This window comes from Bradyrhizobium sp. IC4059, assembly GCF_020193615.1.
Taxonomy (GTDB): domain Bacteria; phylum Pseudomonadota; class Alphaproteobacteria; order Rhizobiales; family Xanthobacteraceae; genus Bradyrhizobium; species Bradyrhizobium yuanmingense.
Genome location: NZ_JADYVH010000012.1, coordinates 1 through 55,932, shown reverse-complemented (window position 1 = coordinate 55,932; position 55,932 = coordinate 1). Strand labels below are relative to the sequence as shown.

General features: G+C 65.9%; 51 protein-coding genes and 1 pseudogene (1 of these 52 only partly in view). 24 read left to right on the top strand and 28 right to left on the bottom strand.

Annotation, left to right across the window (positions count from 1 at the left end):
• Window positions 1-636 carry the 5' portion of an rRNA adenine N-6-methyltransferase family protein gene (locus tag I6F12_RS30120; RefSeq protein WP_225157872.1) on the bottom strand. 159 nt of this gene lie to the left of the window's left edge, so 636 of the gene's 795 nt are visible here — the first part of the coding sequence; the start codon lies at window positions 634-636; its stop codon lies off the left edge, out of view.
• Between the two features lies 1 nt (window position 637).
• The gene (locus I6F12_RS30115; protein ID WP_225157871.1) at window positions 638-4,102 is read right to left on the bottom strand and encodes an AAA family ATPase; all 3,465 of its coding nucleotides are present in this window, start codon (window positions 4,100-4,102) and stop codon (window positions 638-640) included.
• Between the two features lie 136 nt (window positions 4,103-4,238).
• On the opposite strand from I6F12_RS30115, the gene I6F12_RS30110 reads away from it, so the two are divergent.
• The 3 genes from I6F12_RS30110 (at window position 4,239) to I6F12_RS30100 (ending at window position 11,946) form a co-directional block, all read left to right on the top strand.
• The gene (locus tag I6F12_RS30110; RefSeq protein WP_225157870.1) at window positions 4,239-10,682 is read left to right on the top strand and encodes a non-ribosomal peptide synthetase; all 6,444 of its coding nucleotides are present in this window, start codon (window positions 4,239-4,241) and stop codon (window positions 10,680-10,682) included.
• A 140-nt stretch (window positions 10,683-10,822) separates the two neighbouring features.
• A complete protein-coding gene (locus I6F12_RS30105) occupies window positions 10,823-10,993 on the top strand; it encodes a hypothetical protein (RefSeq protein ID WP_167361674.1) in 171 nt (56 codons plus the stop codon).
• 221 nt (window positions 10,994-11,214) lie between these two features.
• Entirely contained in the window at window positions 11,215-11,946 is a 732-nt protein-coding gene (locus I6F12_RS30100; protein WP_225157869.1) for a 4'-phosphopantetheinyl transferase superfamily protein, read from the top strand.
• Between the two features lie 28 nt (window positions 11,947-11,974).
• On the opposite strand, the gene I6F12_RS30095 is transcribed toward I6F12_RS30100, so the two are convergent.
• The 3 genes from I6F12_RS30095 to I6F12_RS30085 form a co-directional block, all read right to left on the bottom strand.
• The gene (locus tag I6F12_RS30095; protein WP_036011774.1) at window positions 11,975-13,000 is read right to left on the bottom strand and encodes a histone deacetylase family protein; all 1,026 of its coding nucleotides are present in this window, start codon (window positions 12,998-13,000) and stop codon (window positions 11,975-11,977) included.
• A 131-nt stretch (window positions 13,001-13,131) separates the two neighbouring features.
• Window positions 13,132-14,067, bottom strand: a complete 936-nt coding sequence (locus I6F12_RS30090) for an SMP-30/gluconolactonase/LRE family protein (RefSeq protein ID WP_225128753.1) — start codon at window positions 14,065-14,067, stop codon at window positions 13,132-13,134.
• A complete protein-coding gene (locus I6F12_RS30085; protein ID WP_225157954.1) occupies window positions 14,024-16,111 on the bottom strand; it encodes a PQQ-dependent sugar dehydrogenase in 2,088 nt (695 codons plus the stop codon). The genes I6F12_RS30090 and I6F12_RS30085 overlap by 44 nt, the downstream gene beginning before the upstream one ends.
• 196 nt (window positions 16,112-16,307) lie before the next feature.
• Here I6F12_RS30085 and I6F12_RS30080 point away from each other — a divergent pair, with 196 nt between their 5' ends.
• Both I6F12_RS30080 and I6F12_RS30075 read left to right on the top strand, forming a co-directional pair.
• A complete protein-coding gene (locus I6F12_RS30080; RefSeq protein WP_036011788.1) occupies window positions 16,308-16,541 on the top strand; it encodes a hypothetical protein in 234 nt (77 codons plus the stop codon).
• A gap of 9 nt (window positions 16,542-16,550) precedes the next feature.
• Window positions 16,551-16,727, top strand: a complete 177-nt coding sequence (locus I6F12_RS30075; RefSeq protein ID WP_172788150.1) for a hypothetical protein — start codon at window positions 16,551-16,553, stop codon at window positions 16,725-16,727.
• A gap of 140 nt (window positions 16,728-16,867) precedes the next feature.
• Here the strand turns inward: I6F12_RS30075 and I6F12_RS30070 are convergent, their stop codons facing one another.
• Window positions 16,868-17,641: an enoyl-CoA hydratase-related protein gene (locus tag I6F12_RS30070; protein WP_225157868.1), complete on the bottom strand. Its 774-nt coding sequence runs from the start codon at window positions 17,639-17,641 to the stop codon at window positions 16,868-16,870.
• Between the two features lie 122 nt (window positions 17,642-17,763).
• On the opposite strand from I6F12_RS30070, the gene I6F12_RS30065 reads away from it, so the two are divergent.
• Together I6F12_RS30065 and I6F12_RS30060 are read left to right on the top strand one after the other, a co-directional pair.
• The gene (locus I6F12_RS30065; protein ID WP_225157867.1) at window positions 17,764-19,353 is read left to right on the top strand and encodes a gamma-glutamyltransferase; all 1,590 of its coding nucleotides are present in this window, start codon (window positions 17,764-17,766) and stop codon (window positions 19,351-19,353) included.
• A gap of 148 nt (window positions 19,354-19,501) precedes the next feature.
• A complete protein-coding gene (locus I6F12_RS30060; protein ID WP_081494583.1) occupies window positions 19,502-19,720 on the top strand; it encodes a hypothetical protein in 219 nt (72 codons plus the stop codon).
• Between the two features lie 52 nt (window positions 19,721-19,772).
• Here I6F12_RS30060 and I6F12_RS30055 read toward each other — a convergent pair whose 3' ends face one another.
• Genes I6F12_RS30055 through I6F12_RS30035 form a run of 5 tightly spaced genes read right to left on the bottom strand, consistent with a single transcriptional unit; the run spans window position 19,773 to window position 23,527 of the window.
• Complete coding sequence (locus I6F12_RS30055; protein ID WP_225157866.1) at window positions 19,773-21,056, bottom strand: FAD-binding oxidoreductase; 1,284 nt, start codon at window positions 21,054-21,056, stop codon at window positions 19,773-19,775.
• An 11-nt stretch (window positions 21,057-21,067) separates the two neighbouring features.
• Window positions 21,068-21,799 (bottom strand): amino acid ABC transporter ATP-binding protein, encoded by a 732-nt coding sequence (locus I6F12_RS30050; protein ID WP_225157865.1) that lies wholly within the window; start codon window positions 21,797-21,799, stop codon window positions 21,068-21,070.
• Window positions 21,796-22,449: an amino acid ABC transporter permease gene (locus tag I6F12_RS30045; protein WP_225157864.1), complete on the bottom strand. Its 654-nt coding sequence runs from the start codon at window positions 22,447-22,449 to the stop codon at window positions 21,796-21,798. Before I6F12_RS30045 ends, I6F12_RS30050 begins: the two co-directional genes overlap by 4 nt.
• A gap of 28 nt (window positions 22,450-22,477) precedes the next feature.
• Window positions 22,478-23,236 (bottom strand): ABC transporter substrate-binding protein, encoded by a 759-nt coding sequence (locus I6F12_RS30040; protein ID WP_225157863.1) that lies wholly within the window; start codon window positions 23,234-23,236, stop codon window positions 22,478-22,480.
• A gap of 48 nt (window positions 23,237-23,284) precedes the next feature.
• The gene (locus tag I6F12_RS30035; protein ID WP_162130851.1) at window positions 23,285-23,527 is read right to left on the bottom strand and encodes a hypothetical protein; all 243 of its coding nucleotides are present in this window, start codon (window positions 23,525-23,527) and stop codon (window positions 23,285-23,287) included.
• Between I6F12_RS30035 and I6F12_RS30030 the strand changes: the two genes are divergently transcribed.
• The gene (locus I6F12_RS30030; RefSeq protein ID WP_036026786.1) at window positions 23,415-24,071 is read left to right on the top strand and encodes an XRE family transcriptional regulator; all 657 of its coding nucleotides are present in this window, start codon (window positions 23,415-23,417) and stop codon (window positions 24,069-24,071) included. The genes I6F12_RS30035 and I6F12_RS30030 overlap by 113 nt on opposite strands.
• A 134-nt stretch (window positions 24,072-24,205) precedes the next feature.
• On the opposite strand, the gene I6F12_RS30025 is transcribed toward I6F12_RS30030, so the two are convergent.
• Entirely contained in the window at window positions 24,206-25,471 is a 1,266-nt protein-coding gene (locus I6F12_RS30025; protein WP_036011809.1) for a D-amino acid dehydrogenase, read from the bottom strand.
• A 66-nt stretch (window positions 25,472-25,537) separates the two neighbouring features.
• Window positions 25,538-26,866, bottom strand: a complete 1,329-nt coding sequence (locus tag I6F12_RS30020) for an aspartate aminotransferase family protein (protein ID WP_225157862.1) — start codon at window positions 26,864-26,866, stop codon at window positions 25,538-25,540.
• Window positions 26,867-27,014: 148 nt separating this feature from the next.
• Here I6F12_RS30020 and I6F12_RS30015 point away from each other — a divergent pair, with 148 nt between their 5' ends.
• Window positions 27,015-27,563, top strand: coding sequence for a cupin domain-containing protein (locus I6F12_RS30015; protein ID WP_018646206.1), 549 nt, complete (start codon window positions 27,015-27,017; stop codon window positions 27,561-27,563).
• Between the two features lie 175 nt (window positions 27,564-27,738).
• Here the strand turns inward: I6F12_RS30015 and I6F12_RS30010 are convergent, their stop codons facing one another.
• From I6F12_RS30010 to I6F12_RS30000, 3 genes are read right to left on the bottom strand one after another with little or no spacing between them, the layout of a single operon-like run.
• Window positions 27,739-29,994, bottom strand: coding sequence for a xanthine dehydrogenase family protein molybdopterin-binding subunit (locus I6F12_RS30010; RefSeq protein ID WP_225157861.1), 2,256 nt, complete (start codon window positions 29,992-29,994; stop codon window positions 27,739-27,741).
• Complete coding sequence (locus I6F12_RS30005) at window positions 29,987-31,042, bottom strand: xanthine dehydrogenase family protein subunit M (RefSeq protein ID WP_225157860.1); 1,056 nt, start codon at window positions 31,040-31,042, stop codon at window positions 29,987-29,989. The genes I6F12_RS30010 and I6F12_RS30005 overlap by 8 nt, the downstream gene beginning before the upstream one ends.
• Window positions 31,039-31,536, bottom strand: a complete 498-nt coding sequence (locus I6F12_RS30000) for a (2Fe-2S)-binding protein (protein ID WP_225157859.1) — start codon at window positions 31,534-31,536, stop codon at window positions 31,039-31,041. The genes I6F12_RS30005 and I6F12_RS30000 overlap by 4 nt, the downstream gene beginning before the upstream one ends.
• A 252-nt stretch (window positions 31,537-31,788) precedes the next feature.
• Between I6F12_RS30000 and I6F12_RS29995 the strand changes: the two genes are divergently transcribed.
• Window positions 31,789-32,421 (top strand): TetR/AcrR family transcriptional regulator, encoded by a 633-nt coding sequence (locus I6F12_RS29995; protein WP_225157858.1) that lies wholly within the window; start codon window positions 31,789-31,791, stop codon window positions 32,419-32,421.
• Window positions 32,422-33,175: 754 nt separating this feature from the next.
• Window positions 33,176-33,391, top strand: a complete 216-nt coding sequence (locus I6F12_RS29990; protein WP_225114001.1) for a hypothetical protein — start codon at window positions 33,176-33,178, stop codon at window positions 33,389-33,391.
• 193 nt (window positions 33,392-33,584) lie between these two features.
• Here the strand turns inward: I6F12_RS29990 and I6F12_RS29985 are convergent, their stop codons facing one another.
• The gene (locus I6F12_RS29985; RefSeq protein ID WP_051057095.1) at window positions 33,585-33,962 is read right to left on the bottom strand and encodes a PRC-barrel domain-containing protein; all 378 of its coding nucleotides are present in this window, start codon (window positions 33,960-33,962) and stop codon (window positions 33,585-33,587) included.
• A gap of 227 nt (window positions 33,963-34,189) precedes the next feature.
• Here I6F12_RS29985 and I6F12_RS29980 point away from each other — a divergent pair, with 227 nt between their 5' ends.
• Complete coding sequence (locus tag I6F12_RS29980; protein WP_109145195.1) at window positions 34,190-34,597, top strand: DUF4864 domain-containing protein; 408 nt, start codon at window positions 34,190-34,192, stop codon at window positions 34,595-34,597.
• Here I6F12_RS29980 and I6F12_RS29975 read toward each other — a convergent pair.
• Window positions 34,594-35,781 (bottom strand): MFS transporter, encoded by a 1,188-nt coding sequence (locus I6F12_RS29975; RefSeq protein WP_225157857.1) that lies wholly within the window; start codon window positions 35,779-35,781, stop codon window positions 34,594-34,596. The genes I6F12_RS29980 and I6F12_RS29975 overlap by 4 nt on opposite strands.
• Window positions 35,782-36,033: 252 nt before the next feature.
• Here I6F12_RS29975 and I6F12_RS29970 point away from each other — a divergent pair, with 252 nt between their 5' ends.
• The 8 genes from I6F12_RS29970 (at window position 36,034) to I6F12_RS29935 (ending at window position 43,376) form a co-directional block, all read left to right on the top strand.
• On the top strand, window positions 36,034-36,435 hold the full coding sequence (locus I6F12_RS29970) for a hypothetical protein (protein WP_225157856.1): 402 nt from the start codon (window positions 36,034-36,036) through the stop codon (window positions 36,433-36,435).
• A gap of 76 nt (window positions 36,436-36,511) precedes the next feature.
• Entirely contained in the window at window positions 36,512-36,793 is a 282-nt protein-coding gene (locus I6F12_RS29965) for a hypothetical protein (protein ID WP_225128773.1), read from the top strand.
• 9 nt (window positions 36,794-36,802) lie between these two features.
• A complete protein-coding gene (locus I6F12_RS29960; protein WP_225157855.1) occupies window positions 36,803-38,230 on the top strand; it encodes a TolC family protein in 1,428 nt (475 codons plus the stop codon).
• Window positions 38,231-38,243: 13 nt separating this feature from the next.
• Window positions 38,244-39,578 (top strand): copper oxidase, encoded by a 1,335-nt coding sequence (locus tag I6F12_RS29955; RefSeq protein WP_225157854.1) that lies wholly within the window; start codon window positions 38,244-38,246, stop codon window positions 39,576-39,578.
• Between the two features lie 32 nt (window positions 39,579-39,610).
• Entirely contained in the window at window positions 39,611-40,066 is a 456-nt protein-coding gene (locus tag I6F12_RS29950) for a cupredoxin family protein (protein ID WP_225157853.1), read from the top strand.
• A gap of 16 nt (window positions 40,067-40,082) precedes the next feature.
• The gene (locus tag I6F12_RS29945) at window positions 40,083-40,385 is read left to right on the top strand and encodes a copper-binding protein (protein WP_036026805.1); all 303 of its coding nucleotides are present in this window, start codon (window positions 40,083-40,085) and stop codon (window positions 40,383-40,385) included.
• Window positions 40,386-40,739: 354 nt separating this feature from the next.
• Window positions 40,740-42,881, top strand: a complete 2,142-nt coding sequence (flhA, locus tag I6F12_RS29940) for a flagellar biosynthesis protein FlhA (RefSeq protein ID WP_225157852.1) — start codon at window positions 40,740-40,742, stop codon at window positions 42,879-42,881.
• A 294-nt stretch (window positions 42,882-43,175) separates the two neighbouring features.
• Window positions 43,176-43,376 carry a hypothetical protein gene (locus tag I6F12_RS29935; RefSeq protein ID WP_225157851.1) on the top strand — a complete coding sequence of 67 codons (201 nt, stop codon included), beginning with the start codon at window positions 43,176-43,178 and terminating at the stop codon, window positions 43,374-43,376.
• Window positions 43,377-43,655: 279 nt separating this feature from the next.
• On the opposite strand, the gene I6F12_RS29930 is transcribed toward I6F12_RS29935, so the two are convergent.
• From I6F12_RS29930 to fliI, 6 genes are all read right to left on the bottom strand, one after another.
• Entirely contained in the window at window positions 43,656-44,876 is a 1,221-nt protein-coding gene (locus tag I6F12_RS29930) for an FAD-dependent oxidoreductase (RefSeq protein WP_225157850.1), read from the bottom strand.
• A 113-nt stretch (window positions 44,877-44,989) separates the two neighbouring features.
• Window positions 44,990-45,949 (bottom strand): AraC family transcriptional regulator, encoded by a 960-nt coding sequence (locus tag I6F12_RS29925; protein ID WP_225157849.1) that lies wholly within the window; start codon window positions 45,947-45,949, stop codon window positions 44,990-44,992.
• Window positions 45,950-46,100: 151 nt separating this feature from the next.
• Window positions 46,101-47,162 (bottom strand): anti-sigma factor, encoded by a 1,062-nt coding sequence (locus I6F12_RS29920; RefSeq protein WP_225157848.1) that lies wholly within the window; start codon window positions 47,160-47,162, stop codon window positions 46,101-46,103.
• 37 nt (window positions 47,163-47,199) lie between these two features.
• Entirely contained in the window at window positions 47,200-47,745 is a 546-nt protein-coding gene (locus I6F12_RS29915) for a sigma-70 family RNA polymerase sigma factor (RefSeq protein WP_225157847.1), read from the bottom strand.
• A 176-nt stretch (window positions 47,746-47,921) separates the two neighbouring features.
• The gene (fliJ, locus tag I6F12_RS29910) at window positions 47,922-48,341 is read right to left on the bottom strand and encodes a flagellar export protein FliJ (RefSeq protein ID WP_025032035.1); all 420 of its coding nucleotides are present in this window, start codon (window positions 48,339-48,341) and stop codon (window positions 47,922-47,924) included.
• Between the two features lie 121 nt (window positions 48,342-48,462).
• Window positions 48,463-49,788, bottom strand: coding sequence for a flagellar protein export ATPase FliI (gene fliI / locus I6F12_RS29905; protein ID WP_036011877.1), 1,326 nt, complete (start codon window positions 49,786-49,788; stop codon window positions 48,463-48,465).
• 448 nt (window positions 49,789-50,236) lie between these two features.
• Here fliI and I6F12_RS29900 point away from each other — a divergent pair, with 448 nt between their 5' ends.
• From I6F12_RS29900 to I6F12_RS29885, 4 genes are all read left to right on the top strand, one after another.
• Window positions 50,237-50,938 carry a response regulator transcription factor gene (locus I6F12_RS29900; RefSeq protein ID WP_016848562.1) on the top strand — a complete coding sequence of 234 codons (702 nt, stop codon included), beginning with the start codon at window positions 50,237-50,239 and terminating at the stop codon, window positions 50,936-50,938.
• A gap of 164 nt (window positions 50,939-51,102) precedes the next feature.
• On the top strand, window positions 51,103-51,507 hold the full coding sequence (locus I6F12_RS29895) for a DUF350 domain-containing protein (protein ID WP_036011880.1): 405 nt from the start codon (window positions 51,103-51,105) through the stop codon (window positions 51,505-51,507).
• A gap of 1 nt (window position 51,508) precedes the next feature.
• Window positions 51,509-51,889 carry a hypothetical protein gene (locus I6F12_RS29890; RefSeq protein WP_074448088.1) on the top strand — a complete coding sequence of 127 codons (381 nt, stop codon included), beginning with the start codon at window positions 51,509-51,511 and terminating at the stop codon, window positions 51,887-51,889.
• A 3-nt stretch (window positions 51,890-51,892) separates the two neighbouring features.
• On the top strand, window positions 51,893-53,053 hold the full coding sequence (locus I6F12_RS29885) for a glutathionylspermidine synthase family protein (RefSeq protein ID WP_225147787.1): 1,161 nt from the start codon (window positions 51,893-51,895) through the stop codon (window positions 53,051-53,053).
• Window positions 53,054-53,210: 157 nt separating this feature from the next.
• Here the strand turns inward: I6F12_RS29885 and I6F12_RS29880 are convergent, their stop codons facing one another.
• The 4 genes and pseudogenes from I6F12_RS29880 to I6F12_RS29865 all read right to left on the bottom strand — a co-directional run.
• Window positions 53,211-54,083 carry a protein-glutamate O-methyltransferase CheR gene (locus I6F12_RS29880; protein ID WP_036011888.1) on the bottom strand — a complete coding sequence of 291 codons (873 nt, stop codon included), beginning with the start codon at window positions 54,081-54,083 and terminating at the stop codon, window positions 53,211-53,213.
• Window positions 54,080-55,267, bottom strand: coding sequence for a chemotaxis response regulator protein-glutamate methylesterase (locus tag I6F12_RS29875; protein ID WP_225147789.1), 1,188 nt, complete (start codon window positions 55,265-55,267; stop codon window positions 54,080-54,082). Before I6F12_RS29875 ends, I6F12_RS29880 begins: the two co-directional genes overlap by 4 nt.
• A 75-nt stretch (window positions 55,268-55,342) precedes the next feature.
• On the bottom strand, window positions 55,343-55,708 hold the full coding sequence (locus tag I6F12_RS29870; protein ID WP_007600538.1) for a response regulator: 366 nt from the start codon (window positions 55,706-55,708) through the stop codon (window positions 55,343-55,345).
• A 74-nt stretch (window positions 55,709-55,782) separates the two neighbouring features.
• Window positions 55,783-55,932, bottom strand: a pseudogene (locus I6F12_RS29865) (chemotaxis protein CheW); the annotation flags it as partial.

Here is a 55,932-nt window from a genome sequence, read left to right as displayed (position 1 = left end):
ACCCCTGGCCCTCCGCGTGATCTTGAGGGCGGCGCCTTCGCGGTCGCGCTGGGTCAGCGGCACCAGAAGACGGCCGCGCGGACGGAGCGACCGCAGCCAGAGCGGGTGCGGGTGCGGGAAGCCGGCATGGACGATGATCACATCGGCGGGCTCGCTCACGTCCTTGCATCCATCGCCGTGGACGACCGTGACATTGCCATAGCCGCGCAAATAGCTCGCCGCCCGGGTCGCGAGCCGCTCGTCGCATTCGATCGCATGGACGCGGCCCTTCTCGCCGACCATCATCGACAGCACCGCCGAGAAATAGCCGAGGCCGCAGCCGATCTGCACCACACGGTCCGCCCGCTTGACGTCGAGAGTGTCGATCAAATGCGCCCACAGGCTCGGCAGGCCGGTGTCGAGCATGCGGCGCGCATCGATCGCGACCAGCACGTTGTCGTAGAGATGAAGGGGATCGGCGTCGGGCGTCAGCCGGTAACTGCGCGCTGCCTCGCCCTTGATGCGCCACGGTCCCCTTGGCAGAAATTCCTCGCGCGGAACGGCGGCGAGCGCGGCGAGCAGACGCTTCGAGGCAATCCGCTCGCGCCTGGCGATCAACTCAGCGTAGCGCGCACGCGCGGCGGCAAGATCGCTCATGTCACAGACCGGCCTGCTCGCGCACCGCCGCGTCGCTACCGAGCTCATCGAGGAGCTGCATCGCCTGCTTCAGGTCCGGCGTGTAAAAGCCCTCGCTGAATTTGCCGACGATCGGCATCAGCAGGAGTCTTGCGTGCTCGCGCTTGCCGGCTTGATGCGACAGGCGCGCGAGGCAGACGGCGGTGCGAAGCTCCCAGGACAGCGCTCCCTGCTTGCGTGCGGTCTCCAGCGAAAGGCCGAACAGGTCCTCCGCCTCCTGGACCGACGCCGGGTCGCCACCCGCCAGCGTGATCTCGCCTTGCATGCGATAGACCTCGGCGAGATAGAAGTGATCGCCGGTCCGCCTTGCGGTCGCAAGCGCACCATCCAGCGCGCGCAAGGCGGCGTCGCGCATCCCGACCTTGGCGTAGGTTTCCGCGAGCAGACAGCGGAACCAGCAGCCGGCGAGCCAGGAATCCATCGCCTCGTACTCGTCGAGGCCGAAGCGCATCTGGCCGAGGCCTTCGTCGGCTTCGCCGAGCTGAGCCAGCGCCCAGCCGCGCAGGATCGCCGCCTGCTGCTTCCAGTGCAGGAAATTGTGCTCGGTGGCAATGATCATGGCGCGATTGGCGTAGTCGCGCGTGCCTTCGACGTCGCGCAAATGCTGGCGGAGATAGGCGCCGAACACCAGCGCGAAGGCGAGCGTGAAGGGGTGGCGGATCTTCTCGGCGTTCGCGATCGCCTGCTCGCTGTGCTGGCGCGCCGCGTCGGGCCGACCGAGGAACCACAGGAGGTAACCGAGATAGGACAGCGAAACGACACCGGGATCGATGCCGTGCCGTTCCATCAGGTCGGAGTGCAGATCGGGGCTGAACAGGTTGATGCAGCGGTGCAAATGGTGCTGCGAGGCTGCGAAGCGGCCGCGATAGAGCATGGTCATCGCGATCGCGCGGTGCGCCTCGATCAGATAGCCGGTCTGCTGCGCCGGCTGCGTCCGCTCGTTCAGCCGCTCGCGCTTGGCAAACTTCAACAGCTCGACGCTGAGATCGTGCGCGCGGGTGAGATCGGCGCGGATGAAATGGCACACCCAGAGCCCGCGCGTCGCAGCGAAGACCTTTTCGTCGTCATCGAGCTGACGGCCGAGCTCCAGCGCGCGGATGTAGTTCTCCTCGACCTCCTGCACCGCGTAGCCCTTGGCGGCGATCAGCGCGTTGCCGAGCGCGATGCGCAGCTTGAGCTCCATCTCGTCGGCGCCCTGCATGCGCGCATTGGCCTGCACGACGTTAAGGCCGCGGCGCAGGTGGCCGATCGCCTCCAGATTGGCCCCGGTCTTGGCCGCCTGCTTGCCGGCCTTGAGCCAGAAGCTGGCGGCGCCCTCGCTCTGGCCGGATTCGGTCAAATGATGGGCGAGCAGCTCCGGTTCGCGCTCGGTCCTCTCCGGATACATCTCGGCGAGCACCTGGGCGATCCGCGCATGCAGCTTGCGCCGCTCGCTGTGCAACAGGCTCGCATGCGCGGCGTTCTGGATCATCACGTGCTTGAAGGAGTACAGCGCATCCGGCGGATGGCCGCGGCGCATGATCAGCCCGGCCTCCTGCAGATGACTGAGCGCCGCCTCGATCTGCTCGGCCGGCGTATTGGCGACGGCATGCAGCGTCTCGCAGGAGAACTCGCGGCCGATCGTGGCGCCGATCTGCGCGATGCGCTTGAAGGGTCCCATCCGATCGAGCCGCGCCATCAGCGAGTCGGTCAGGGTGGCCGGGATTGCGAGCTGCCGCCACGGTCCCGACAGCACGTAGCGCCCGTGCCGCTCGGTCAGCAGATTGGATTCCAGAACCGTCTTGGTCAACTCTTCCAGGAACAGCGGCACGCCGTCGGTCTTGACGATGATCTCCTCGACAACCTCCTTGGGCAGCTCGCGTCCCGCGACGCGCTCCACCAGCGTCGTGCGCAACTGCCGGCTCAAGCGGTTCAGGACCAGGGTGGTGATGTGCGAATGCGCGTTCCAGCTCGCCTGGAATTCCGAGCGCGCGGTGATGATCGCCAGGATCGGCTGGTTCTGCACCCGATCGACCAGGAGGTCGACCACCTCGCGGGAGGTCGGGTCGATCCAATGCAAATCCTCAAACGCGATCACCAGCGGCATCTCGCGCGCAAGGCCGAGGAAATGGTTGACCAGCGCCACGACCGTCGCATCCTTCTGCTGCTGCGGCGACAGCTCGAGCGGCGGATAGCGGTCCCCGGTCGGTATCGACAGCAGCGCGGCAAACAGCGGGGTGACCTGCTCAATGTCGCCATCGGCGGCGGCGATCGCGTTCTCCAGGCTCGCCAGCGACAGCGCGGACGAATCCTCGCGATCGAGACCGAGGGAGAATTTGAGCTGCTCGACGAACGGATGGAACGCGGTGGAGGTGTAATAGGGCGAGCACTGCAGCGAGACCTGTCCATGGCGGTCGCCCGATATCCGCTCGAATATCTCCTGGATGATGCGCGACTTGCCGATTCCGGGCTCGCCGAACTTGACCACGACCTGGCCGTCGCCGTCCTTGGCCTGCTGCCAGCGCCCCATCAACAGCGCGATCTCCTCCTCGCGGTTGACGAGCGGCGTCAGGCGCGTACCCATCGCCGCAGCGAAACGGGTCTCCAACCGCGAGGCGCGCACCACGTGCCAGGCCTGGGCCTTCTCGGAGATCCCCTTCAAGTCGTGGACTCCGAGATTGCGGTAGTCGAACTTCCCCTTCAGCAGCGCCTGCGTCGAGGCCGAGATCACCACGCCGTTGGGCGGCGCCAGGCCTTGCAGGCGCGCCGCGAGATTGACGGTTTCCCCGACCGCGGAGTCGCGTTCTTCGGTGCCCTGCCCGACGAGGTCGCCGACCACAACGAGGCCGGTCGCGATCCCGATGCGGACGGCGGGTGAATGGCTGAGCGCACCACGCGGCTCGACCGCGCGTGCCGTCGACAGCACCCGCACGATCTCGAGCCCGGCGCGCACCGCGCGCTCGGCATCGTCCTCATGTGCGGTCGGATAGCCGAAATAGACCAGGATACCGTCGCCGACGAAACGGGCGGCAAAGCCCTCGTATTGCTTGACCACCCGGACGCAGGTCTCGCGAAAATCCGCGATCATGTCGCGGACGTCCTCCGGATCGAACTGCGCGGACAGCGAGGTGGAATCCACCATGTCGCAGAACATCGTGGTGAGCTGGCGCCGTTCGGCTCCGACCTCCGCCCGGATTTGCGGACGCGGCGCCTCCGCCGGCGCCTCCGTGGTTTCCGCTTGAAACAGCGCCGCCATCGCCCGCTGCAGCCGCTTGCGATCGCCGAGCGGCAATCCGAGCTCGACCAGATCGGCTTCGGTGAGATCCGCGATGACGTCGAGATCGAGGCGGTGCTGCGCGAAAAGATCGGTGTAGTGCCCGAGGCCGATGCTTTCGAGCCAGTGATTCAGCCCACCTTCCAAACTCGTGCTCGGCTCGTTCTCCAGCATCGTGATTCTGCCCGACCCTTACTCCGTCGAAGGGCTCGAGGGCCCCTCAACCACAGATTTTGGGGTCCAAACTTCACCTCGGACTGGACGCATTCCCCAACTTCTTGGAAGAATAACTTAATCGGTCCAAAAGGGAATGGCGTTGTCGGACATTGCATCCGGAGCGGACGAAGCATCAGCCGGCACCACGGCCGAAACGAAGGTGTTCGCGCATATCAGCGGCCTTCTCGAATTCTACGCCCGCAGGACGCCGGCGGCGCCCGCACTCCTCGCTCTCGGCCGGCCGGCGCTCAGCTATGGCGCGCTGGCCGAGTCGATCCGGCAACTGGTGCGTGCCTTGCGTGAACTCGGCATCCGTCCCGCAGACCGCATCGCGGTGGCGCTGCCGCGCGGCGCCGATACTGCCCTGGCGCTGCTAGCAGTCGCATCAGGCTGCGCCTGCGTCCCCGTCAACCCCGATCTGACGGCGGACGAGCTGCAACGCTATTTCAGCGAACTGAAGCTGACCGCGCTCGTGACCCGTGCCGACATGAACTCGGCGAGCCGTGACGCCGCCAGGATGCTCGACATCGCATTGATCGATTTCGTGGCGGGGCCCACCCACGATCTCGGCGGCTGCGCGTTCATTGCTCCGGCGATCGGGCCAGCCAATGCCGGCGGCGCTTCGCGCGGCGACGACGATGCGTTCATCCTGCTGACGTCAGGCACGGCGGCACGACCGAAAATGGTGCCGCTGACCCATCGCAATGTCTGCCTGTCCGCTTACAATGCCGGCCATGTGCTGTCGCTCACGATGCATGATCGCCTGCTCAACGTCCTGCCGCTGTTTCATGCCCATGGCTTGATCTCCGGCCTGCTCACGGCGCTGGCCGCGGGCTCCAGCGTGATCTGCACCGACGGTTTCGACGCAGCGTCGTTCTTCGGCTGGATGCGGGAGCTGCAACCGACCTGGTACACGGCGGTGCCGACCATTCATCGCGCATTGCTGACGGCGGCGGAAGTAAACCCCGACCGCGCCCGACCATCGTCGCTGCGCGTGATCCGGTCGGCTTCGGCCTCGCTCGCGCCGACGATTCTCGCCGGGCTGGAGACAACGTTCGGCGTTCCCGTGCTCGAAACTTACGGCATGACCGAGGCGGCCTCGCAGATTGCGGCCAATCGGTTCGAGCTGCGCAAGGTCGCGTCGGTCGGTCGCGCCGCCGGCCCGGAGATCGCGATCATGGACGAGACCGGCCGCACGCTCGCAAGCGGGGCGCACGGCGAGATCGTGCTGCGCGGGCCGAACATGAGCCGCGGCTATTATAATGACGAGCCGGCGACGCGGGCCGCATTCCGCAACGGCTGGTTCAGGACCGGCGACCTCGGCTATCTCGATGACGACGGCTATCTCTTCATCGTCGGCCGCATCAAGGACGTCATCAACCGCGGCGGGCAGAAGATATCGCCGCTGGAGGTGGAAGACGTCCTGCTCAGCCATCCGGCGGTGCTGGAAGCCGGCGTGTTCGCGGTCCCGCACCAGAAGCTCGGCGAGAACGTCGCGGCCGTCGTGGTGCTGCGGCCGAATGCCGAGGCGACCCCGGACCAGTTGCGCCAATTCGCACGAAAACGGCTTGCGGCCTACAAGATACCGAGCGTGATCCGCAGCGTGGCGGCGCTGCCGAAGGGCGCCAGCGGCAAGGTCAAGCGCAACGCCCTCGCCGGGCTGATTGCAACGGTCGACGCGGACGACGAGACCCGGCTGCCGCGCAATGCGGTCGAGAGCCAGCTCGCCGAGATCTGGGCCGGCCTGTTGGAGCTGCCGCAGGTCGGCGCCGACCAGGACGTCTTCGCGCTCGGCGCGGATTCGCTCGCGGTGACACAGATGCGCTCGCGCCTGCGCGACCGCTTCAATGTCGACTTCTCGTTCGAGGATATCTTCGATTGCCCGACGGTCGCAGCGCTTGCGGCCCGGATCGAGACCGCCGCAAGCCGGCGCGAGACGGCGCTGCCGGGCTGGCGCCGGCTTGCAGGCACGGACGCACCGCTGTCGTTCCAGCAGCAGCGGATGTACGTGCTCTCGCGACTGGACCCGACGCGGTACAATTATAACGTCGTCGAGATCGCCGTCCTCAAGGGCCGGGTCGACGCCGCCGCGCTGTCTGCGAGCCTCGCTGCGATCTCAACGCGCCATGAGGCGCTGCGCTCGGTGTTCGTCGAGCGCCAGGGCGAGCCGATGCAACTCGTGCTGTCATCGACGCCGCGGCTGGAGCGCATCAAGCTCAAGCCATGCCCTGCGGGCAGGCGGCCTGCGGCAATCCGGCGCGAGGCGCTCAGGCTTGCGCAACGTCAGCTCGACCTGGCCCACGCGCCGCCCCTGAAGACGACACTGCTGTCGTTCGACAGGAACAACCATGCGCTGGTGGTCAACGTCCATCACCTCGCCACCGATGGCTGGTCGCAGCGGCTGTTCTGGCAGGAGCTCGCCGTCCATTATGCCGCGACACGCAAGAAGCATTCGGCCGCACTGCCGCCGCCCGCTTTCCAATATCGCGACTTCGCACTCTGGCAGCAAAGCTGGGCGCAGACGCCCGCGGCCAGGGAGCAGCTCGATTATTGGCGGACCCAGCTCGACGGCGTCACCATGCTGCCGCTGAGAACCGACAGGCCGAGACCTGAGATCTGGAGCGGACACGGCGCGCGTCACTACCTTGAATTCTCAAAGTCCCTCTCGTCCGAGCTGCGCGCGTTGAGCCAGAACCAGGGCGTCACGCCGTTCATGACGCTGCTCGCCGCTTTCCAGTGCCTGTTGTTCCGCCACACCTCGCATGAGGACGTCGCCACGGGATCGCTGATCGCCAACCGCAACCAGATCGAGAGCGAACGCCTGATCGGGCTGTTCGCCAATACCCTGGTCCTGCGCAACGATTTCAGCGGCGATCCGAGCTTCGGCGAGATGTTGCGGCGGGTGCGGCAGGTCACGCTGGACGCCTACCGCAACCAGGACCTTCCGATCGAGGAGGTGTTGCGCGCATTGCGGGTGGCGCGCCGCAGCGACGGCAATCCGCTGTTCCGGATCATGTTCATCCTCCAGAACGCCTCGATCGAGGCGGCGCGCTTTCCTGGCCTGTCGACCCGGCGGCTGGAAGTCGATCCCAGGGTGGCGCGGTTCGACATCACGCTCGAACTGGTCGAGGCCGATGGCCGCTTCACCGGCTTCTTCGAATACGCCACCGATCTGTTCGAGGCCGCGACGATCGAAGCCATGGCGGCCCAGTTCAAGACGCTGCTCAAGGCCGTCATCGCCAATCCGGAACAGCGCATCTCGCGCCTGCCGCTCCTGACCGAGGCCGAACGTCGGCAAGCGCTGGCAAAAGGCCGGGGCATGCCGGCCAATTTCACCACACGCGGCAAGTTGAGCGAACGCTTCGAGCGCCAGGCGAGGACGACGCCGAACGCCGTCGCGGTCTCGGACGGTCGCATGTCCCTGACCTATCGCGAGCTGGCGCGCCGCACTGGGGCGGCCGCGCGCTGGCTGGCCCGTGAGGGCGTCGGCGCGGAGAGCGTGGTTGCCTTGCTCGCGGAGCGCGGGCCCGACCTGCTCGCCGCGATGATCGCGGTGCAGCGCGTTGGCGCGGCCTTCCTCAATCTCGATCCCGACCAGCCGACCGCACGGCTCTCGACCATCCTCGGATCGAGCTGTGCCCGCGTGCTGCTGACCGGGCGGGCTCAGTCTGCCATGGTCGAGGCCCTACTCGAACCGCTGGTCGAGCGCATCCCGGTGGCCGAGCTCGACGACGCTCTTGCATCCGGGTCGACAAAGCCGGCCCGCGCCGCACGCCGCGCCGCCTCGAGCCTTGCCTATCTCGTCTATACGTCCGGCTCCTCCGGCGCGCCGAAGGGTGTCATGATCGAGCAGCGCGGCCTGTCGAACCATCTGGCCTCGCTCATCTCCGAGCTCGGTCTCTCGCCTAAGGACGTGATCGCGCAGACCGCGCCGCAGAGCTTCGTCATCTCGGTCTGGCAATTCCTCGCCGGTCCCATGGTCGGCGCGCGCGTCCATGTCTGCGGCAGCGCGATCGTGCAGGACCCGATGCTGCTGGCGCGCGAGATCGAGCGCGAGGGCATCACGGTGCTCGAGATCGTGCCCTCGCTGCTGCGCCTCATTCTCGAGCGTATGGACGAGGCGCCGATCCGGCGCGCCTTCGCGAAGCTGCGGCTGCTGATCTCGACCGGCGAGCCGTTGCCCGTCGAGCTCTGCCGCGCCTGGTTTGCCCGCTGCCCGAGGGTGCCGCTGATCAATGCCTATGGCGCGTCGGAATGCTCCGACGACGTCTCCCTGCATCGCCTTACCAAGGCGCCGGCGATCGCGACGGCCAACGTTCCGGTCGGGGCGCCGCTGCCGAACACGCAGCTCTACGTGCTCGACGCGCAGCTCCAGCCGCAACCGATCGGCGTGACCGGCGAGCTCTGCATCGGCGGCGCCGGAATCGGCCGCGGCTATATCAACGATCCCGCGCAGAGCCGGCAGCGCTTTCTGCCCGATCTGTTCTCGCGCCAGGCCGGCAGCCGGCTCTACCGGACCGGCGATCTGGCCCGGCGCCGCGCCGACGGGACGATCGAATGCCTCGGCCGCGCCGACCATCAGGTCAAGATCCGTGGCTATCGTATCGAGCTCAAGGAGATCGAGAACGCGCTGGCCGAGCATCCAAGCGTGCGCGCCGCCATCGTCGAACCGCGCCGCGAGGCGAGCGGCGACATCAGGCTGATCGCCCATGTCGTCGCCAAGCCCGGCAGCCGGAGCAGCGCCAGCGAGCTGCGCGACTTCCTGAAGAGCCGCCTGCCCGTCCACGCCATCCCCGCCGCCTTCCTGTTCCTGGATCAGGTGCCGCTCAACGCCCATGGCAAGATCGACCGCTCGGCGCTGCTGGCGTCCGTCCCGCCGGAAACGTCCGGCGCGGATGCGGCCGTCCCGGCGCGGCGCTTCACCGAAAAGGTGCTCTCCGACATCTGGATCGACCTGCTGAACGTCGAACGCATCGGTGTTACCGACAATTTCTTCGACCTCGGCGGCCATTCGCTGCTGGCCGGCCAGGTGATGGCGCGCATCGCGCGGGCGCTCGGCGTCTCGTTGCCGATCAAGGCCATCTTCGAGGCGCCGACGATCGAGGGGTTGGCGCGGCGGGTCGAACAGACCGTGGCCACGAAGCCGCACGAGCCTGCCGCAAGCCTGCCGCGATCGGCTGCGGGCGGGCCGCCGGCGCCTTCCATCGGACAGGACCAGATGCTGCACATCGAGCGGAATCTGCCGGGGCTGCCGCAGCTCAACCTGCCCTTCGCCTTCCGCCTGCAGGGCCCGCTCGATTCGGCCGCCCTGGCAAAGGCGATCGACGACGTGGTGCGCCGGCACGAATCGCTGCGCACCGCGTTCGCCTGGAACGGCGATGAGCCGGAAAGCCGCATCGCCGCGCCACGCACGCTCGGCCGAATCATGACGGTCGAGACGATCGGCGACGGTCATTCCCACAACAACAAGCGGCGCAAGGCGCTCGAGCTCAGGAAGATCGATCTCCTGATCGAGCAGGAGGCCTATACCCCGATCGACACCACGCGCGCGCCGCTGTTGCGCGCCCGGCTGTTGCGGCTCCACGACGATGACCACGTGCTGCTGCTGACGTTGCATCACGCCGTCGTCGACGGCTGGTCGATCGGCGTGCTGTTCGAGGAATTGTCGAGCCGCTATGCCGCGCTGGCCGGATATCCGTCTGCGCCGCTGCCGAGCCCGCCGCCGGCCTTTTCGGACGTGGCACGCTGGCAGCGCTGGTGGTGCGGCACCGACGCGGCGCGCCGCCAGGCTTCCGACTGGATCCTGAATTTGCGCGGAGCGGGTCCCCTCTTCGACGGCGAATCGAGCCCGGGCGCCTCCACCGGGCATCATCCGGTCTGCCTCGAGCGCGAGCTGATCGCCCGGCTGACGGCGTTTGCGGGCCAGCACAATTGCACGCTGTTCATGTGCTTCCTCACCGGCCTGAAGGCCATGCTGCTGGCCCGGACGGGCCGCACCGACATCGCGGTCGCGACCGCGATGGCCAATCGTGCCCAGCCGGACACCGACCGGATCATCGGCCCGTTCGAGAACACGGTGATCGTCCGCACGACAATCACGCCGGACCTGTCTTTCGCGCAGGCTCTGCTGCGGGTGCGCCAGAGCGTGCTCGAGGCGCATGCGCGGCAGGAGCTGCCGTTCAACGTCCTGGCCGATCGACTGGAGCAGGAGGGGATCGATCCGGCCTCGCTGCTCCAGGTCTATTTCACGCTGCAGAATCCGTTGCGCCGGCCGCTCGATCTCCCGGATCTCGCGACGGAATCGATCGGCAACGTCACGCGCGAAGGCCAGCCGGTGCTGCCGATCGACCAGACCTGGCTGTCGCTGATGCTCAAGGAGCGCCCGACCGGCATTACCGGCTCCTGCAATTACAAGCGCGATTTGCTCGAGGGCCGAGCGGTCGGCGAATGGATGGAGGACCTCGTCGCCCTGCTAACGGCGGCGATCGCCCAGCCCAACGCACCACTCGGCAGATTGCTCGCGCGCAGGGCCGCTTGATGCCGCGACATCGCGCCAGAATACGGGTTCACGCCCCAAAGCTGTGAATGATCAAGTTGCAGCTTGATTATTTGGCGTCGTCGCGCAAGATTATTCTCGGATTTTGATTTGGGATGATCATTTTCAACCGGGGGAGTGTTATGGGTTTCATCAAATTTACCAAGAAGACCTCGCTCAGCGCGGAGGACCGCAAGGCGCTGCAAGACCTGCTCAATTTCGAGAAGCAAAAACTCCAGCTCGCACTGAAGGATGTCGACGCCAGCCTTAAGGCTCTGCGCGGGTCCAAGAAGAAGAAGTCCAAGAAGAAGTAAACTCGTCGGTCGGGGACGGCCGTACGAATCTTCGCAGAGCGGCCGCTTGCGTGTCGAGTTTGGGGGCTCGCACAAGCTTGCGCCTGTAAACCGGCCTGCAAATCGACAAGAATTCGCCCGGGTGGACCGCTAGGTACGGTCCTCTCGGCTGATTCTTGCGCAGTTGTTTCTTCCGTCGAGACCGAGGGATTTGGCCTCGCCCGACGCCATGGGCCCAATTGATGGCAGACGACAGAATCGAACTCTTTGTCGGACTGATCGAGACCATTGACGTGCCGGGCGCGGCCGAGGCGTGCCGACGCCTGCTCTCGGTCGACGAGCGGGCCCGGGCCGATCGCTTCGTGTTCGAGCGGCATCGGCGGCAATACATCTTCGCGCATGCGATGTTGCGCCTGGCGCTGTCACAGGTCGCTTCCAACGTCGCGCCCACCGACTGGTCGTTTGGCGCGGGCCGCTATGGCCGGCCGTTCGTCGCAGCACCGGCCACCTCGACCGCGCTGCATTTCAGCCTGTCGCATGCCGACGGCTGCGTCGCCTGCGTGGTGTCGCGGCATGAGGCCGTCGGGGTCGACGTCGAAACCGTGTCGCGGCGCGTCGCGCCGCTGTCCACCGCGCTTCGCTTCTTTGCGCCGGAAGAGGTCGAAGCCTTGCGCGGACTGCCGGAGCCGGCGGCGATCGAGCGCTTCTTCGACTATTGGACGCTCAAGGAGGCCTATCTGAAAGCCAGGGGCTTCGGGCTGAATCTGCCGCTCGACGCCTTCGCCATGCAGGTGTCACGCGAGGCCATCGAGATCAGCTTCAAGCCCGACATCGTCGACGATCCGGACGCCTGGCGCTTCTCGCTGTGCTCGCCATCGCCCGCGCATCGCCTCGCGATCGCCGACGGCTCCCGCACCGACGGCGGCCTTCCCATCAGCCGCCATGCCTGGCCCCTCCGCGAAGCGGCTGAGTGAGGCGGGCAAGCGGAGAGGCGAAGCGATCTCACCGCGCTTCTTCGAATCCTGCCAGCACAGAGGTCAGGTTGGCGCCGAGAATGTCCGAGAGATAGCCGCCTTCCTGCACGAGCACGGTCGGCAGGCCCAGCTTCGCGATGGCCTGGCCGATGCGGCGGAAGCCGGGTGTGGTGACGGCCAATCCCTTGAGCGGATCGTGCTCGGAGGCATCGAGGCCGAGTGCGATGACGAGGGCGCCGGGTGCAAAGGATTCGATCGCCTTGCGCGCGATGTCCAGCGCCTGGAGATAGCCGTCATCGCCGGTGCCGATGGGAAGGGGAATGTTGAGGTTGGTGCCGAGGCCGGGTCCTTCGCCGCGCTCATGCGCATAGCCCCATACGTACGGATAATACGCAACGGGGTCGGCATGGATCGAGATCGTGTAGACGTCGGGCCGGGCATAAAAGATGCCTTGCGTGCCGTTGCCGTGATGGACATCGACGTCCAGGATCACGACGCGCTCGTGCTTCTGCCGCAGATGCGCCGCCGCGATCGCGCTGTTGTTGAGGAAGCAGAAGCCGCCGGCCATATCGCGATAGGCGTGATGGCCGGGCGGGCGGCAGAGCGCGTAGACCGCGTCCTCGCCGTCCATCACCATCTGCGCAGCAGTGACCGCAACGTCGGTGGCGGCGCAGGCCGCGGCCCACGTGCCCGGACCGATCGGCGCTGCGGTGTCGGCGGTGTGCCAGCCGAGCTTACCGACGATGTGGGTCGGATAGGTCGCGGCATGGCGCACGGGATGGACATTGCCGATCATCTCCGGGCCGGAATCGCCGAGCGCCGTCCAGGCGTCCCAGGCTTCGCTGAGGAACGACAGGTATTCCGGACTGTGAACGCGTGCGCGCGGACCGGGCCCGAACTTGGTTGGTTCGACCAGTTGATGCCTGCCGTCCTTCAATCCCCTGAGCAGGCGATCGGCGCGCTCGGGCTGCTCTGTGGTGCGCTTGACGACACCACGCACCAAGAAGAATTGCGGGTCGTGGCTGCGGTGCAGCTCGGTATGGACGGCTTTCACTCAAACACTCCGTGGTCGCCTGCTACTGGACGTGCCGCAGAGTCTTGATCGCCACGGCCGCCGGATGCAAGCAAGAAGAATGCCGTCCATCGTCGCGCTGCCCTGCGCGGAAAGCAGAGCGCTTGCGAAGCTCAGCAACCCCCACGCTGGAGGCAGTGCTCGCGGCCCTGCTGGTCGGTGCGGAAGGACTCGATGAAGCCACCCTGGCGCTGGGTGACGAAGACGGTCTTGCCGTCGCTGCCGCCGAAGGCAATGTTGGTCGGCTCCTTGGCCTTCAGCGGGATCTCGCGCTCGACAGCGCCGGTCGGCTTCATCAGCGCGATCGTGCCCTTGAGAATGCGCGCGACGTAGAGGCGGCCGGCAACGTCGGTGCGCAGGCCGTCGATGGTGTCGGGCTGAAACGCCTTGACGAGTTTTGCAGCCGTCAGCTCGTTGCCGCTGATCGCATAGGACCAGATCTGGCCGCTGCTGGATTCGCCGACATAGAGCGTCTTGCCGTCAGGGCTGAGGTCGATGCCGTTGGTGGTGCCCATGGCGCGCGGCGTCGACATCACCTGCCCCCGCACCGTACCGTCCGCTCCCCTGGCGATGCGCCAGATGTGGCCTTCGCGCCCCTTCCAGTTCGGATCGCTCGCATAGATCGTGCCGTCCGGCGCGATCGTGATGTCGTTGGGCTGGCTCATCTCGCCGGAGTGAAACCACACCGCGGGCTTGGTCGCACCCTTGGGGATGGCGAAGATGTTGTGCTTCTTGTAGTCGGCGATGAACATGGTGCCGCTGCGATCGAAACGGATCGCGTTGCCGACGCTGCCTTCGGGGAGCGTCGTGAACAGCTCCGAGGCGGCGCCACCAGCGGGCAATTTGCCGATGGTGCCGGGCTTGCCGAGATTGACGACGAACAGATTGCCGTCGAGATCGGCGGCCGGCCCTTCGATGCCGAAGGTGTATTCGCTGGCGGGCGTCACCTGTGCGCTTTCGAACAGTTTTGTTTCGGCAGCGGCCGGCAGCGTCGTGAGCAGGATGCTACTGCACAGGCACCAGAAGTTCCTGCCGGATGTAATAGCCATCGCCGTCGGTGCACTCGCCGTTCAGATAGGGATCGGCTGGCCGGAAGAATCGGCTGAAGCCGGGTCTGTCTACAGCGTTCCTTTGTGTCACCACGACGACCTTTCCGGCCGGTATTTCGCCGCATTCCTTGTTGGCCTTGCTGAAAAACTTCCGCTGCGGCGGGCCCGGCTTGATCCGCATCCGCGTGCCCGGAACCATTTTGGCGACGAACAGGTCCGCGGTATCGAGCAGGCGCGTGTAACCGGGTTCTAGCTTCGGCAGGCTCTCGCCGCCCGGCGGCATCAGCTTCTCGGCGCCTAGGCCGCGCAGGCGCGTCCGCAGCCTGCCGGCGTCGGGATCGCCAGGGTAGATCCAGCCGTCCTGCGCCAGCATGAAGTGCAGCACCGCCCTGTCCTTCTCCGCATCCGATTGCCCCGCGCTCAGGCCGAAATCCGAATGGCAGCCGACGCAATGTTTCTCGACAAGGCCCTTGCGCAAGATGGTGAGGCGAACGCTGTTCTGCGCGTCCCTGGCGACGAAGGCTGCGAGCTGGTCGATCATCGCCTGGCTGCGCGTATCGCAGGGGAGCGGTTGAGGTCGCTCGCCGGCCGCGCGATCGATCCGGATCACGGTCCTGTTCTTGTCCTCGACCAGCCAGATCGCGCCGTCCTCCGTCACCGTCATGCCGACCGGCGCACCTTGCGGCCGCGCGCCGTTGACGCGGTGCCAGCCGGCGATCAGCTCTTCGAACGGCGCGGCGGCGACCTCGCCGGCGTCGGTCCGGAAACTGCGGGTCGGCTCGGCCGCGCAACTGACGTGATAGCGCACCGGTGCCGCGCTGGGCTTTGGAAAGCCGTGATCGTCGACGTCATAGACCAGCAGCCGGCTGCCGGTCGGCCGATAGCCGTGCAGGCCAACCAAGAGCTTGCCTTCCAGCTCGGGGAATTTCGCGCCGTGGTAATACAACATCGCGAGCGGCGCCCCGTGTGGCGGCAGCAGTGACAACGGCGCCTTGTAGAGCACATTGGCCGAGCAGAACGACTTGTACGTGCCTGATTGCAGCACTAGCCTGAATTCCGGGCTCGGCGTCGACAAATCGTAGCAATAGGGCCAGCCGTAGTGCCTGCCCTGCTCGATCGCGTTGATCTCCTCGTTCGGCTTGAAGATGTCGGGCAGGTCGCGGGCGTTCTCGCCTTGCAGGAAGGCGTAGCCAGCGTCCGGAAATTTCGGGTGCAGCACCAGCGCCATCGAGTTGCGCAGGCCGCGCGCATAGACAATGTGCGGCGGGTCGGGATCGCCAGGTTTCAATGCCGGGAAGACGCCGCCTGCGGGCGGCGTGAACAGCCAGATCGATGCCAGCGCGGACACGCCCTCGGCCGCCGCACAGGGTCTTGTGATCGGCGCAGGCGTGATGCAATCGTCGCTGTGCGAGCCGACATTGACGAACAGCCGGCCGTTCCGGTCGAACACGAACTGCTTGAGCGGATGCGCGCTCTCATCGGTCCTCGTGCCATCGGGCAGCGTGATCCGACGGCCGGGCAAGTGGCGGATGATGGTCTCGACCGTGCTGCGTGGATTGTCCGCGAGCGGGTCGAACCGGAAGATCGTCTCCGCGGTCGAGGCATAAAGCTTTTTGTCCGGGCCGATGACGAGAGCGAACGGGTATTCTATCCCCGTCAGCAGCTCCTTGAAGCGTTGCCCCTGCGGGCCACGCGGATCGAGCAGCAGCAGCCGCCCGTCGGTGTGGCCCCAGCCGCCCATGTCGGCGACCACCAAAAGGTCGCGGCCGGGCACCTGGACGATCGAGCGCGGAAATTTGAGGCGATCCTCTTCGTCGGCAACGAGGCCGGCGCAAAATCCCGCCTTCATGTCGATCTGGATCCTGGGAAAGGCGAGATCGCCGCTGCCGCAGGCTTCGGTGCCGATCACATAGCCGCTCTTCCTGACCGGCTCGGACGAGGCCGGGGCGAAGCCGAGCAGCGCGGCAGCCAAGCCCGCTGCAACAACGGCCGCTGCAGGCAAGCGCAGATTTCGCCGTTCGCGCGCGAATGTGAACTGGTTCACCGAGCCGCCTTCCCGCGGGCGTTGTTCCATGCCGCCGCGGCGCCGTCCAGTCATCACCCGCCTGTGATTAAACCTGTAACGACCTTGGGTCCGACCAATATCCGTAGATTTCCTTACCGGGCTCGACCCGAATGTTTCGCGAATGCTTGGGGTGGTATCGGTTTGCCGTCCCAATCGCTTTCTACAGGAGGCGCCCATGGTCCAGGTCTATTTTCACTGCTCCAACACCGAGGGCACGCTGATCGACCGCTACGGCGCCGCAGTCGCCAATCTGACCGAGGCGCGCGACCGCGCCGCTCAGATCATGAACTCGATGATCCAGACCCCCGGCGCCGAAGACTGGCGCGACTGGGTGATCCACGTCAGCGGCTCCGACGGCGAGGATCTGTTCGACCTCCCCTTCACCGCCATGCTCGGCAAGCCGCATTGAGGTGATGCCATGTTGCTCGCTTCATTGAGCCTGCTGCGCCAGCCCCTCAGCTTCGTCGCCACCAGATGGCAGACGCTGATCCGCGTCGCAGCCAATCCCTACCGCCCCGAGCTGCACTACATGCGCGGACCCGGCCCGAAATGGCGCGCCAAGTACCAGGCCAGCCGGCTGGATCGCATGCGCTGAGCGCGCGGCCGTAGAAATCGCACTAATCGTCGTCATGGCCGGGCTTGACCCGGCCATTCCACGTTTTGGGGGCTCGGATAGGAAGACGTGGATGCCCGGGACAGCCCGGGCATGACGGTTGGATGAGAAGCATGCCCACCTCACCTCCCGGTAAACTTCGCCTTGCGCTTCTCCACGAACGCATTGCGGCCTTCCATGGCGTCCGCGCTCTTGCGGATCGTGGCCTGAAGCTCGATCCCGCGGCGGAACTGCGCTTCATAGGTCGCATGCTCGCTCTCCTCGACCAGAGCGCGGGTTGCGACCAAAGCGCGCGTCGGTCCTTCGGCGAGGCGGCGCGCCAAACCTAACGCCTCATCCATCAACTTGGCGTCGTCGACGACCTGCCGGACCAGGCCGATCTCCTGGGCGCGTTCCGCCGTCAGCGGCTCATTGAGCAGCATCAGCTCGAGCGCGCGCTGCCGGCCGATCAGCCGCGGCAAGAGCCAGGTCGAGCCGAGATCGGGCACCAGCGCGATGCGGCTGAACACCTGGATGAAGCTCGCCGACCGCGCCGCGACGATGATGTCGCCGGCCATTGCGAGACTGAAGCCGCCGCCGGCCGCGACGCCATTGACGGCAACGACGACAGGCACTCGGCATTCGCGCAAGGCCTTGAAGGCCGGCCAGTAGAAGCGCATCACGCCGGCCGCGATGTCCTCGCCGAGCGCCTCTGAGGCTTTCAAATTCTGTCCTGAGCAAAATCCCCGCCCGGCGCCCGTGAGCACCAGCGCGCGGATGGCCTCGTCCCCCGTCATTTCGCCGACGGCTAGGGCAAGTGCGCCGAGCAGGTCTGGCGTCATCGCGTTGAGGCTGGCCGGCTCGTCGAGCGTCAGGATCCCGACCGCGCCATCCCGCGCCTGTTTCACACCAGCCATGCCGCGCCTCCCTTTCGATGTTCTCGTTGGCGGCAATGTGCCATTGTCCGCGCGCTTCGCCAATCGCAGAGCTTTCAACCTCAGTGCACGACGCAACTGAATCCAGAGATCAAGACGACACCATGCCTCACCAGTTCAGCCTCAACCAGACCGTCCGCAAGCCCGCCGTCACCTCCAAGGGCGGCATCGTCGCCTCGCAATCGCGGCGGGCGGCCGAAGCCGGGGCGCAGGTGCTGGCCGCGGGCGGCGATTGCGTCGACGCGATCGTGGCGACCACGTTTGCCCTCAACGTCCTGGAACCCTGGAACAGCGGCATCGGCGGCGGCGGCGCGATGGTGCTCTACCGCGCCAAGGAAAATCGCTGTGAGGTGATCGACTACGGCATGTGCGCGCCGCAGAGCCTGCGCACTGCCGACTATCCGCTCAGCGGCGACGGCGCCGTCTCCGACCTGTTTCCTTGGCCGCGGGTGAAGGACGATCGCAACATCCATGGTCCCGGCGCGATTGCCGTCCCCGGCGTCGTCGCCGGAATGGAAGAGGCGCACCGCCGCTACGCCAAATTGCCGTGGAAGGATCTGGTCACGCCGGCAGCTCGGCTCGCCGGCGAAGGCCTGCTGGTCGATTGGTGGACGACGGTGACGATCGCGGGCTCGGCCGCCGATCTCAGACGCTACCACGCGAGCGCGGCCGCGTATCTGAAGGACGGCCTGCCGCCGACCGCGCCGTGGGGCATCAAGGCTGAGACGCGGCTGCCGCAGGATGCCCTGAAGGCGACGCTGTCACATCTTGCGGACGCGGGCGCGCGCGATTTCTATCAGGGCGATCTCGCCAGGAGCATTGCTTCCGACATCAAGGCCGACGGCGGCTCGCTGTCGGTGGAAGATCTCGCTGCATTCCGCGCCCATGTGCGCGCGCCGCTGGCGATTCCCTATCGCGAAGGCAAGGTGTTCGTGACCCCGGAGCTCACCGCAGGGCCGACGATGGCGCATGCGCTACGGCTGTTGCAGCAGAGCTTGACGCCGGCAGACGCGCCGGATGCCGGCGCCTATGTCGAATATGCGCGCGCCCTGCAGGCCGCCTTCCGCGAGCGTCTCAAGGATATGGGCGATGCCGACGGCAAGCGCTCGCTCGGCGCCGAATATCTCGCGCCGGCCTGCACCACGCATTTCTCGGTGGTCGATCGTCACGGCAACATCGCGGCGGTGACGCAGACGCTGCTCTCGTCGTTCGGTTCGCGATACGTGACACCGCACACCGGCATCACCATGAACAACGGCATCATGTGGTTCGATCCGACGCCTGGTACCACGAACTCGCTCGCACCGGGCAAGCGCTGCCTCTGCAATTACACGCCCGTCATCGCCGAGACGAAGGATGGCAAGCGCCTCGCAATCGGCGCCTCCGGCGGACGCCGCATCCTGCCGTCGGTGATGCAGCTCGTATCCTTCGCGATGGATTACGGCATGGACCTCGACGCCGCCATTCACCAGCCGCGCATCGACGCCAGCGAAGGCGCGGTGGTGATCGGCGATGCGCGGCTGCCGGCGGAGGTGCGCAATGCCCTGGCCGCGCGCTTCGACTATGAAGAGAGCCGGGTGCAGGCGCTGCCGCAGAAATTCGCCTGTCCGAGCGTCGTGATGCGCGAGGGCGAGCTCAATTCCGGCGCGGTCGAGATTTTCCAACCCTGGGCCGATGCGGTGGCGGAGGCTTGACTTCGCTCGACATGCCAGCGCGCGTTGAGCGCCAGCGCAATTACGTATCCAGGCGAGCGTCACGACTCCTCCACATTCGCAGGGAACTTACTCTCCCACCGTTCGTTCACTGAACGGACAAATGCGCTCGCCCCCACCGGAGGACATCATGAAGAAACTTGCGCTCGCCGCCTCGCTGATCATTGCGGCCGGCTTCACATTTACGAGCCCCGCACTGGCGAAGGGTGGGCACGGACATGGACATGGTCATGGCCACAAGATGGGCCATCATCACCATGGCAAGTCGTTCGGCTGGTACCACGGTCGCAAGGTCGGCTGGCGCGGTCACGCGTGCCCGCCCGGACTTTGGAAGCAGGGTCGCTGCTAAAGCCGATCTAAGATTCGAGCAAGGCGTCGCTCCTCACCGAGCGGCGCCTTCTTCATATGCCGAGCCGGTCCCGCACCCGGCCCGCGATCACGGCGGTGGTCACGCCGACCGGCCAGAACGCGTGCATCGGGATCGGCTTGATGCCCGTGATGGGCATGTCGATCTCGGCCTTGGTGCCGCCGATCAGGCGGCGGGCGAGCTGCGCGCCCATCGCAGTCGAAAGCGCGACACCGCGGCCATTGCAGCCGAGCGAGATCAAAACGCTCTCGGCGGGCTCGTGCACGTGGGGGTAATGATCCCCGGTGATGGCGAGCCGGCTGTTCCAGCCGTGGGTCCAGACGACGCCCTTGAGCTGCGGCCAGAGTCGCTCCGCATAACGCATGAGATAGGCGACGTCATGCGGCGACTTGATCCAGCGCATCGGGCCGCGGCCTCCCATCAACAGACGGTTCTGCTGATCGATGCGATAGTAGACCGTGATATGGCCGCTCTCGTAGAGGACGGGGCGCGTCGGCATGATCGAACGGGCGACCGCGTCGGACAGCGGCGCGGTGGCGGCGATCGAGGAAAACACCGGCACGATGGTGCGGCGGAGCGCCGGCCAGAGATCGTCGGTGAAGCCGTTGGTGGCGAGCAGGACTTTATCCGCATGAACCACTGCGCGCGGCGTCTCGATGCGCCAGCGCGTTCCCTCGCGGCGCAGCGACAATGCCGGCGTCTCGCCATGAACCTTCGCGCCCGCAGAGATCGCAGCGCGGGCAAGACCACGGGCGTAGCTCAGGGGATGCAGATCGCCGCCGCGTGCATCCAACATCGCGCCGATGTAGCGGTCGGTGCCCGTCATGTCGCGGAGCTGCTCGCGGTTCAGATAAGTCACCGGCATGCCGCGGCGGATGCATTGCTGCGCGGTCTTCTCGATCGCGGCGGCGCTGCTCTCATTGTAAGCCGCGCGCAACGTGCCGTTCTGCCGCGCCTCGCACGGGATCTGGTAGCGGCGGATCAAATCGTGCGTGAAGTTGGTCGTGCCATAGGCGAACGCGATCATGCGGCGGCCGAGTTGGGTGCCGAAATCGGCTTCGATCTGATCCGGATCGTGCTTCAGGCCGGGATTGGTGTGGCCGCCATTGTTGCCGGACGCGCCCCAGCCCGGCTCCTGCGCCTCCAGCACCAGCGCCTCGACGCCCTGTTCGGCCAGATGCAGCGCGGTGGAAAGGCCGGTGTAGCCGCCGCCGACGATTGCGACCGAGACGCTCTTGTCGACATCGAGCGGCGGCGTGGCAACCGGCGCCACGGCGGTATCGGCATAGAGCGAGGGCGGCAGAGGCAGGCGCGTCATATCGAAACCGGTCAGAGCGGATGCAGCACGCGGCGCAGGAAGTCCTGCGTCCGCGCGTGCTGCGGTTGATTGAGCACCGATTTCGCCGGCCCCTGCTCGACGATGACGCCGCCATCGATGAACAGAACACGATCGGCGACGTCGCGCGCAAAGCCCATCTCGTGAGTGACGACGACCATGGTCATGCCGTCGTCGGCGAGCTTGCGCATGACGCCGAGGACGTCGCCGACCAGCTCGGGGTCGAGCGCCGAGGTCGGCTCGTCGAACAGGATCGCCTTGGGCTGCATGGCGAGCGCCCGCGCGATGGCGACGCGCTGCTGCTGCCCGCCGGAGAGCTGCGGCGGATGCGCATCGGCCTTTTCCGCAAGCCCGACCTGAGCGAGCAGCGCGCGGCCGCGCTCGAGCACCTGGGCGCGCGGCTCCTTCTTCACGAAGAGCGGCCCCTCGATCACGTTCTCCAGCGCTGTCCGATGCGGGAACAGGTTGAAGCGCTGGAACACCATCGAGACCTGGGTGCGGATGTTCACGATCGAGGGCGCGTCGCGATCGACCCTCAAGCCTTCGACGCTGATCTCGCCGCGGTCGTAGCTTTCGAGGCCGTTGATACAGCGCAGGATGGTCGACTTGCCGGAGCCGGAGGGGCCGATGATGCAGACCACTTCACCCTTCTCGACGCTCGCCGTGATGCCCTTGAGCACCTCGACCTTGCCAAAGCTCTTGTGGATGTCGCTCAGCTCGATCATCGCTTGCCGGCCCGCTTCTCGAAGTGACGGACCAAGAGGATCAGCGGAATGCTCATGGTGAGGTACATCAGGGCGACCAGCGTGAACACGCTGGTGTTCTTGAACGTCGAGGACGCGATCAGCTTGCCCTGCAGCGCGAGCTCGGCGACCGTGATGGTCGAGGCTTGCGAGGAATCCTTCAGCATCATGATCATGACGTTGCCGTAGGGCGGCAGCACGATGCGCACGGCCTGCGGCAGCACCACGCGGCGCATGGTGAGCCACCAGCCCATGCCGATCGACTGCGCCGCCTCGATCTGGCCCTTGTCGATGGCCTCGATGCCGGCGCGGAAGTTTTCGGCCTGGTAGGCCGAATAGGCGATGCCGAGCCCGAGGATCGCGGCCTGCCACGCGCTGAGCGTAACGCCGAGATCGGGCATCACGAAGTAGAGGTAGAACAACAGCACGATGATCGGGATGCCGCGGATCACGTTGATCAGGCTGGCGCTGAGCATCGACAGCGCTTTGATGCCGGAGACCCGCATCATCGCCCAGACCAGGCCGAGCACCGTCGACAGCAACAGCGAGCCGATCGTGACGATGATCGTCAGCGCGACGCCGTTCAGCAGGATCGGGAAGAACTCGACGGCGTCGCGCCAGAAGCCTTTCATCGGGCAGCCTTCGATCAGCTTCTATCGATCAACCTTGTGCTTTCAGGCCCCATTTATCGAGGATCTTGTCGATGGTGCCGTTGGCTTTCAGCTTCGCCAGCGAAGCGTTGATCTTGCCGAGCAGTGCGCTCTCGCCCTTGCGCACGCCGATGCCGACCGAGCCGACCGTGACCGGCTTGTAGCCGTCGACCAGGCGCACCTCGGGGAAGCCGCCCTGCTTCAGATTGTAGGCGAGGATCGGATAGTCGGCGTAGCCGGCCTTGAGGCGGCCGGTGTTCACGTCGCGCAGGATGTCCGGGATGGTGTCGTAGGCCTTCACGTCGGAGAACAGGCCGGTCTTCTTCAGCGCGTCGACGAAGGCCGTGCCGACCTGGGCGCCGACAGTCTCGCCCTTCAGGTCCTCCTGCGTGGCGTAAGCCTTGGTGTCGGTCTTCGGCACCACTAGGCCCTCGCCGTAGCTGTAGATCGGGTCGGAGAAGTCGATGACCTCCTTGCGCGGCGGCGTGATGAACATCGCTGCCGCAATGATGTCGATCTTGCTCGAAGTCAGCGAGGGGATCAGCGCCGAGAACGCCATCGGCTCGATCTGCACGTTGAAGCCGGCATCCTTGCCGACCTCGGTGATGAGATCGACCATGATGCCCTGGATGGTGTTGGTCTTGGTGTCGAGGAAGGTGAAGGGAATGCCCGTCGGCGTCGAGCCGACCTTCAGCACCTGTTGCGCCGCTGCCGGCACCGCTGTGGCAATGGCGAGCGCCGCAACTGCGGCCTGAACAAAACGCTTCATCGCATCCCCCTTTTGGGCCTGGTCGGCGGCGGCGCGCGCATGTCGCGATCAAACGTTGCGGGCCGGCCCGTTTCGGCCTATTTTCACCAATATGAAAATTTGGTCACACTTTCGCGGGTGATGCAAGCGGTTTTCATGCACATGAAGAAAGCGGTTTGACGTGAGCGGTGGCAAAAGAATGCGCAAACCGGCCGCCGCAAAGCCGGCCAGGAACAGGCCGGCCAAGGTGAAAGCCAAAGCCGCTGCCAAGCCGGCCGAGCCGGCGATGGACGTCGCGGTCGGCCGCCGCATCCGGGATCTCAGGCGAGTCAGGCAGTTCTCGCTGGAGACGGTCGCCGCGCGCACGGAGCTGTCGATCGGCTTCCTCAGCCAGATCGAGCGCGGGCTGTCGTCGCCGTCGCTGCGGGTGCTGGCGACGCTCGCCGACGTGCTCGGCGTCGGCATCGCCGCGCTGTTCGGCGCGAGCCCGAGCGCCGACGGCGCATCGGATCAGGTGGTAACGCGCGGGCTGCAGCGGCCGGAATTGAAACTGTGGCGCACCGGCGTGTCGAAGCAATTGCTGAGCCCCGCGAGCAGCGACAACAAGCTCAATCTGTTTCTGGTGCATCTGGAGGCGGGCGGCTCCACCGGCGATGAGCTCTACACCCACGACGGCGAAGAGGCCGGGCTCGTGCTCGAAGGCGAGATGATGCTGACGGTGGACAGTAAGACGTGGTCGCTGAAGACGGGCGACAGTTTTCGCTTCGCGAGCCGCAGGCCGCACCGGTTTTCCAATCCGGCGCAGGATGCGAAGGCCGTGGTGCTGTGGGTGAATTGCGTGACGGGGGCGGGGTAGCTCTGTTATCAAACCGCGAACACAACTCCATCCCCGTCATTGCGAGCGCAGCGAAGCAATCCAGAGTCTCACCGCGGAGAAAGCCTGGATTGCTTCGTCGCAAGGGCTCCTCGCAATGACGAGGGGACAGAGCCTTAGCCAAACCGGTGCTTGTACCGCTCCACCGACAACGCACTGACGTCGATGTCCGGCTTCTTCCCCGACAGCATGTCGGCGAGCACGCGGCCCGAGCCGCACGACATGGTCCAGCCGAGCGTGCCGTGGCCGGTGTTGAGGTGGAGGTTGGCGTAGTGGGTCCGGCCGATCACGGGCGGGCCGTCCGGCGTCATCGGGCGCAGGCCGCTCCAGAACGTCGCCTTGGACAGGTCGCCGCCGCGCGGGAACAGGTCGGTCAGCGAATGATCGAGCGTGGCGCGGCGTGCGTCGTAGAGCTTGTCCGAATAGCCGGAGATTTCGGCGGTGCCGCCGACGCGGATGCGATTGCCGAGGCGGGTGATCGCGACCTTGTAGCTCTCGTCCATCACGGTGGATTCCGGCGCGCCGGAGGCGTCCTTGATCGGCACCGTGATCGAATAGCCCTTCACCGGATAGACCGGCAGCGAAATACCGAGCGGCGCCAGGAGCCGCGACGACCAGCTGCCGAGCGCGAGCACGTAAGCGTCCGCCTGCAGCAGGCCGGCGCTGGTGGCGACACCGCTGACGCGCGCGCCATCGGTGACGATACGGTCGATCGAGGTGTTGAACAGGAAGCGCACGCCGAGCGCCTGGGCGTGCCTCGCCAGCGCCTGCGTGAACATGTGGCAGTCACCGGTCTCGTCCTGCGGCAGGCGGAGCCCGCCGACGAACTTCTCCTTCACGCCGGCAAGTGCCGGCTCGACCGCAATGCAGCCCTCGCGGTTCAGCACTTCGAAGGGAACGCCGTATTGCTTGAGCACGGCGATGTCTTCGGCCGTGCCGTCGAGCTGGGCCTGGTAGCGAAACAGCTGCAGCGTGCCCTGCGAGCGCTCGTCATACTGAATGCCGATGTCGCGGCGCAGATCACGCAAGGCATCGCGGCTGTATTCCGCGATCGGGATCATCCGGCTCTTGTTAACTGCGTAGCGCGCGCTGGTGCAGTTGCGCAGCATCTTGAGCAGCCAGACCCACATGACCGGATCGAGCTTCGGCCGGATCACCAGCGGGCCGTGCTTCATCAACAGCCACTTGATCGCCTTGACCGGCACGCCGGGGCCGGCCCAGGGCGAGGAATAGCCGGGCGACACCTCGCCGGCATTGGCGAAGGAGGTCTCCAGTGCCGGCTCCGGCTGGCGGTCGACGACCGTCACCTCATGGCCGGCACGCGCGAGGTAGTAGGCAGAGGTGACACCGATGACACCGCTGCCGAGGATCAGAACTTTCACGCTTCGTCAAACTCCCGCGGCGCTCGCCGCTGCAAGGACACAACTCGCTAGCGGCGAGAGCAATTATCAGGCCACCTTCTTGATGGCGTCGCCGAGGATCGAGATCATCTGGTCGATGTGGCTCTTCTCGACGATGAGCGGGGGCGACATCGCGACGGAATCGCCACCGGTGCGCAGATAGAGGCCGTTGTTGAAGCATTCGACCAGCATGTCGTAGCCGCGCGCGCCGACCGCGCCGCCACGCGGCGCAAGCTCGACCGCGCCCATCAGGCCGCAATTGCGGATGTCGACGACGTTCGGCAGGCCTTTGAGCGAATGCAGCGCATCGCGCCAGTATTCGGCGAGCGAGCTACCACGCGTGAGCAGGCCTTCGTCCTTGTAGATGTCGAGGGTCGCGATGCCCGCGGCGCAGGCGACCGGATGCGCCGAATAGGTGTAGCCGTGGAACAGCTCGATCTGGTTCTCCGGGCCGGTCATCATGCCGTCGTGCACCTTGCGGCTCGCGAACACGGCGCCGCAGGGCACGGTGCCGTTGGTGATGCCCTTGGCCGTGGTCATCAGGTCCGGCGTGACGCCAAAGAAGTTGGCGGCGAACGGCGTGCCGAGGCGGCCAAAGCCGGTGATGACCTCGTCGAAGATCAGGAGGATGCCGTGCTTGTCGCAGATCTCGCGCAGGCGCTGCAGATATCCCTTCGGCGGCGGCAACACCGCGGTCGAGCCCGGCACCGGCTCGACGATGACGGCGGCGATCGTTTCCGCGCCGTGCAGGGCGACCAGACGCTCGAGATCGTCGGCGAGCTCGGCGCCGTGCTCGGGCAGGTCCTTGGCGAAGGCGTTGCGGGTGAGATCATGGGTGTGGCGGATGTGGTCGACGCCTGGCAGCAGGGTGGTGAAGGCGCGGCGGTTGGCGACCATGCCGCCGACCGAGGTGCCGCCGAAGCCGACGCCGTGATAGCCGCGCTCGCGACCGATCAGGCGGGTGCGGCTGGCCTGGCCGTTGGCGCGGTGATAGGCCAGCGCGATCTTCAGCGCGGTGTCGACCGACTCGGAGCCGGAATTGGTGAAGAAGACGCGGTCGACGCCCTTTGGGGCGATCTCGGCGAGCCGCTCGGCGAAGTCGAATGCCAGCGGATGGCCCATCTGGAACGACGGCGCGAAGTCCAGCGTCATCAGCTGGCGCTCGACGGCGGCGGCGATCTGCTTGCGGCCGTGGCCGGCATTGACGCACCAGAGCCCGGCGGAGCCGTCGATCACCTGGCGGCCGTCGACGCTGGTGTAGTACATGCCCTCGGCCGAGGAGAACAGGCGCGGCGACTTCTTGAACTGCCGGTTGGCCGTGAACGGCATCCAGTACGAATCGGTCTTGATGGTGTTCGGAATCTGATGAACGGTCACGGCCGCGCTCCTTTGCTGACCCCATAGCTGAGCCATGGCTTGGATGGCGCAACAAGTCCTTTTCTGGCGACCTGCAAGCCATTGATTTGACTGGGGCTGCCGGTCCATATTTGCGCGATCCGCAACACCTGCAACACGGGACCAGGGCATGAGCGTCGACATCGGTGGACGGCTGCGATTCATCCGGGCGCGCCACAAGCTGTCGCAGCGCGAGCTGGCCAAGCGCGCCGGCGTCACCAATTCGACGATCTCGCTGATCGAATCCAACCAGATGAACCCCTCGGTCGGCGCGCTCAAGCGCATCCTCGACGGCATCCCGATGGGGCTCGCCGAGTTCTTCGCGCTGGAGCCGGAGTCCAGGCGCAAGATCTTCTACCGCGCCGAGGAGCTCACCGAAGTCGGCAAGAAGCCGATCTCGTACCGGCAGGTCGGCGACAATCTGTTCGGCCGCAGCCTGCAGATCCTGAAGGAGCGCTACGAGCCCGGCAGCGACACCGGGCGCGTGCATCTGGTCCATGACGGCGAGGAAGGCGGCATCGTGATTTCGGGCAAGCTCGAGGTCACCGTCGAGGACGAGCGCCGCATCCTCAATCCCGGCGATGCCTATTATTTCGAGAGCCGCCGCCCGCATCGCTTCCGCTGCGTCGGCGGCAAACCGTGCGAGGTGATCTCGGCCTGCACGCCGCCGACGTTCTGACGGTCCCTCCGCAATCGTACGGAGCCGAGGATCTAGCGGATATTGAGCCACCGCAATTTCCGCGAACCGCAGCTTGATATGTTGGGAGCCGTAGCCGAGCAGCCTCGCGCAAAGGTGCTGAGGTTATGGCCCCGGACTCCTAGGCACTCCGGGGCCGCCTTCGGAAGAGCTAGAGCTACGTCAGCAGTTCCTCGATCCGGATCGGAAAGTTGCGGACGCGCACGCCGGTGGCGTGCCAGACCGCGTTGGCGACCGCGCCGGCGCTGCCGGTGATGCCGATCTCGCCGACACCCTTGATGCCGAGCGCATTCACGTGCGGATCGTGCTCCTCGACGGTGATGACGTCGAGCGGCGGCACGTCGGCGTTCACGGGGATGTGGTACTCGCCGAGATTGGCATTCATGATCCGCCCGCTGCGGCGGTCTGTGATCGCCGCCTCGTGCAGCGCAAAGGACATGCCCCAGATCATGCCGCCGAACAGCTGGCTCTGCACCATGCGCGGATTGATGATGCGGCCGGCGGCGAAGGCGCCGATCATGCGACTGACGCGGACCTGGCCGAGCTCGGGATCGACCTTCACCTCGGCGAACACCGCGCCGTGGGCGTGCATCGCATATTGCTCCATCGCCGCAGGGTTCGCCGCGCCGGTGCCGCGCGCCTCCACTTCGGCAACGCCCGCGCGCGCCAGAATCCCGGCATAGCTCTCGCTGCGGCTCTCATCGTCGCGGCGGATCAGCCTGCCGTCGCGCGCGATCACGCCGGCATTGCCGGCGCCGAACAGCGGCGAGCGCTCGTCGCTGGTGCCGAGATCGGCGAGCTTTCCGATCACGGCGGCACCGGCGCTGTGGATCGCAGCGCCTGCGGTTGCCGTGTGCGCCGAGCCGCCGGCGATGCCGGCATCGGGCAGGTCGGACGTGCCGGACCTGAAGTCGAGGCGGTCGATGTCGAGACCGACGGAATCGGCCGCGATCTGCGCCAGCGCCGTCCAGGCGCCCTGCCCCATGTCATGCGCGCCGATCTCCATCACGCCGGAGCCGTCGCGGCGGATCGCCGCGCGCGCCTCGGCCTGGAACATCAGCGCCGGGAAGGTCGCCGTGCCCATGCCCCAGCCGACCAGAAGGCCGGCATCGTCGCGCATCTGCCGCGGCTGCAGCGGACGCTTGGCCCAGCCGAAGCGCGCGGCGCCCTGCTCGTAGCAGGCCCGCAACGCCTTGGAGGAGAAAGGCCGCCCCGTCATCGGCTCGACCTCGGCGTAGTTCTTCAGGCGGAAGGCAAGCGGATCCATGCCGCAGGCCCAGGCCATCTCGTCGATCGCGCTCTCGAGCGCGATCGAGCCGGTCGCCTCGCCCGGCGCGCGCATGAACAACGGCGTGCCGGTGTTGACGCGCACGGCATCGTGCGAGGTGCGGATCGCGGGCGCCGCGTAGAGCGTGTGCGAGGCATCGGCGGCGGGCTCGTAGAAATCGTCGAAGGTGCTCGACACGGTTCGCGCGTGATGATCGAGCGCAGTCAGGCGTCCCTCGCCGTCGGCGCCGAGGCGCAGGCGCTGGCGCGTCGGCGCACGGTGGCCGACTGGGCCATACATCTGCTCGCGGCGCAGCACAAGCTTGACTGGCCTATCGACCAGCTTCGCAGCCATCACGCCGAGGATCTGCGGTCCGGTCAGGAAGCCCTTCGAGCCGAAGCCGCCGCCGAGGAACGGGCTGCGGATGTGAATCTTCTCCGGCGCGAGGCCAAACAGCTCGGCAACGCGGGCTCGAGCCATCACCATGGCCTGGCTCGGCGTGTCGAGGAAGAGCTTGTCACCCTCCCAGCGCGCCACGATCGCATGCGGCTCCATCGCGTTATGATATTGCGGCGGCGTCTCGTAGGTCGCGTCGATCTGCTTGTCGGCCGCGGCGAGGCCCGCTTCGACATCGCCGCGATGGCTTTCCGTGGGATTGCCGACGCCGACGACCGGCGGCACGAAGCTCTCGCCGGCATCGAGGCCGACGAGCGCAGGCTGCACCTGGTAACGCGGCGCCAGCTGCGCCGCGCCTTCCGTCGCGGCCTCCAGCGTTTCGGCGATCACGACCGCAATCGCCTGATTGGCGTAGCGGATATCGTTGCTCTGCAACACCTCCATCCGGAACACGAACGGATTGGTCTTGAGGTCGGGGTCGATCGCGAGCTCTGGCTTGTGATCGGGCGTCATGACATCGATGACGCCGGGATGGCGTTTTGCGGCAGCGACATCGAGCGAGACCACACGGCCCCGCGCAATGCTCGAGACGGCCATCACGGCAAACAGCATGCCGGGCGGATGATTGTCCGCGGCATAGCTTGCCTGCCCCGTCACCTTGAGGATGCCGTCACGGCGGGTCAGCGGCTGGCCGATATTCGAGCCGTGCCTGAGATGGGCGGGAGCACTGGTCAAATTGAGCTCAGACATGGAGGGCTCCGGACGTCGAGGCAAAGGGAGAAGCCGGCAGCGCGGGGATACGCGCGGGCGTGCCGGCGGCGGCCAAGGTCAGCGCGCGCACGACGATGCGGCGCGCGAGCTCGATCTTGAAGGCGTTGTCGCCGGACGGCTTTGCGCCCTCGAGCGCACGCCATGCGGCCTGCTGGAACGCGTCGGCGGTCGGCGCGACGCCCTTGAGGACGTCTTCCGCTGCGCGAGCGCGCCAGGGTTTTGCGGCGACGCCGCCGAGCGCGAGCCGTGCTTCCGCGATCCTGCCGTTCTCGATCCGCAGCGCGGCCGCAGCCGAGACGACGGCAAAGGCATAGGAGGTGCGCTCGCGGACCTTGAGGTAACGCGCATGCGCGGCAAAGCCGCGCGCGGCGGCCGGCAGGCGTACCGCGACGATGAGATCGCCAGGCTCGAGCACCGACTCGCGCTCGGGCGCATCGCCCGGCAGGCGGTGCAGCTCGTCGAGCGCGATTTCGCGCCGGCCGTCTCTGCCCTCGATCTCGACGATGGCATCGAGCGCGACCAGCGGCACGCAGAAGTCGGAGGGGTGCGTGGCGATGCAGCTCTCGCTCCAGCCGAGCACGGCATGGCTGCGGTTCTCACCGTCGCGCGCGTCGCAGCCGGAGCTAGGTGCGCGCTTGTTGCAGCGGCTGGCGGTGTCGTAGAAATACGCGCAGCGCGTCCGTTGCAACAAATTGCCGCCGACGGTGGCGGCATTGCGCAATTGAGCCGACGCTCCGGAGAGCAGCGCTTCGGCCACGGCGGGATAGGACCGCGCGAAGTCCACATCATGGGCGAGCTCGGCATTGCGCACCAACGCGCCGATGCGCAATGACCCGTCCGCGAGAGTCTCGATTTGATCGAGGCCATCGAGATGCGTGACGTCGACAAGCCGGTCCGGACGGCTGACGCCGCCCTTCATCAGGTCGAGCAGATTGGTGCCGGCGGCAAGAAAGACCGCGCCCGGCTGAGCCGCGGCCACAACGGCTTCAGTGACCGTGGCGGGCCTGACATAATCGAACGGTTTCATGCGGAACGCCTCTGATTGGTTTCGTCCATTTGTCCTTGCGCTTCCAGCACGGCATCGACGATGCCGACGTAAGCGCCGCAGCGGCACAGATTGCCGCTCATGCATTCGCGGACGCGCTCGGGATCGTTGCCGGCCCGGCCTTCTCTGATCATGCCGATCGCGCTCATGATCTGGCCCGGCGTGCAGAAGCCGCATTGAAAGCCGTCATGTGCGATGAAGGCGGCCTGCACGGGATGGAGCTGGTCGCCGCGCGCGAGGCCTTCGATGGTGAGGATGTCGGCCCCGTCATGGCTGATGGCGAGCGCGAGGCAGGAATTGATGCGCTTGCCGTCGACCAGGATGGTGCAGGCGCCGCATTGGCCGCGGTCGCACCCCTTCTTGGTTCCGGTCAGATGAAGGCGCTCACGCAGGAGATCGAGCAGCGTGACGCGCGGATCGTCGAGGACGAAATCGCGCCGCGCACCGTTCACGGTGAGGCTGATGGAGTGGTTCATACAAGGCTCCGATCAGATTTGGACATGAGTCATCGCGCAGCGCGCCACCGCCGTGGCCGCTGTCGAATAGCGCCGTCCGAACACGATGCGTCGGACGCTTGATCGGAAGATACGGAGGCAGCCTCCGCTTAACAAGGGCGGCGCGGAACAATCTGGAATTCGTCAAAAGCGCGTGCGTCACCAACGCGATGCAGCCCTGCGCGGGTCCGGCGAGGGTTCAATCTAACCAATTCGTGATCTACATTGCGCGCCATGGACGACCACACCGACCAGACCCGCAAACCCCGCGCCGATGCCGTGCGCAATCGCGAGCGCGTGCTCGAAGCGGCAAAGCTGGTGTTCAGCGCGGGCGGTTCGGAGGCGAGCCTGGAAGCGGTGGCCAAGCGCGCCGGCGTCGGCATCGGCACGCTGTATCGGCATTTTCCGACGCGCGAGGCCTTGTTCGAGGCGGTGTACCGCCGCGAGGTCGAGCAGCTCAGCGAGCTGGCCGAGCAACTGAAGAATGCCAAGGATCCGGTCGAGGCGCTGCGGCGCTGGCTGCGCTCAGGGGTCGAGTTTGTTGCGACCAAGAAGGGGATGATGGCAGCGCTGGCGCTCGCGGTGCAGAGCGGGTCGGAGCTGCACGCCTTCTCCTTCGAGCGTCTGACCAAGGCGATCGGCTCGCTGCTGGACCGTGCGATCGCAGCCGGCGAGATGCGCGCCGACATCAACCCGGAGGATCTGCTGCGCGCCTTCTTCGGCATGTGCTACGTGCACGACCAGCCCGGTTGGCAGGCGACGGCGCTGCGTCTGCTCGACGTGTTCGTCGACGGCTTGCGCGTGGCGCCGCCCGGCAAGGCCCGCTCGTCGATGACGACAAAGCCTGCGACGAAGCGAAAGCGCTAGGCTGGAGCTTGCCGATGGGAGCCGCTGACCCCGAGCGGACTTCGCTAAACATGGAACTGTTGTCACCTAATCCAATTTTAAGGATCATTTGATACATCGCTTCGACTTGCGACATGGCAGGTTCAGGCATGGCGCCAGTTCTCAATTTGCCCCGGCTCACCAATTCGCTCAGACAGGATCGTCTGGCGCTTCAACGTGCCCGCGAGGTCGTGGCGGAGGCGACCGAGGTGCTTCAACGCTGTCCAAAGCCGGATACGTTTCTAGGCCGTAAGACTCAAGAGCCGTTTCCGAATGAGGACGAAACAAAGTTGACCAGGGTGGCGCAGCGTTCAAGCCGCGAGCCGTTTCCAAGAACGTAAAGGCTTCATTAACACACCTGAATGCACTTCCGGGCCGTGGCAGGCATATCGGCCTCATCGGAAAACCGGATTAGACAATGCTGGCCAGACCAGATGCTAGAGCGAGCCGATGGATGCGAAAAGCTTGCTGACCTAACGCGCGACAACGTGGTGGCCCATAGCCTGCGCGAAGCCGCCCGGCAATGGCGAGCCATGGCCGTGCAGCAGGACTTGCTGAAGCGCGAACCGACCTATCGCAGATCCGTAACCGCTCTGATTAGAGCAACTTCAAAGGATTGCTGCGCCGAGTTTGCTGAGATAACTTGCCTGTCATCACCGGCCAAGGCCGTGCCGTAGGCGTCGGTGGCTGAGAGACCAATCGTGCTCCCGCCTGCATCTATGCATGGGAGCGACAAATGGATCGCGCCATGGCGCTTCGCCATCTGGCGGAAGCCGAAGAGCACATTTCACTGGCCGACCGACACCTTTCCGAGCAGGAGGTTCGAATTGCGGACCTTGAGCTTTCGGGGCACGACACGAGCTTGGCTCGCGCTATCGGCGAAACATTTCGGCTGACACTGGCGCGGCACCTCGCGCACCGCGATCACATCTTGAGGGAGTTGACACCGTAGCTCTCGGCCCGTGCTTTCGAACATCCCTTCGATCAAAACGCCAAGTATGGCGCAGTATGATCTCGCCATCGGCACTAAACAGGGTAGCGCCATTTCAACGCGACGCAGAATCAGCTTCTGGCCGATCGGCGACTTGCACGACCTCTGATGTTTGTGCCGCCGTCAGTTCAGCTGTCCGGACGCGCCGCTGGCGTTACAGGCCGCCTCGCCCTTCCCAGTAGGTTGGCGTTCCATAATACCGGTGAGTTCGCGTTTCCCAGTCTCGATCTTCCCAGGAGTCATCGCTGAACTCAGGCGCATCCCTCAGCTGTTGCTCGGTGATATTGGTTCGAAAGCCGGCAAGCGACGTGTCATATGTCAGAGCGCCCCAGGGAATGGGGTAGTGGCTGTGACCCAAGCCCACAAATCCACCAAAGCTCATGACCGCATAAGCCACGCGGCCTGACACCTTGTCGATGATGAGGTGATCAATCTCGCCGATATTCGTCCCATCTGCTCCATAGACCTCGGTACCCTCAATGTCCTCGCTTGAGATGCAGTGATGATCCGGATGGGCTGTTGCACGGGCCATGACTTTGCTCCCTGATAAGGTGGTTTTGCCGGCTTAACTCGGCCATCGCGGAGCCGTTCCTGTCAAACTAAGGAGAACATGTCGCAGCTGCCTGCTCTTTGTGTCGCTGTCCCGGATGAGTGGGCATCTGGAGCATCCAAGCCCAGCGCGTGATTTCTGAGTGCACGCCCTGGCGCCGCAGATGTGCTAGCATCGCCTCCGCCGGGATACTCAACGCGGAGCCTGTCATGCGCATCGCAGCCTTGCTGGTCGCTCTCATTGTTGCCTGTCATCACGTTTCGGCGTTTGCCGGCGATGTCGCGGCGGCCCAGAGCGTCATCCGCGCCCAGGAGCAGGCCTTCGTTCGCGACGATGCGACGGCCGCTTATTCCTATGCTGCACCGGCGATCAAGGAGATCTTTCCCGCACCCGACATCTTCATGTCCATGGTGCAGAACGGCTACGCGCCGGTCTATCGTCACAAGAGTTTCGAATTTGGCGAGAGCAAGAGCGATGGCGGCTGGATCGCCCAGCGCGTCCATATCATCGATGCCAATGGCGAGGCCTGGGAGGCGCTCTACACACTCGAGCAGCAGGGCGACGGCAGCTACAAGATCACCGGCTGCTCGCTGCTGAAGGCGGGACAGGCCGTTTAGGTGGCAAAACCCGGGCCGGTCTTGACCGAGCCCATCCGCGCGCGGATCAAGAGCAGCACGACGATGCCGATGTTCAGCGCATTCCAGGCGACGCCGTTGGCGAATGCCGCCGCATACGAGCCGGTGGCGTCGAAGATCACGCCGGACACCCAGCCGCCGAAGGACATGCCGAACACGGAGGCAAAGATCACGATGCCGACGCGGGTCGCGGCCTCGCTCGCCGGCATCGCCTCGCGCACGATGATGGCGTAGCTCGGCACGATGCCGCCCTGGAACAGGCCGAACATCGCGGAGATCAGATAAAGCGAGGTCAGGCTGTCGAAGAACAGATAGAACACCAGCGCAAAGCCCTGCGCCAGCGATCCCACCAGCAGCGTATAGATGCCGCCGATCTTGTCGGCGAGGTAGCCCGAGCCGATCCGGCTGACGATGCCGCAGCCCATCATCAGGGACAGCATCTCGGCGCCGCGCGCGACGCCATAACCGAGGTCGCCGCAATAGGCGACGATGTGCACCTGCGGCATCGCCATTGCCACGCAGCAGGAGATGCTGGCGATCGAGAGCAGCACCGTCAGCGTATTCGTCGACAGCCGGAGATCGACCCGCGGCGGCGGCGCGTTGGCATGGTCGTGGACGGTGTCGCGGCCCATCTGCGCGCGCAGGATCAGCACCAGCACCGTCATCAGGCCGGCGCAGACGATGCTTATGCCGATATGGGTGTAACGCCAGCCGATCTCCTGCGTGCCCCAGCTCACGATCGGCGGCCACATCGCGCCGGCGACGTAATTGCCGCTGGCGACGATGGTCACGGCAAGACCGCGATAGCGCTCGAACCAGTGCGAGGCTTCGGCCATCAGCGGCGCAAAGGTCGCGGACGTCCCGAGCCCGATGAAGAAATAAGCCGCCACGAACTGCCAGAGCTGGCCCGACAGCCCGGCGAGCACATTGGCAACGCCGAGGAAGGCGATGCTGATCGCCATCGCCGGCACGATGCCGAACCGGTCGGTGATCTTGCCGGCGATCACGCCGCCGAGCCCGAAGCCGAACATCATGAGGGTGAAGGCCAGCGACACCGCGCCGCGCGTGGCAGCGAATTCGGCCTGCACGATCGGAATCACGACCACCACCGCCCACATGCCGACGGCGCCGATCGAGCCGATCAGAAGCGCAATGACCAGCCGCATCCAGGCCTGACGAGAATCAGGGCTGAACGAATGAGGCGTCTGTCCTGTATGATTGGGCGCGAGCACGGCCGGAACATGGCCCGCGGATTGCCACAGGGTCAAGCAGCGAGCCGCGATATTGGGCATGCGCGGTGCACTGCGGTAAGAAGGCGCTTGGCGAACGCGCGTTTTGACACTAGTTTGCAATCAGCGTGTGCGACACTGCCGCGCGAGGAGCCCGTTGGCGGGATGTTGCTGCGTTTGACACGATCGATGCGGATCAGGGTGGGGCGGATCATCGCCCTCGCCTATCTGTTCTGCGTGCTCGCGCCAGCCGCAAGCCTGGCCTTTGGCAGTGCTGCGCCCTGCCTTGGCGAGGCTTCGGCCGACGTCGTTCCGGCGCATCACCATATGGCTGCGGGCAATGGCGATGTTCCGCACGAGCATGCAGGAATCCCTTCGCAGACCGCCGCGAAGGACGCACCTGCTTCGAATCATCACGACGGTGAGGGAGCAGTGGGCCCCTGCTGCGCGATGATGTGCGTCAGTGCGCTGCCGGCCGATCTGCCCGGCGTCGCCACGCCGGTCCGCCCGATGTCGACCTGTGCGCCGGAGATCGTGCCCAGCCTGCACAGCGCCGCGCCGCCCGAGCACTACCGCCCTCCCATCGCCTGATCTGACACGACGATTTCGGCTCGATGCGCACTTTTGCGCGCGCGAACCTGTGGTCTTTCAGATCGGGAATTAAGACATGGCTGCGCTTTCCGGGGCGAAATCTGCCGCATCTGCGGTGGGTGATCGACACTCTCGTTTCATTTGGCTGCTGCTGGCCTTCGCCGCGCCGGCACTGTCCGGCTGCATGCCGGCAACGACGCACATGGCCAGCGCGGATCCGGCCGATCCGGCGGCGAAGATGGCCCCCGTAACCTATCGCTCGACCATCGCGCCCTATACCAGCCTGCGGCCAGCGACGCCGGCACCCTGGCGCGGCCGCAACGAGGCGGTGACGCCGCAGCCGAAGCAAGAGCGGTAGGAGCGCGCCATGTCACAGCATTTTGCGCGGGGCCTGCTCGTGCTCGCGGCGCTCGGACTTTCCGGCTGCGCCGCGTTCTCGCCCGACAGCGGCATGAGCGCGGTCTCGGATCTGACGAGCCAGGCCATCAACAAGGACGTCGCTTTCGTGCGCTCGGCCGAGGGCGCCGCCGCGGTCGACGCCCGTGTCCGCCAGCTGCTCTCGCGCACGCTCAGCGTCGACACCGCCGTGCAGATCGCGCTGCTCAACAACAAGGGACTGCAGGCCGCCTACAACGAGCTGGCGCTGGCGGAGACCGAGCTGGTCGAGCAGAGTCTACCGGCCAATCCGGTGTTCGCGATCTCCCGCATCACCGGCAATGGCGCCAGCGAGATCGAGCGCCAGGTGGTCGGCGACATCCTCGCGCTCGCCACCCTGCCATTCCGGTCCGAGATCGCTCGGGAACGCTTCCGCGGAGCGCAGCTGCGCGCCGCGCTGGCGACGCTGCGGCTCGCCTCGGATGTTCGCCGCGCCTATGTCCGTGCGGTTGCCGCCAACGAGATGGTGGGGCTGCTGACCGACGCGAAGGCGACGGCGGAATCGACCGCACAGCTCGCGCTCAAGCTCGGCGAGACCGGCTCGCTCAACAAGCTCGACCAGGCCCGCGAGCAGGTGTTCTATGCCGAGACCACCGCCGACCTCGCCACCGCGCGGCAGATGGCTGCGAGCGCGCGCGAAAGGCTGGCGCGCCAGATGGGGCTGTGGGACGACGGTCTCGACTTCCGCCTGCCCAATCAACTGCCGCCATTGCCGCGCCGGCCGCTGGCCCTCCCCACGATCGAGGCCGATGCGGTGGCGCATCGCCTCGACCTGCAGATCGCGCGGCTTGAGCTGGCCGCGCTGGCGAAGGCGCTGAACCTCACCGAGGCGACGCGCTTCGTGACACTGCTCGATATCGCCGGCATCTCCCGCCGCACCCAGGATCCGGAAGGACCGCCCTTCCGCGAGCGCGGCTTCGACCTGCAGTTCCAGATTCCGATCTTCGACGGCGGCGAGGTGCGCGTGCGTCAGGCGGCAGAGACCTACAACCTCGCCTTCAACCGCCTGACGGAGCGGGCCGTGAATGTGCGGTCCGAGGCGCGCGACGCCTATCGCGTCTATCGCTCCACTTACGACATCGCCGGCCACTACCAGCGCGAGATCATCCCGTTGCGAAAGATCATCACCGAGGAGATGCAGCTGCGCTTCTCCAGCATGCAGGTCGACATCTTCGCGCTGCTCACCGAGGCGCGGCAGCGCCTCGCGGCGCTGCGCGGCGCGATCGATGCCAGGCAGAGATTCTTCCTCGCCCAGGCCGATCTGCAGACCGCCGTCAACGGCGGCGGTCTGCCCGCCGCCGTTGGCGACAATCCAACCACCGTTGCCGCGGCAGCTCCTGCCGAAGGCGGCGGCCACTGAGACGGAGGCCAAGATGTTTTCCCGCCGAGGATTTTTAGGCACCGCCGCGCTTGTCGGCGCATCGGCCATTCAAGGACGCGTCCAGGCCGCGTCGATTCCGGAAGCACCCACCATGGACAAGGTGGTGATGCAGCCGCCGCTGCATCCGAGCAGCGGCCCTGACTACCGACCCGTGGTCACGCTGAACGGCTGGTCGCTGCCGTTCCGCATGAACGGCGACTGGAAGGAGTTCCATCTCGTCGCCGAGCCGGTGGTGCGGGAATTCGCCGAGGGCATGAAGGTGAATTTGTGGGGCTACAACGGGCAATCGCCGGGCCCGACCATCGAGGCCGTCGAGGGCGACAAGGTGCGCATCTTCGTCACCAACCGCTTACCCGAATACACCACGGTGCACTGGCACGGCATGATCATCCCGAGCGGCATGGACGGCGTCGGCGGGCTGAACCAGCCGCACATCCAGCCGGGCAAGACCTTCGTCTACGAATTCGAGATGAAGAAGAGCGGGACCTTCATGTACCACCCACATTCCGACGAGATGGTGCAGATGGCGATGGGCATGATGGGCATGTTCATCGTGCACCCGCGCGACCCGAACTTCCGCGCCGTCGACCGCGACTTCGTGTTCGTGATGAGCACCTATCGCGTCGACCCCGGCACCTATCTGCCGCACGTCAACGAGATGACGGACTTCAACATGTGGACCTGGAACGCGCGGGTCTTTCCCGGCATCGATCCCTTGCCGGTCAGGCTCGGCGACAAGGTACGCGTGCGTATCGGCAATCTCAGCATGACCAACCATCCGATCCATTTGCATGGCCACAGCTTCGCGGTGACCTGCACCGATGGCGGCTGGATTCAGGAAAGCGCGCAGATCCCGGAGACGACCACCGACGTTCCGGTCGGCGCCATCAGGGTGTTCGACGTGCTCGCCGACAATCCCGGCGACTGGGCGTTCCATTGCCACAAGTCGCACCACACCATGAATTCGATGGGACACGACGTGCGCAACCTGATCGGCGTGTCGCGCAAGGATCTCGCCAAGGCCGTCGGCAAGCTGGCGCCGGACGGCATGGCCATGGGCTCGACCGGCATGGCGATGGGCAACATGGAGATGCCCGCGCCCGACAACACGCTGCCGATGATGACGGGCACCGGCCAGTTCGGGCCGATCGAAATGGGCGGCATGTTCACCGTGATGAAGATCCGCGAAGACCTCGCACGCGACGATTACCGCGATCCCGGTCCGTACAAATTCCCGCCAGGCACCGTCGCCTACGAAGTCGCCGCACCCGCCCCCGAGCCGGCGCGGCAGAAATCCGGCAGTCCGCCGATGAAGCACAAGATGTGAGCGTTTCGATGAACCACCAACCGGAGACTACGATGAAGATCACGCTCAAGCTCGCCCTCGCGCTGGCTGCACTTTCGGCCGCGCCGGCCTTCGCTCACGACAAGCACGGGCACGGAAACTATTCGGCCGGCGAGCCCGGCGATCCCAGGAAGCCCGCGCGCACTATCGAAATCCTGATGAACGAGATGGACTACACGCCCGCGAAAATCGAGGTCAAGCGCGGCGAGCAGATCCGCTTCGTGCTGCGCAATGTCGGCAAGGAGGACCACGAATTCCTGCTGGCCACATCTAAGGAGAATCTCGCGCATGCGGAGCAGATGAAGAAGCATCCGCACATGGAGCACGACGAGCCCAATGCGGCGCGGCTTGCCCCAAAGAAGACGACCGAGATCCTCTGGAAGTTCAGCAAACGCGGCACCTTCGAATATTCGTGCCTCATTCCCGACCATCGCGAGTACGGCATGGTCGGCCAGGTCACCGTCAAGTAACGCGAAGGAGATCCACATGAACCGCATTATCCGTATCGCTTCGGCGCTGGCGCTGACCGTCGGCCTTGCGACTGCAACCCTCGCCGCCGAAGGCGCGGCGATCAGCGGCGAGGTGAAGAAGATCGACGAAGGCGCCGGCAAGATCACGCTCAAGCACGGACCGGCGAAGAGCCTCGGCATGGAGGACCCCATGACCATGGTCTATCGGGTCAAGGATCCCGCCATGCTCAAGCAGGTGAAGGTCGGCGACAAGATCACCTTCGAGGCCGAGGAAGGGTCGTCGGGCTACACGGTGACCAAGATGCAGAAGGCGAAGTAGGGCAGCCTCGCCTGCCCGTCATTCCGGGGCGCGCCTCTTGGCGCGAGCCCGGAATCCATTTCACCACCATACCTGCGGCCCGATGGATTCCGGGCTCGATGCTCCGCATCGCCCCGGAATGACAACCCGCCCCCGAAACATCCCGGTCTGAGCTCCTCCCACCCCTCCGTTAACCCTTTGCTAACCATACACCCGGCAAGAATTGCCGGGTGAAGTCGAGTGTCGTCGGCCGCGTTTAGAACGGGAGCTCCCGTGGACGCCAGTGCGGTGCCTCACTTTCGGAACGGCGGCCCGTCGGCCGCCGCGCAGACGTTTGGGGCGCGCGGACGGCAGTCGCGCGGGGAGGCAGCTACCATGGTCGACGTCACGGCAGGACAGGGCGTAGGCAGCGCAAGGCCCTCGATCCCTTCCCTCAATGACATCGTCACCGTCCTCAAGCGCGGCGACATCGCGCTGGCGCTCGGCGTTCTCACCATCCTGGTGGTGCTGATCCTGCCGCTGCCCGCGATCGTGCTGGACGTGTTCCTGGCGATCTCGATCACGCTCTCGATCCTGATCCTGATGACGTCGCTGTTCATCCAGACGCCGCTGGAGTTCTCGGCCTTCCCGACCGTCCTCCTGATCTCGACTATGCTGCGGCTCTCGCTCAACATGGCCTCAACCCGGCTGATCCTGTCGCACGGGCACGAGGGCACGGCCGCCGCCGGTCACGTCATCGAGGCCTTCGGCAACTTCGTGATGGGCGGCAATTTCGTCATCGGCATCATCGTCTTCGCCATCCTGATCATCGTCAATTTCGTCGTCATCACCAAGGGCTCGGGCCGCATCGCCGAAGTCGCCGCCCGCTTCCACCTCGACGCCATGCCCGGCAAGCAGATGGCGATCGACGCCGACCTCGGCGCCGGCCTGATCGACGAGAAGGTCGCCAAGGAGCGGCGCAAGGAGCTCGAGGACGAGAGCGGCTTCTTCGGCGCCATGGACGGCGCCTCCAAGTTCGTCCGGGGCGACGCCATCGCCGGCCTCCTGGTCGTGTTCATCAACGTCGTCGGCGGCATCATCATCGGCGTCGCGCAGCAGGGCATGTCCTTCGCCGACGCGGGGCGCACCTACACGCTGCTGACCGTCGGTGACGGCCTTGTCACCCAGGTGCCGGCGCTGATCGTCTCGACCGCGGCCGGCCTGCTCGTCTCCAAGGCCGGCGTCTCCGGCGCCGCCGACAAGGCGCTCATGAAGCAGTTCTCCGGCTATCCGCAGGCGCTGGCGATGTCCTCGGCGGTGATGCTGGTGCTGGCGGCGCTGCCGGGCATTCCGACCCTGCCCTTCCTCGCGCTCGGCGCCGGCGCCGGCGCGCTGGCCTGGAACGCCCGCAGCCGCAACCGCGTGGCGGCCAAGGCCGAAGCCGCCGTTCACGCCGCGCCCGCTCCGGGAACGCCGGGTGCGCCGGGCGCTGCCGCGACGGAAGAGCCGATCTCGGCCGCGCTCAAGATCGACGACCTTAAGATCGAACTCGGCTACGCCCTGCTGCCGCTGGTCAACGGCCCTGACGGCACCGACCGCCTCACCGAGCAGATCAAGGCGCTGCGCCGCTCGCTCGCGATCGAGATGGGCTTCGTGATGCCGGCGGTGCGCATCCTCGACAACGTCCAGCTCGAGGCCAACACCTACATCATCAAGATCAAGGAGGTCGACGCCGGCACCGGCAAGATCTGGCCGAACCAGTTCATGGTCATGGATCCCGGCGGCAGCCAGGTGCAGGTGCCCGGCATCCACACCACCGAGCCGACCTTCGGCCTGCCCGCAACCTGGGTCGATGCCAGCCTCAAGGAAGAGGCCTCGCTCAAGGGCTACACCGTCGTCGACGCCGCGACCGTGCTCTCGACCCATCTCACCGAGCTGCTCAAGGCCAACATGTCGGACCTGTTGTCCTACGGCGAGGTGCAGAAGCTGCTCAAGGAGCTGCCGAAGGAGCAGAGCGAGCTGGTCAAGGACATCGTCCCGGGCCAGGTCACGGTCTCCGGCATCCAGCGCGTGCTGCAGCTGCTGCTCGCCGAGCGCATCTCGATCCGCGACCTCTCGACCATCCTCGAAGGCATCGCGGATTCGCTCGCCTTCTCGCGCAACCCCGCGACCATGGTCGAGCACGTCCGCGCCCGCCTAGCGCGGCAGATTTGCGCGCAGAACACCTCCTACGCCGGCTATCTGCCGCTGATCGCACTGTCGGCGAAATGGGAGCAGGCTTTTGCCGAATCCATCATCGGCCAGGGCGAGGAGCGGAGCCTTGCCATGCAGCCCTCGAAACTCTCGGAATTCATGACCGCCGTGCGCGAGGCCTTCGAGCGCGCCGCCCGCGAAGGCGAGGCGCCGGTGCTGGTCACCTCCGCTTCCATTCGGCCCTTCGTGCGCTCCCTGGTGGAACGGTTCCGGGCCCAGACCACCGTGCTGTCTCAGGCCGAAATCCACCCCAGGGCGAGGCTGAAAACCGTCGGAAGCATCTGATTTGCCTTAAGAAGCCGTGTGTTTTTCAGCCACAGGCAAATGGTTTTTGAGTTCCTGGCGCCTTGTCGACCAAGGCCTCAAAAACCCGGCACTAGGCTCATTACAGCTTTGAAATAATTATATAAAAGAACGATCAAGGGTCGCCTTTGATCGCGATCTATCACGTCATATCACGCCCTTGTGATGGCCCCTTGGGAACGAATCCCCCCGATACTAGGTTGATGGGCACCGGAAGCATGAACCTGCCTCAAATGGCCGGCGACTACTTCGGGTAGATGGCGGCAGGAGGCTTCCATGAACCACTCGATCTACAGCGCAGATCGCGCGACCCATTTGAAAATCGTGGTCGTCGCCCTCGTCGCAGGGATCGCGGTGGCTGGCCTCGGCATTTCGGCACGCTCGGGTTCGGATGAAGGCCTGACCCAGACCGCCCGCGTCATCAAGGCCGGCAAGCCGGTCGTTGTCACCAGTTCGAACGCGTCCCTCGTTCGCTAAGGAGATCTGACGAGTTTTGTGAATTCACGCGGCTCTTTACCAGCCCCCCAAAGTCGCCACGTGGATATGTAGACGACCCCAACCCCAAGTCGACTACAGAAAGCGCCCGCCCCCCACGGGCGCTTTCCCATTTCTGGTATCTCGTCATTGCGAGCGCACGCGCGTCCAATTCGTCATTGCGAGCGCAGCGAAGCAATCCAGACTGCCTCCGCGGAAAGACTCTGGATTGCTTCGCTGCGCTCGCAATGACGGAGCAAGCGGCACGGCCCTGCTTGCCAACTACCTTCCCCCATACGTCGGCGGCGGCGCCTGCACGGTCGGGGCGGCGGCAGCGAACAGCTCGTCCTTGCGTCCCGAGAGCGGCGGATAGATGCGCTTGCGGTTGATGGTCTGTTTGGTCGCCTTCGCGGCCGCGCCGGTGGCACGGACCTCGCGATTCCATCCTTCGGTATAGAGCGCGCCCCAGCCGCCGAGGTCGAGCACGGTCACGTACCAGTCGATCCGCAGCGGCAGCATGGGCAGGCCGACGAGATCGGCGACCACGTTGTGGCCGGCGAAGCGGCCCATGGGACGGGCGAACTGGCAGGACATCACGGTCGGATGCAGCCCGTCGATCACGCTCGACGCAACATCGCCGGCCGCGAACACGCCGCCGACATCGGCCACACGCATGAAGGGATCGACGAGCAGGCGCCCGAGCGAATCGCGCCCGCCCGGAAAGCTCGCCGCCAAAGGGCTTGCCCGCATGCCCGCGCACCAGATCACCGTCCGTGCCGGAATGAATTCGCCCGAGCTCAGGCGCATGCCCGCGGCCTCGATCGCGGCGACACGCACGCCGAGCCGCGTCTCGATGTCGAGCGAAGCCAGGGCCGTCTCGATCACCGGGCGCGCGTTCGCGCCGATGCTGGCGCCGACGCTCGGATTGGGATCGACGAGGACGATGCGGCGGCGGCTGGTGATCCCTGCGCGCGCCAACTGGTCCGGCATCTCAGCTGCGACTTCGATGCCGGTGAAGCCGGCGCCGACCACGACCGCCGTTGAATGGCCCGGAGACGGCGCGCTGCGTCCGAGCGAAACCAGATGATCTTCAAGGCGGAGCGCCGCGGCATAGGTGTCGACGTCGAAGGCGTGCGCGGCAAGGCCGGGAATGTCGGGACGCATCACCGCGCTGCCGAGCGCCAGCACCAGGCGGTCGTAGTGCAGCGTCTCCGCGCCGGCGCTGGTGACGAGCGAGATTTCGCGCCGGGCCGGATCGACGGCCTCGACCTCGCCAAGGCCGTGGCTGACGCCGATCGGATCGAGCAGTTGCGGAAGCGGAAGCGCGACCTCGGCGAGATCGGCCTCGTAATTGCGCACGCGGATATTGTGATAGGGATTGCGGTCGACGAGACGGATCTCGATGTCGCGATCGCTCGCACCGATCTCCTCGCGCTTGCGCGCGGCGCCGATGGCCGCCCACAACCCCGCAAACCCGGCGCCGAGCACGACGATACGCGCCATCTCCGCCTACTGCGCTCTCCAGACACCCGCGGTCAGCCCGCAGAAACAGACTAGCTCAACAGCAGGCGGCGACCAAATGCGGCGGCGTCCGCGCCGCTGCACAAAATCGCGATTTACGCCTCGCGCAGCTCCGACGGCGTCGTGCCGAAGCGCTTGCGGAAGGCGCGGTTGAAGTAGGACAGATCGGAGAAGCCGGAGGAATGCGCGATGTCGCTGATCTTGCGCATCCTGGCGCGGGGATCGCCGAGCAGCTTGCGCGCGTGGAGCAGGCGCTGCTCCAGCACGAATTCGGTGAAGGTCGTGCCGGCCTGCTCGAACAGGCGCTGGGCCTGGCGCGGGCTCAAGCCCGAGCGCGTCGCAACTTCGGCGAGGCAGAGATCGTTGCGGCCGAGTGCGGCCATCACGTCGGCGCGCATGAGATCGAGGCGCGCCGCCGCCTGCCCGCGGCCGCGGGCGCGGCTTGCGTGCTCGGCATCGGTGCCGAGCAGGAGACCGACGAGATCGACCATGTGCTGCGCGGTCAGGCGCTGGCCGACCGCATCGAGATGCGGCGCGTGATTGGCGGCGAGCGCGTGGTAGCGGAAGATGGTCTCGGCGACTGCGCCGTCGACGAGCACCTGCGAGAGCTTGTCCTCGGCGCGCGGATTGATGTCGAGCAGCGCGCGGCGCGGCATGCGAACGGTGGTGAAGCGGTCTGCCTCGGTGTGGCCGACGGTGCCGGTCACGCTCATGTCGACCAGCACCATCTGGGCGGGCGCGAGCTCGACGGTGTGGCCGTTCTGCCCGACGCGGACGAGCCCCGCATGGGCCGATATCAGCACGAGATCGTCGCTGCCGTCGGCAAGGTGGCTCTGTGTGCGGGAATATTGCGCCGAGGCACCTTCCGGAATGGCAAGGGTGATGTTGTCGACGACGCTGATCTGCAGCCGGCAATCGATGCTGTCGCCACGGCTCGGCCCGATATCGAGGCCGCAGCGACCGACGGCCCGCTCGCGCCAATGCTCGAAGGCCGGACCGTGCGGCAGGCCTGCATATTGGTGAAGGAAGATGCCCGGCGTTCTCGCTGCATCCATCTGATTTTCTCGCCCTTTCCGGCATCAATCGCGTTCAAATTCCGGGAATTTGACGCCGTGGACCGAGGCGAGGTTCAAATCGAGGGCGGATTCGGGAGCACTTGTCGGGCTGCGACAGCGGGATGGACCGTGGCGACAGTCGCCGTGGCACCTATTTTTGCGCGGGCGCCTGCGGTTGGGCCGGCGGCACGGTCTCGATCAGCTTGCCGGAAAACACCGGGGCGGAGGTCGGCTGGCCGTTCGGCGAGCCGCCCGCCTGCTCGATGGTGACGGCGAAGGTCGCGCTATTGACGACCTCGGCATCGTAGGAGGCGAGCAGTGGACGCGCGGTGAAATCGCCGGCGCCGATCACGCCGAGCGAGCGCGGGCGCGGCAGCTTGTCCGAGATCAGCCAGAGCTCGAAGCTCTTGCCGGGCTCCGGCGTCGCGCCGACCTTCCGCACCGTGAAATTCCGCGTCGCGCCATCGATGGTGAGGATGAAGGCGGGACCGCCGCCCTGGCCCTGCAGCAGCGCGACATATTGCGCGGAGGCGGCGAGCGGCGCGGCCGGCGTCTTCACCTCGACCGTCTGGATGCGCGGCGGGGGACGCAAAGCGCCCGGCAGCGCGTCGGGCAGCAAGATCTGCAGCGACAGCGTTACGAGCAGCGCGGCCGCGAGCGCGCCAATGGCGGAAGCGATGGTGCGCCAGCGCTTCACCCGGCTCTCGAGACGAATCACATTGCTGTCGTCGACCACCGGCGCTTGGGGCGCACGGACGAGGTTGGCATCCGGCGCATGGACTTGCGGGATGAATTGCGGCGCGATGTCCGGAACAGCATCAAACTCGGGACGCGGCGCCTCAGGTGCGGCGGCTTCGGGCTGCTGCACCTCAGCCGACTGCGGGCTCTCGGGCGGAGATTCCGCAGCTGCCAGCGAGGACGTCTCGGGCACAGGCGGCTGTGGTGGCGGCGAAGCTTCGGCAGGCGCAGGCGGCTCCTGCGCGGCGGTCGTGCGCGCGATCTCCGCCCTGATGTTCTCCCACACGATCGGACGCGGCTCGACCAAGCCGACCATCTGGTTGAGCACGCCGAGCCGATAGGCCCAGGCCTGCACGATCTCGGCGAACGCCGGGTCCACCGCCATCATGGTCTCGACCTGCGCGCGCTCGTCGGCGCCGAGCGTCCCGAGCGCATACTCCGCGGCGAGCGCGATATGGTCCTCCGTGTAGGCCATCAATTGCAGTCCAGAACCACCCTCATCATCCAAGCGATCACAGTCCGAGGCACTCCCGGATATCCAGCATGCTGCGCCGCAGCCACGTCTTCACCGTGTTGACCGGCGCTGAAAACTTCTCCGCCAATTGCTCGCGGCTCCAGCCGTTGTAATAGGCGAGCAGCACGAGCCTCTGACGGTCCGGCTCGAGCCGGCCGATGCATTCCAAGAGCCGCCTCAGCTCCTCGGTCATCTCGCGGCGGGCCAGTGGATCGGGACTTTCGGCCGCGACCTCCATCGCCTGAGGCTCTTCCTCGATGGAGGCTTCCGACTTCTTGCGGACGACGTCGATCGCGCGGTTGCGCGCGATCGAGGCCATCCACGTGATCGGCGAGGACAGGGCCGGATTGAACTGGCCGGCGCTGTTCCAGATCTTGACGTAAGTCTCCTGAATGACCTCATCCGCGAGATCCTGCCTGCGCAAGATACGGAGCACGACGCCATAGAGTTTCGCGCGCGTGGCGGCGTAGAGGCGCTCGAACGCGGCCTGATCGCCCTTCGCCACCGCCTCAATCAACCCGACCAGCTCCGCTGGCGTCAGCATTCAGCCCCCCAACACGCGGGCCGTCGCGTTCCGCGTAGACCCCGGCACCGCACCACCATAGCGCGCGGCCAAGCGGACCACCAAGGGGCGCGGCGCCACACTGTGGACAGCACATGCGAAAACCCGGACCTTGCGGGTCCGGGTTTTGGCAATTCCTGGAGGGGCGGGCTAGCGGCTCAGGCGACGGCGCCGATGCGGGCACGCATCAGGCCGATGCTGTCGAGGTCGGCCTGCTCGCGGGCGTTCTCCTCGGCGCGCTCGCGGGCCTGGTCGCGCTCGTCGAGCAGCTCGACCTTTTTCAGCTCCTCGAAGGCCTCGGCCAGTGCGGCCTTGGCTTCCTCGAGCTGGCCCTTGAGCTCGTCGGCCGAGCGGGTCAGGTTCTCGCGGCGCTGGATCGCGGCTTTGGCGTAGGTCGGGTAGGCGAAGTGCGAGGGATCGTTGATCCCGGCGCGCTCCTGCTCGGTCTGGATCTCGCGTTCGAGATCGACCGACATGCGCTGGAAGTCGGCGATCATGGTCTCGATCTGGGTGACCCGGCGGCGCTTCTCGTCGACCTGAAACTTCTTCAGGCGGATGAGGGTATCTCGTGACTTCATCGACTCGTACTCCCCAGAAGTCCCCCCGCTGCACGTGGGACGATACCGGTCACCCCACGGGCCCGAAGGGGGCCCAGACCGGCTCTGCTACTCTGTGGGATCGGATGATGACCGGACAAAGTTAGCGTTCCGTTTCCAAATTGCCGAGGATTTGCGCCAATTGGCGATAGCCCTCCGCGAGCGATGCCTTTTCGTCCTTGCGCTGGCGCAGGAAGGCTTCCAGCGGCTCGTTGAGGCGGATGGCCTCGTCGACCTCGGGACTGGAGCCGGCGCGGTAGGCGCCGAGACGGATCAATTCCTCCATGTCGGCATAGGTCGCCATCACCTGGCGCGCCCGCTGGATCACCGGCCAGAACTGCGGATCGGCCGATTTCGGCATCGTGCGCGAGACGGATTTGAGAATGTTGATCGCGGGATAGCGGCCGCGCTCGGCGATCGAGCGCTGCATCACGATGTGGCCGTCGAGGATGCCGCGCACGGCATCGGCGATCGGCTCGTTATGGTCGTCGCCGTCGACCAGCACCGTGAAGATCGCGGTGATGGCGCCCTCGCCCAATCCCGGCCCGGCACGCTCCAGCAGCTTCGGCAACTCGGTGAAGACGGTCGGCGTGTAACCCTTGGCCGTCGGCGGCTCGCCGGCAGACAGGCCGATCTCGCGCTGGGCCATCGCAAAGCGCGTCACCGAGTCCATCAGGCAGAGCACGTCCTTGTCCTCGTCGCGAAAATATTCGGCGACCGCGAGCGTGAGGTAGGCCGCCTGGCGGCGCATCAGGGCCGGCTCGTCGGAGGTCGCGACCACCACGACTGAGCGCGCAAGGCCCTCCTCGCCGAGATCGTCCTGCAGGAATTCCTGCACCTCGCGGCCGCGTTCGCCGATCAGCCCGATGACACTGACATCGGCATCGACGTTGCGCGCCAGCATCGACAGCAGCACCGACTTGCCGACGCCGGAGCCTGCGAAGATGCCCATGCGCTGACCGCGGCAGCAGGTGAGGAAGGTGTTCATGGCGCGCACGCCGAGGTCGAGCGGGCTGCCGACGCGCTTGCGCGAATGGGCGGGCGGCGGCGTATTGCGGAACGGCATCGGCGAAGAGCCCTGCGGCAGCGGCCCCTTGCCGTCGATCGGCTCGCCCAGCGCATTGACGACGCGTCCCAGCCAGGCCGCGGACGGCCTCACCTGGTTGGCGGCATTGGCGATGACCGCCTTGCAGCCGCGGCGCACGCCCTCGAGGCCGGCGAACGGCATCACCACGGCATTGTTGCCGGAGAAGCCGATCACCTCGCACGGAATGGTGCGGTTGGCGCCGGTCTCGATCACCAGCCGCGCGCCGACCGACATCGCGTGGATAGGGCCGGCCACCTCGACCATCAGACCGCGAACGCCGACCACGCGGCCATAGATGTTGATGCCGTCGATGTCGCCGATCTGTTCGGCCAGCGCCTTCATCGGGGGGCCTTCATCAGCAGCGCACCTTCATATGAGGGTCCTCATGAGATGGTCGCCTTCGGGGATCCCGGGACATCACGGTGAAAACCTTAAGTTTCGCCATATTTCTGAACGGCGCTTAACTTCGTGTTTACCCGCATCATTAATCATTGCGTCACTGTCTTTGAGACTGAGCGTGCCTCCCCTTCAGAAGAAGGCTGAGTCGCGGGAGTCGGTTAGGCCCGTCTCTTAAAGTGGAGCTTGAACGGAATCGGGTAACGAAAGCTGCTTCGTACGCAAGACCTTAGGGCGATTCGACAAAAATTGCACCGGGGGGACTTGCGTTCCAGAATCAGACTTTGTTAACCATCTGTTGTCAGGATCCGAATCAGTTGTTCAAAGGCGTTTTGTTGAGTGCCGCGAATGCGGCCGACCTGACGCCCAGGAGCGGCGACTATGGGGAACTGGCATGCGCGTTTTGCTGATTGAAGATGACAGCGCCGTCGCGCAGTCGATCGAGCTGATGCTGAAGTCGGAGAGCTTCAACGTCTACACGACCGATTTGGGGGAAGAAGGCGTCGATCTCGGTAAACTATACGATTACGACATTATTCTCCTCGACCTCAACCTGCCCGACATGTCCGGCTACGATGTGCTCAAGCAGCTCCGGGTCTCCAAGATCAAGACACCGATTCTGATCCTCTCCGGCCTCGCCGGCATCGAGGACAAGGTCAAGGGTCTCGGCGTCGGCGCCGACGACTACATGACCAAGCCCTTCCACAAGGACGAGCTGGTGGCCCGCATCCACGCCATCGTGCGCCGCTCCAAGGGCCATGCTCAGTCGGTCATCCAGACCGGCGACCTCGTCGTCAACCTCGACACCAAGACGGTGGAAGTCGGCGGCCAGCGCGTGCATCTGACCGGCAAGGAATATCAGATGCTGGAACTGCTCTCGCTCCGCAAAGGCACGACCCTCACCAAGGAAATGTTCCTCAACCACCTCTATGGCGGCATGGACGAGCCCGAACTGAAGATCATCGACGTCTTCATTTGCAAGCTCCGCAAGAAGCTCGCCAACGCCTCCGAGGGCCGCAACTTCATCGAGACCGTCTGGGGCCGCGGCTACGTGCTGCGCGAGCCGCACGAGGCCGACGAGCGCATCCCCGCCTGATCCCTGGGTTACGTCGCGAGCCCAGTCAGGCTCGCTCCTCCCAGCCTGGACCCCGCCGCAAATGGCGGGGTTTTCGTTTTTGGGGGGACGCTTCATTGGAAGCTTAACGTTTGAACCCCTAGCCTTCCCCTGCCGACGAATGGTCGCTGCACGATGGGGGAACGATGATCCTGCAATCACTCGCCGGCCTGCCCGCCTTCCTGGTCTATTTCTGCACCGGGCTGATCGTGATCGTGGCCTATCTGTTCGTCTACACCCGCATCACGGCGCATAACGAATTCCAGCTCATTCGCGACAACCAGCCGGCCGCGGCGATCGCGCTTGGGCTCAGCCTGCTCGGCTTCGTGGCGCCGCTGGTCAGCGCCATCGCGCATTCGGCCAACGTGCTGGACTGCCTGATCTGGGCGACGATCGCGCTGATCGTGCAGGTCATCGTGTTCTATCTCGTCAAGGTTCCGGTGCCGGACTTGTCGAGGCGCATCGATGACGGCGAGCTTGCCCCGGCGATCTGGCTCGGCCTGTCCTCGCTCGCCGCGGGCCTGCTGAACGCCGCCAGCATGATCTACTGACATGGCCGACAAACCCGCCAAGAAGGAGTTCGGCAAGCGCCGGCCAGTCGCCGAGCCGCCGCGACCGCCGGTGAAGCGCTCCGGCCACGTCGCGCTGCTGGTGATGGGCACGATCGCCGTCGGCACCACGGCCTATACCTTGATGCCGCGGCAGAACTGCGAGCCCACGCCCGGCGCCGTGCCGGGGCAGACGACCACGACCTGCACGAGCAGCAGCAGTTCGTCGGGCGGCAGCAGTTCGCGCTGGTCGTCGCGATCGAGCTTGTTCAGCGGCGATTCCTCCAGCCATTCCTCGTCGGGAACGTCGTCCAATGTCAGCCATAGCAGCGTGAGCCGCGGCGGCTTCGGCTCGTTCGGCCACGGCTTCTCGGGCGGCGGCTGATCCATGCAGCGCATCACCTGCCTCGAGCGCGACGACTGGCGGGAGACCGCCGCACGATGCGGCTTCGTCTTCCACACCATCGACGGCGAGCGCTATTGGGACGAGCGCGCCTATTATGGCTTTACGCTGGAGGAGATCGAGCGAGGCATCGAGGCGCCGACCGGCGAGATCGACGCGATGTGCCTGGAACTCGCCGGCCGCGTCATCGGCGACGAGCGTTCCTTGCGACGGCTGAAGATTCCGGAAGCGTTCTGGGGCCTGATCGTCGAGAGCTGGAAGCGCGACGACCGCAGCCTCTACGGCCGGCTCGATCTGAGGTTCGACGGCAAGTCGCCGGCAAAGCTGCTCGAATACAACGCGGACACGCCGACCTCGATCTTCGAGGCCGCGGTGTTCCAATGGACCTGGCTCGAAGAGGCGATCGAACGCCGTGTCATCCCCTCGCGTGCCGACCAATTCAACTCCATCCACGAGCGGCTGATCGCGGCATGGAAGGAGATCGCTGGGAGCCGTCACGTCCATCTCACAGGGATCACCGGCAACGAAGAGGACGCCGGCACGCTCGCTTATCTCGAAGACACCGCGCGCCAGGCCGGACTCTCGACGACGCTGCTCGACATCGAGCAGGTCGGCTGGCGCGACGAGGCCGGCGGCTTCGTCGATCTCGGCGAGAACGACATCGCGCTCGCCTTCAAGCTCTATCCCTGGGAATGGATGTTCCAGGACGCCTTCGGCGCAAAGCTGAAGGATGCGCCAACGCGCTGGATCGAGCCGCCGTGGAAGGCGGTGCTCTCCAACAAGGGCATCTTGCCGCTGCTCTGGGAGATGTTTCCGAACCATCCCAATCTGCTGCCGGCCTTCTTCGAGGACGATCCGCGCGCCGCCGAGCTCGGCACGTCCTATGTGCGCAAGCCGCTGCTGTCGCGCGAAGGCGCCAATGTCACGCTGGTCTCCGGCGGCATGCCGCTCGACGAGCAGACGGGGCCGTACGGCGCCGAAGGTTTCGTACGTCAGGCGCTGGCACCGCTACCGAACTTTTCGGGCTGCTATCCGGTGATCGGAAGCTGGCTGGTGAACCACGAGCCCTGCGGGATATCGATCCGCGAGGACGAGAGCCCGATCACGGGCAACCGCTCGCGGTTCTTGCCGCATGCGATTTTGTGATTTTGTCATTCCGGGGCGCGACAAAGTCGCGAGCCCGGAATCCATAACCACAGTCGGATGAAATGGCCCTGGTCTAACCGCCTGCCTATTTCGATGGCCTGTGGTTATGGATTCCGGGCTCCGCGCTTATGCGCGGCCCCGGAATGACAAAGAGAACTCATCTCGCCGCGGCGACCTTCAGCGGCTGCGGCATCAATCCGCCCATCGGACGGCCGGAGCGCGCGGGGTTGAGCTGATAGAGGCCGCGGCGATCGGCGATCGGGCGGAATGCATCGGTGATGCCGACGACGGATTCGGCAGCGCCCAGCAGCAGCGTGCCGTCGGCTTCCATGGCCTTCGCCATGCGCTCGAAAATCACCGCCTTGGTGTCCTGGTCGAAATAGATCAGCACGTTGCGGCAGAAGATCACGTCGAACGTGCCGAGATGGGAGAAGTCCTGCAGCAGATTGAGCTGGCGGAACTGCACCATGGCGCGAATGTCTGCGTTGAGCTGCCAGAGCTCGCCGGTCTGCGTGAAGTATTTCACCAGATGCTGGATCGGCAGGCCGCGCTGCACCTCGAACTGGCTGTAGAGGCCCGCCTTGGATTTCTCCAGCACCTCCTGCGACAGATCGGTGGCGACGATCTCGATGCGCCACCCCGCGAGCGCCGCGCCCATCTCCTTCACGCACATCGCGATCGAATAGGGCTCCTGCCCGGTCGAGGCGGCCGCCGACCAGATGCGAAGCGACTTGCGCGCCGCGCGCGCCTGGATCAGGCCCGGCAGGATGGTGTCGCGCAGGTGATCGAACGGAATCTTGTCGCGGTAGAAGAACGTCTCGTTGGTGGTCATCGCTTCGACCACGTCGGTCGCAAGCCGGCCGTCGCCGTTCCTGATCTTCAGGACGAGGTCGGGGATGCCGGGAACGCTTGCCTTGCGGGCGAGCGGCAGCAGCCGGCTCTCGACCAGATATTGCTTGTCGGCGGAGAGATCGAGACCGGAGCGCTCTTTCAGGAACTTGCGCAGATAGTCGTAATCTGCGGGCGTCACGAGCGGTCTCCAGCGAACAGGCGGTTGACCTTGGCGCCGATCTGGTTGAGCGGCAGGATCGCCGCGCAGATGCCGGCATTGGCCGCCGCGCCGGGCATGCCCCAGACCACGCTGGAGGCTTCGTCCTGCGCAATCACGCTGCCGCCGGCCGCGACGATGTCCTTGCCGCCGCGCATGCCGTCCGAGCCCATGCCGGTCAGGATCACCGAGAGGATGTTGCCGTGCCAGACGTCGATGGCGGAGGTGAAGAGCGGATCGACCGCAGGCTTGCAGAAATTGACGGCGGGGCCGTCGTCGAGCGCGATCACAGGATCGGCGCCGCTGCGCGTGACGCGCATGTGCTTGCCGCCCGGTGCGAGGTAGATCCGTCCCGGCTTGACCGGCTCGCCGTCGACCGCCTCGGCCGCCGGCCGGCGGCTCGAGCGCGCCAGATGCTCGGCCAGGATGGTGGTGAAGGTCGGCGGCATGTGCTGGGTGATCAGCACCGGGAAGCGATCGATCACGGCGCCGAGCTCGGTGACGAGCGACATCAGCGCCTGAGGACCGCCGGTCGAGGAGCCGATCAACAGCACCTTGGGCGCCTGGGTCGAGAACGGACGCGTTGACACCGAGCCTGACGAGGGGGCCGGAGCGGGCGCAGGCACGGCAGGCCGCGCGACAGGACTGCGCGCGACGGGAGCCGGGCTCGCCGGCGCCAGCGGCGGACTCGCAACCGCAGACTTGCGACGCAGCCGCGCGCCGAGATGGCGGATCTTCTGGATCAGGTCGTGATGGAAAATGTCCGCGGCCGACGCCTCACGCGTCGATTCCGGCTTGGGAATGTAGTCGGCTGCGCCGAGCGACAACGCCTTGAAGCTGATCTCCGCGTTGCGGCGGGTCAGGGTGGAAGCCATGATGATGACGAGATCGCGCTTCTTGGCGAGCAGTTGCGGCAGCGCCGAGAGGCCATCGAGCTCGGGCATTTCGATGTCGAGCACGGCAACATCGGGATTGATGCGGTCGAGCTGGTTGACCGCCTCGAGCCCGGTGCGCAGCGAGGCCGCGACCTCCATGTCGTGCTCGGCACCAATCCAGCGCGAGATCAGACCGCGGATGACGACCGAGTCGTCGACGATCATCACCCGCAGCGGCCCGGTTTCACGCGACGTGCCCGTGGTCGAATTACCTGCGAACGCAACACTCATTACACACCAACTCAGACTGAAACGGTTCAGTTGAAAACAAGCGCCGAAGGATCCGTTCAGCCTCCGGGAGATCGCTCAGATCAGGCCGACTTCCTGAAATTTCGCCGTCACGATGTCCTTGTCGAACGGCTTCATGATGTATTCGTTGGCGCCGGCGTGCAGAGCGCGCGCGATATGCGCGACGTCGTTCTCGGTGGTGCAGAACACCACCTTGGGCTGGTCGCCGCCGGGCATGCGCCTGAGATGGCCGAGGAACTCGTAGCCATCCATGACCGGCATGTTCCAGTCGAGCAGCACCGCGTCCGGCAGGCCGCGCTTGCAGGCCTCCAGCGCCTTCTCACCGTCCTCGGCTTCGAGGATTTGGAAGTCGAGCCCCTCCAGGATCCGGCGCGCAACCTTTCGGATGACGCTGGAATCATCAACGACGAGACAAGTTCGCATGTGAACCTCTGCTTCCTTCCCCCCTTTGCGGGGGCACTTCCAATCGCAAGTCCCTCGGCGGCAATGCCGCCGTATCAGGCCGCCATCATCTCGGGCGCGAGCTCGAGGACGCGGTCGACGTCGAGGACGACCATGAGCTGTCCGTCGAGGCGGTGGACGCCGCCGGCGAGCTTGGCCATGCGGGGGTCGAGGTTGACGGGGTTTTCTTCCTTACCGTCCTCGGG

What these genes read in the sequence shown, in the direction of transcription:
- I6F12_RS30115 (WP_225157871.1), bottom strand. Translation starts at nt 4,102, where the DNA reads ATGCTGGAGAACGAGCCGAGCACGAGTTTGGAAGGTGGGCTGAATCAC.
- I6F12_RS30110 (WP_225157870.1), top strand. Translation starts at nt 4,239, where the DNA reads ATGGCGTTGTCGGACATTGCATCCGGAGCGGACGAAGCATCAGCCGGC.
- I6F12_RS30105 (WP_167361674.1), top strand. Translation starts at nt 10,823, where the DNA reads ATGGGTTTCATCAAATTTACCAAGAAGACCTCGCTCAGCGCGGAGGAC.
- I6F12_RS30100 (WP_225157869.1), top strand. Translation starts at nt 11,215, where the DNA reads ATGGCAGACGACAGAATCGAACTCTTTGTCGGACTGATCGAGACCATT.
- I6F12_RS30090 (WP_225128753.1), bottom strand. Translation starts at nt 14,067, where the DNA reads ATGGCTATTACATCCGGCAGGAACTTCTGGTGCCTGTGCAGTAGCATC.
- I6F12_RS30080 (WP_036011788.1), top strand. Translation starts at nt 16,308, where the DNA reads ATGGTCCAGGTCTATTTTCACTGCTCCAACACCGAGGGCACGCTGATC.
- I6F12_RS30075 (WP_172788150.1), top strand. Translation starts at nt 16,551, where the DNA reads ATGTTGCTCGCTTCATTGAGCCTGCTGCGCCAGCCCCTCAGCTTCGTC.
- I6F12_RS30070 (WP_225157868.1), bottom strand. Translation starts at nt 17,641, where the DNA reads ATGGCTGGTGTGAAACAGGCGCGGGATGGCGCGGTCGGGATCCTGACG.
- I6F12_RS30065 (WP_225157867.1), top strand. Translation starts at nt 17,764, where the DNA reads ATGCCTCACCAGTTCAGCCTCAACCAGACCGTCCGCAAGCCCGCCGTC.
- I6F12_RS30060 (WP_081494583.1), top strand. Translation starts at nt 19,502, where the DNA reads ATGAAGAAACTTGCGCTCGCCGCCTCGCTGATCATTGCGGCCGGCTTC.
- I6F12_RS30055 (WP_225157866.1), bottom strand. Translation starts at nt 21,056, where the DNA reads ATGACGCGCCTGCCTCTGCCGCCCTCGCTCTATGCCGATACCGCCGTG.
- I6F12_RS30050 (WP_225157865.1), bottom strand. Translation starts at nt 21,799, where the DNA reads ATGATCGAGCTGAGCGACATCCACAAGAGCTTTGGCAAGGTCGAGGTG.
- I6F12_RS30045 (WP_225157864.1), bottom strand. Translation starts at nt 22,449, where the DNA reads ATGAAAGGCTTCTGGCGCGACGCCGTCGAGTTCTTCCCGATCCTGCTG.
- I6F12_RS30040 (WP_225157863.1), bottom strand. Translation starts at nt 23,236, where the DNA reads ATGAAGCGTTTTGTTCAGGCCGCAGTTGCGGCGCTCGCCATTGCCACA.
- I6F12_RS30030 (WP_036026786.1), top strand. Translation starts at nt 23,415, where the DNA reads ATGCGCAAACCGGCCGCCGCAAAGCCGGCCAGGAACAGGCCGGCCAAG.
- I6F12_RS30035 (WP_162130851.1), bottom strand. Translation starts at nt 23,527, where the DNA reads ATGCGGCGGCCGACCGCGACGTCCATCGCCGGCTCGGCCGGCTTGGCA.
- I6F12_RS30015 (WP_018646206.1), top strand. Translation starts at nt 27,015, where the DNA reads ATGAGCGTCGACATCGGTGGACGGCTGCGATTCATCCGGGCGCGCCAC.
- I6F12_RS30010 (WP_225157861.1), bottom strand. Translation starts at nt 29,994, where the DNA reads ATGTCTGAGCTCAATTTGACCAGTGCTCCCGCCCATCTCAGGCACGGC.
- I6F12_RS30005 (WP_225157860.1), bottom strand. Translation starts at nt 31,042, where the DNA reads ATGAAACCGTTCGATTATGTCAGGCCCGCCACGGTCACTGAAGCCGTT.
- I6F12_RS30000 (WP_225157859.1), bottom strand. Translation starts at nt 31,536, where the DNA reads ATGAACCACTCCATCAGCCTCACCGTGAACGGTGCGCGGCGCGATTTC.
- I6F12_RS29995 (WP_225157858.1), top strand. Translation starts at nt 31,789, where the DNA reads ATGGACGACCACACCGACCAGACCCGCAAACCCCGCGCCGATGCCGTG.
- I6F12_RS29990 (WP_225114001.1), top strand. Translation starts at nt 33,176, where the DNA reads ATGGATCGCGCCATGGCGCTTCGCCATCTGGCGGAAGCCGAAGAGCAC.
- I6F12_RS29985 (WP_051057095.1), bottom strand. Translation starts at nt 33,962, where the DNA reads ATGGCCCGTGCAACAGCCCATCCGGATCATCACTGCATCTCAAGCGAG.
- I6F12_RS29980 (WP_109145195.1), top strand. Translation starts at nt 34,190, where the DNA reads ATGCGCATCGCAGCCTTGCTGGTCGCTCTCATTGTTGCCTGTCATCAC.
- I6F12_RS29975 (WP_225157857.1), bottom strand. Translation starts at nt 35,781, where the DNA reads ATGCGGCTGGTCATTGCGCTTCTGATCGGCTCGATCGGCGCCGTCGGC.
- I6F12_RS29970 (WP_225157856.1), top strand. Translation starts at nt 36,034, where the DNA reads ATGCGGATCAGGGTGGGGCGGATCATCGCCCTCGCCTATCTGTTCTGC.
- I6F12_RS29965 (WP_225128773.1), top strand. Translation starts at nt 36,512, where the DNA reads ATGGCTGCGCTTTCCGGGGCGAAATCTGCCGCATCTGCGGTGGGTGAT.
- I6F12_RS29960 (WP_225157855.1), top strand. Translation starts at nt 36,803, where the DNA reads ATGTCACAGCATTTTGCGCGGGGCCTGCTCGTGCTCGCGGCGCTCGGA.
- I6F12_RS29955 (WP_225157854.1), top strand. Translation starts at nt 38,244, where the DNA reads ATGTTTTCCCGCCGAGGATTTTTAGGCACCGCCGCGCTTGTCGGCGCA.
- I6F12_RS29950 (WP_225157853.1), top strand. Translation starts at nt 39,611, where the DNA reads ATGAAGATCACGCTCAAGCTCGCCCTCGCGCTGGCTGCACTTTCGGCC.
- I6F12_RS29945 (WP_036026805.1), top strand. Translation starts at nt 40,083, where the DNA reads ATGAACCGCATTATCCGTATCGCTTCGGCGCTGGCGCTGACCGTCGGC.
- flhA (WP_225157852.1), top strand. Translation starts at nt 40,740, where the DNA reads ATGGTCGACGTCACGGCAGGACAGGGCGTAGGCAGCGCAAGGCCCTCG.
- I6F12_RS29935 (WP_225157851.1), top strand. Translation starts at nt 43,176, where the DNA reads ATGAACCACTCGATCTACAGCGCAGATCGCGCGACCCATTTGAAAATC.
- I6F12_RS29930 (WP_225157850.1), bottom strand. Translation starts at nt 44,876, where the DNA reads ATGGCGCGTATCGTCGTGCTCGGCGCCGGGTTTGCGGGGTTGTGGGCG.
- I6F12_RS29925 (WP_225157849.1), bottom strand. Translation starts at nt 45,949, where the DNA reads ATGGATGCAGCGAGAACGCCGGGCATCTTCCTTCACCAATATGCAGGC.
- I6F12_RS29920 (WP_225157848.1), bottom strand. Translation starts at nt 47,162, where the DNA reads ATGGCCTACACGGAGGACCATATCGCGCTCGCCGCGGAGTATGCGCTC.
- I6F12_RS29915 (WP_225157847.1), bottom strand. Translation starts at nt 47,745, where the DNA reads ATGCTGACGCCAGCGGAGCTGGTCGGGTTGATTGAGGCGGTGGCGAAG.
- fliJ (WP_025032035.1), bottom strand. Translation starts at nt 48,341, where the DNA reads ATGAAGTCACGAGATACCCTCATCCGCCTGAAGAAGTTTCAGGTCGAC.
- fliI (WP_036011877.1), bottom strand. Translation starts at nt 49,788, where the DNA reads ATGAAGGCGCTGGCCGAACAGATCGGCGACATCGACGGCATCAACATC.
- I6F12_RS29900 (WP_016848562.1), top strand. Translation starts at nt 50,237, where the DNA reads ATGCGCGTTTTGCTGATTGAAGATGACAGCGCCGTCGCGCAGTCGATC.
- I6F12_RS29895 (WP_036011880.1), top strand. Translation starts at nt 51,103, where the DNA reads ATGATCCTGCAATCACTCGCCGGCCTGCCCGCCTTCCTGGTCTATTTC.
- I6F12_RS29890 (WP_074448088.1), top strand. Translation starts at nt 51,509, where the DNA reads ATGGCCGACAAACCCGCCAAGAAGGAGTTCGGCAAGCGCCGGCCAGTC.
- I6F12_RS29885 (WP_225147787.1), top strand. Translation starts at nt 51,893, where the DNA reads ATGCAGCGCATCACCTGCCTCGAGCGCGACGACTGGCGGGAGACCGCC.
- I6F12_RS29875 (WP_225147789.1), bottom strand. Translation starts at nt 55,267, where the DNA reads ATGAGTGTTGCGTTCGCAGGTAATTCGACCACGGGCACGTCGCGTGAA.
- I6F12_RS29870 (WP_007600538.1), bottom strand. Translation starts at nt 55,708, where the DNA reads ATGCGAACTTGTCTCGTCGTTGATGATTCCAGCGTCATCCGAAAGGTT.